Raw genomic sequence first — 57,671 nt, 5'->3', positions numbered from 1 at the left:
TCGAATCGATAGCGCTTTTTATAATTGGAACAATTTCTTTGGAATAAATTCCGATCAATGGATGTGTTTTACTTTCGGAAGCAAAAACCGTAATTCCCGCTTCATTAGTATGTTTTGAAATTAATTCCTGCAATAATTCGGTTGAAATCAGCGGAATATCACAACTTAAAATCAGATTGAATTCGGTTTCAGAATGTGATAATGCCGTGTAAATTCCGCCCAGAGGCCCTTTGTCTTCAATTAAATCCGGTATTTTTTCATACGGCAGATAATTGTATTCTTCTGAAGCCGTAATCAGTTTTATATGATTCGTTATCGGCAAAATCGCCTGAATGATATGCTCTATGAATGGCTTTTCCTGAAACAAAACCAATCCTTTTTCTGACTGCATTCTGGAGCTTTTTCCCCCACAAAGAATAAATACTGTTAGTGTTTTCATAGTTTTTCTTGTTTCAAGCTGCGATCAGTTTTTTTACCGCAAAGTGCGCTAAGTTTTTTTGTTCATTGATATCTTTAAAATTAAGTTCGCAAAGCTGGATCGACACAAAGCTTTGCGTGCTTTACTACTTTATTATTATAAACCGCTTTTACAAAGCCTTGCGTTCTTTGCGGTTAATTTTAACATATCAAGGAAAAATCAATTTAACACTTGCCATTAAAATTACCGTTCCCAGAACCATTTTTAAAGTTCGATTCGAGAATTTCCCGCTTCCGTAAAATCCTCCTAACATTCCTCCTGTTACTGCAATTGGAACCAGATAAAAACTTTCCATTGGGATTGTATTTCCTCCCAAAAAGAAACCTAACATTCCGGCAAATGAATTCACAAAAATGAACAGACTCGAAATCGCTGCTGATTCTTTTACCGATGCCCATCCGAGGAATAATAAAATCGGACTCAGGATAATACCGCCGCCAATGCCCAGCATTCCGGATAATAGCCCAATTGCAAATCCAATAGTTAGTGCAAACGGCAGATTGATTTTTACTTCTTCTTTTTCTTTAAAATTAAAAACTCCAAACAATCTCAATGCTGCAAAAACCAATACAATTCCGAGAATTATTTTATAAATCGTATTGTCTAATGTTATAAATCCGCCAATAAAAGCTGCCGGAATCGACGCAATCGCAAACGGATAAAACAGCTTGGGTCTGAAATAATTATTTCGGTAATAAAATAAGAACGAAATACTCGAAACAAACAAATTCAGCAGTAAAGCCGATGGTTTCATAATCGAAATCGGAAAAGCAAAAATGCTCATCAAAGCCAGATACCCCGAAGCACCACCATGTCCGACACTGGAATATAAAAACGCAATTACAATCAAGGCAAAACTAAATAATACTATATTTTCGGAACTTAGGAGATTCATTTTTTGGGTTAATCGTTTATTGGGTTAATTGTTTAATCGTTTTTCCTGCTATATGTTTTTATTTATACAGCGTTTGTCATCTTTTATCTAAAATCTATTCTCTTTATTCTATTCTCTTTATTCTATTCTCTCTATTCTATTCTCTCTATTCTATTCTCTCTATTCTATTCTCTCTATTCTCTCTTCTCTTTATTCCCGAATCTAAAAAAGACTAATCAATTGGAAGAATCGTCACTGATTCCCCTTTTTTCATTATTTCGCAATTATATTCTACGATAACTAAACCATTAGCAATAGCAAAAGAATTTAGCATCGACGACGCCTGCCCTTCTAAAATGGTCACATTTGTTTCATCATATAATGCTTTTAAAAACAATGTTTTGCCAGTCGTATTCTTTACATCATCATTCAGTTTTCTAACCATTTTTGGAAGATGAGTGTTTGAAAACCCCATTCGTTTTTTAATGGCCGGCAGTACATACACATAAAAATTAGTCAGCGATGAAGCTGGATTTCCTGGCAGGGCAAAAACTAAAGTTTCCTCTTTTGAACCAAAGAACATAGGTTTTCCCGGTTTTTGGTTGATTTTATAAAAAAGTTCTTTAACCTCATTCTGCAATAATGCCTCTTTTACAAAATCATAATCTCCTACAGAAATTCCTCCGGAAATCAGAACAATATCATATTTTTTTAAGATACTCTTAAGTGCCTTTTTTGTCGCTTTCAAATGATCTTTCACACAATATACTTCCGTTTTCCTGATACCAATTGTTTGAAGCGCTGACTGAAGCATTATAGAATTACTTTCAAATATTTTCCCTTTTTTCAATTTTTTACCCGGCTGTACCAATTCATTTCCAGTTACTAAAATGGCTGCTTTTGGCTTTTTGTAAACTTCAATTTCTGTAATACCTAAACTAGCAAGAAATCCAATAGCTGCAGGGCTCAGTAAAGTATTGGCTTCAAAAACAACCTCATCTTTTTTTATCTGTTCACCTTTCGGACGCACATTTGACAATTTTTCGGGCATTGTTGCAATCAAAATAGAATCTTTATTGGCCATAACATGCTCCTGCATAACAACTGTATCTGCATCGTCCGGAACAAAAGCACCCGTAAATATTCTGACAGCTTCCGTACTTTTTAGCTTCACATTTATATGATCTCCAGCCTGAGAAGTTCCTATTATATCATATTGATGCCGTATGCTGTGCGTAAAAGCATAACCATCCATAGCCGACTGCCTGAAAGGCGGCATATTAATAGGGGAAACTACTTTTTGAGCCAGGACATAACCTGATGCTTTGCTAACCGGAACACGTTTAACTGACATTAGATTGCTGTTTGCTTCGATTATTTCTAAGGCTTTACTAACTTGGATCATGTATTGAAAATAAAAACTAAGTATAAATACTTATTACAAATATAAGTATTTATCTGTACGATGAATAAAAATTTATAATTTATTTTGAAGTCTATAAAGTTACTCTAATTTATTCAAAATCAACTTTAAAATACAGTCCGCTTCACTAAAAACAGACCTGACAAGATCAAAAATAGTTTTTTATGCTCTGTTTTAATCTCCTGTTTTTTAAAATTAAGGATTTACAGAAATAAAAAACAAGTAAAAAATACTACAATTTAGGAAATTGACACAAAAAAAATTAACATTTAATATTCTTTCGGAATCTCTTACAAGCCTTTATAAATAAAGGGTTCTTATCTGGTTTTTAATTCAGGTTAGAGATCTGTGCCCTTTCTTTTTCAAAAAAAAGTAAACATTTTTTTGGTTTTTATTATATTAAAATTAACTTTGTCTATAGGATTAGTAGAGTTTATAAATAATATTTGAAACTAAAAAAAACTATATTGTGAAAACAACCGAAAGCATATCGTATTACATTCTTCCTGAAAAAAATACTTATAACAATTGTTGTTATATGTGCTTCTGTTGTTAATGACCAACACAATCCTTTCGTTATTAGACTGAATTCTGAATCTGAAAAAACGAAAATCTCAATTTCACCACAAGATTACTTTTATTGAATTACAAACATCTGATTGATGCCATAAAGGGCAGCGAAAGGATTTTTGAATATACCTGTATTTTAAAAAGAAAATAATTAACCAACTAAAAACACGACAAAATGAAAATAATGCAATGCTGCTGCTGTAAATAAAAAAAGCCATTTCTGCGGCAACAGAAATGGCGAGGCTTAAAGAATATTTATCACTAAATCAAGAACACTTCAGAGTGCTGTATAAACAGGGCTCAGGGCGTCTTGTTAATTACTTAAAACCATTACAAAGAAATGAAAAAAAATATAAACCTCATTTTATGGGTTACATTTTTGTTAACATCCCTGCCATTTCAGGCACAAAATACGACACCGCTTATCCAGTCAAAACTAGACGGAACGGTAGTCGATGACATTACAAATCAGCCAATTATAGGTGCTTCTGTAAATATTAAAGGTACCACTCACGGGGTTGTAACAGATGCCGAAGGAAAATTTTATTTTCAGACCGGTCAGAAATTTCCGTATACCTTAATCGTAAGTTACATAGGATATAAGAAACTTGAAATAGTAGTTGAAAAAAATCCGGTAACGATTCACTTAAAAGAAGAAAGACAGGAACTGGACGAACTGGTTGTGGTAGGTTACGGAACCCAAAAGAGAAAAGACATTACGGGTTCTGTAGCATCAGTTCCAAAAGCCAATTTATCTCAGGTAACCTCATCGGCTGATAACTTGCTGAGAGGCGCGGTTTCGGGTGTGGTAGTCACACAAAGTTCAGGTCGTCCGGGGGCTTCTTCCAGTGTTCGTATTCGAGGAGGAAACTCTATCACGGCAGGTAACGAACCGTTGTATGTACTGGACGGAATTTTGATTTACAATGACAATTCCAACAGTTCCGCCGGTGTGTCCAATGCCGGAGCGAGTTTAAATGTTTTATCCACCATAAATCCTTCTGATATTGAATCTATCGAGGTTCTTAAAGATGCTTCTGCCACAGCTATTTACGGTTCCCGAGGAGCAAATGGAGTTGTCATTATTACAACGAAAAAAGGAACAAAAGGACAGGATAATATTTCGTACCAGGGCTATTTTGGAGTTCAGAATATTTCAAAGAAACTGAGCGTAATGAACGCCAGCCAGTGGGCAGGTTTACGAAATGATGTTCAGACAAGTATTGGCCAGACACCTTCTTTTACCGATGCACAGATTGAAGCTTTTAAAACTTCCGGAAGCTACGACTGGCAGTCGGCAGCGTTTAGAAAAGCAACGCCAGTTCAAAACCACCAATTGTCATTTTCTGGTGGAGACGAAAGATCCAGATATGCTATTTCTGCCGGGTATTTTGATCAGGAAGGTATTGTTCTGGGATCTGATTTTAAAAGAATTTCACTTCGTGTAAATTACGAAAAGAACTACTCACAAAACTTTAAATTTGGTGTAAATGCCAACTACAGCAACTCTGTTTCTAATGGTATTGCAAGCAACAGCAGCGGAGGAAGAAATCCAAACCCGCTGGTAAGTGTTTTGTTAACAGCTCCCGTGGTACCCATTAGAAATGAAGACGGAAGCTACAATGTAACCAACAATCCTTACACTACTTCTACTAATGGTTATGTTCCGAACCCAATTAATGATTTGGAAAATACAATTAACGAAACCAAGATTAACAGAATCCTAAGCAGTTTATTTGGTGAATACAAAATCACTAAAAAACTAATTGCAAAAGTTGCGGTAAGCGGTGACGTGATAGATACCAAACAAAATTATTATGCTCCTTCAAATACTTCAAACGGAGCAGGAACAAAAGGTTCTGCTTCTGTTGGGGACAGACTGGTAAGTTCTGTGTTAAATGAAAATACGGTAAATTATAATACCAACTTTGGTGAAAATCATAAATTCTCAGCGTTAGGAGGTTATACACTTCAATATACAAAAGGCGAAGTATTTACAGCCGGAGCCAATACTTTTGTAAACGATGCCAATACCTATAATGCCCTTCAGGATGGTGTGGCAGTGAAACCATACAGCGATGCTTACGAAAGTGTTTTAAAATCATGGCTGGCAAGAGTAAATTACTCATACAAAGGAAAATACAATTTTACACTTTCCGGACGTGCAGACGGATCTTCAAGATTTGGTTCTGAATCACGCTGGGGTTATTTCCCGTCAGCAGGTTTCTCCTGGAATATTACCGATGAAGAATTTGCCAATACTATCAAGGGGGTAACCGAAGCGAAACTAAGGCTTACAGCTGGAACAACAGGAAATCAGGAAATTGGCAATTATCTGGCCTTAGCTCAAATGGGTTCTGTAAACTATTCATTTGGAGGAACTATATATACCGGTCTTGCACCTACCCGGCTTTCTAATCCGGATTTGAAATGGGAGAAAACAACGCAATATAATGTTGGTTTAGATTTATCTCTTTTAGACCGAAAAATCAATTTTGTTTTTGATGTGTATTACAAGAAAACAAACGATTTATTAATCAGCGTTCCCGTGCCGTTAACTTCAGGTTATGCAAGTGTGCTTCAAAACATTGGAGGTGTTGAAAATAAAGGTATCGAGATTGGTTTAAACACTGAAAACCTGAAAACAGAAAACTTCTCATGGAATTCTAATATCGTATTTTCTGCCAACAGAAATAAAGTGGTAGCTATTGGAAACGGAGTAGATCAGTTTTTTCCGGTTGTACCAAACGGATCTTTACTACAACAGCAGCCTGTAACTGTAAAAGTAGGTCTGCCTTTGGGAACCTTCTGGGGTTACCGAACAAATGGAATTTTCCAGACTCAGGAAGAAGTAAACACACAGCCTAAAATTAACAGTCTGGCCAACACAAAAGTGGGAGACCGAAAATATGTGGATACTAACGGAGACGGTGTGATTACCGCTCTTGATAAAGGAAACTTAGGTTCATCCCAGCCAAAATTTGTTGGTAGTTTCAGTAACAGTATTTCGTATAATGATTTTGACCTGAGCTTTTCATTTCAGGGATCTTATGGTGCTAAAATCTTCAACGCTTTAAACCAGCAGTTAGAAATTTCAACTCTTGGAACCAATGCTTCTACTACACTAAATGACCGCTGGACACCATCCAATCCAAGTAACGAAATCCCAAGAGCATCTAGTTCACCATTAGGAATTGTATCTGAGCGTTATGTAGAAGATGCTTCTTTCTTACGATTAAAATTAATCACTCTGGGCTATACTTTACCTAAAAGTGCTTCTAAAAAACTGGGAGCAAAAAGCGTAAAATTCTATGTATCGGCAGAGAATCTGGTAACCTGGACAAAATATACCGGTTATGATCCGGAGGTAAGTTCATACGAACAAAACAACCTGTACCCGGGAATTGATTTTGGTTCTTATCCGAACTCCAAAACCTTCATCTCCGGCCTGAACGTAACTTTTTAAGTAAAAAAAATATAAAATGAAAAAGATTATCTTAACATTCCTTTTGAGTGCCGGTTTACTGATATCCTGCACCGACCTGGAGGTAACACCAACCTCTTTTGTAACCGAAGACAATTATTTTATAACCCAGGACGATGCCGTAGCCAGTGTTACTGCCGTTTACGCTTCTTTAAACATTGATCCGGGAGAACAGAGTTTATTTGGAAGAAACCTCTATTTCCTGACCGATATGGGATCTGATTATGCCGCAGCAGGAGTTTCGGCTACAAACCCGCAGGTTAGGGCAATGAGCAGTTTAACCCATGATGCTACCAATGACCGTGTTCAGGTAGCCTGGAGACAAATCTATGCCGGAATCAACAGAGCCAATGTTTCTATTGACAATATTCCTAAAGTATCAGGATCTGAAGTGGTAAAAACAAGATTAATCAACGAAGCTAAATTTATCCGCGGATTACTTTATTTTCAGGCAGTACGTATTTGGGGCGGTGTTCCAATTGTACTTCACGAACCAACTTCTATCCAGCTGGAAAGTTTAAAATCAAAAAGAGCGACGGTTGACGAAGTTTATACTCAGATTGTAAAAGATTTAACAGATGCTGAAAGCTTACCGGCTGCTTATACGGCTGCAGATGCCGGAAGAGCAACAGCGGGAGCAGCAAAAGCAATCTTAGCAAAAGTATACCTGACCAGAAAAGACTGGCCAAATGCTATTCTTAAAGCAAGAGAAGTTATAAACGGTGGTTACGGATATGCTTTATTTGAAAACTTTCAGGACATTTTTACGAAAACAAAAAAGAACGGAAAAGAGCATATTTTCTCTGTACAGTTTGAACCTAACCAGGCAGGAAACGGTTCCAGCGGAAGTACCTTTCAGGCCACCTCTTTTACCGGGTTTACAGCGACAGAACCGGCAGATATTATTTCAGACGTTGCTTTGTTCTATGATATTTATGAAACCGGAGACACCCGCAGGGATGTAAGTTATGCCAAACAGCTGCTTAACCCAACAACCGGAACATTGTATACGTTTCCTAAACCGATTTTTAAAAAATATCTGGATTTAAACAATTTAGCAACTCCATCAAACGTAGCCATCAATTTCCCTTTAATTCGTTATGCCGACATTTTATTATCCCTGTCTGAAGCCATAAATGAACAAAACGGCGCACCAACTGCCGAAGCTTATGAACTGATCAATGAAGTGAGAAGAAGAGCTTACGGAAAAGCCATTACAACACCTGACGCTGAAGTAGATTTAGCCGGATTAAACCAAACTACTTTCAGGGCAGCAATCCAGGAAGAACGTAAAAAAGAATTTGTTCAGGAAGGACAACGCTGGTTTGACCTGGTTCGCTGGGGTACTTTGGTTACAGAAGTGAAAAAAGTTACCGCTAAAAACTCCGTTTCGGAAAGAAACAACCTATACCCGATTCCACAAAGTGAAAGAAATATTGATCCGATTGGTTTACCACAAAACCCTGGATATTAAACTTGAACCACAAACCAAAAAACTATTACAAATGAAAAAATTAAAAAATACCCCAACAATCAAAAGTCCTAAAAAAGGACTTTTGATTACTGCATTGCTGCTGGCACAGTTTGGCTTTGCACAAGAACAGCCAGAATTTAAAGGAACAATTGGTAAAACTCTGGCCGACTCTAAAGAATACTGGCCTGATCCGGTTAAAGCGCCAAAAGGTGCTCCTAATATTGTCTGGATTTTACTGGACGATGTTGGGTTTGGAGCGTCAAGTGCTTTTGGAGGATTAATCAGTACGCCTGTTTTTGACAATTTAGCCAATAACGGTTTACGTTATACCAATTTCCATACTACAGCTATTTGTGCACCCACACGTGCTGCCTTATTAACCGGAAGAAATTCAGGAAGAGTACACGTAAGCGGATTCTCCCACACGGTTCTGTCCGCAGGTTTCCCGGGCTGGGACGGAAGAATTCCATCAGATAAAGGAACTATTGCCGAGATTCTACGTGAAAACGGCTATAACACTTTTGCTGTTGGTAAATATGGCGTTACTCCTGATGAAGATGCTACTGATGCAGGACCGTTTGACAGATGGCCGACCGGAAAAGGTTTCGATCATTTTTACGGATTCTTAGGTTCACAAACGGATCAGTACAATCCGGATTTAGTAGAAGATCAGGTTCACATTAAACCGGACGGGCGCCACCTGAATGAATTAATTACCGACAAAGCGATCAGCTATATCCAGAAACAGCAAAAGGCAGCACCAGGAAAACCCTTCTTTTTATACTATGCACCGGGAGCAGCGCATGCACCGCATCAGGTTGCTGCCAAATGGAGTGACCCTTATAAAGGAAAATTTGACAAAGGCTGGGATGCTTATCGTGAAGAAGTTATCGCCAATCAGAAGAAATTGGGTGTAATCCCTGCCAATGCCGTATTGCCGGAACGCAATCCGCTCATTACGGACTGGAAAAAACTAACACCGGATCAAAAGAAAGTGTATGCCCGATTCATGGAAGTTTACGCCGGATTCCTGACCTATACCGATTATGAAATTGGAAGAGTCGTAAATTACTTAAAAGAAAGCGGTCAGCTTGACAATACTTTAATTTTTGTGGCCATTGGAGATAACGGAGCCAGTAAAGAAGGAACCACAGAAGGAACCATCAACCAAAGCTTATTTTCCCAGGGTGTATCTGACGAAGAAAACCTAAAGAAAAACTTAGCTAATATTGATGAAATTGGTACAGCAAAAGGTTTAAATACCAATTATCCGTTAGGATGGGCACAGGCAACCAACGTTCCTTTTAAAAACTGGAAACAGGATGCCCACTCAGAAGGAGGTACACACAATCCGTTAATTGTATTTTATCCAAACGGAATTAAAGACAAAGGCGGTATCAGAAACCAGTACAGCCACGTAACTGATTTACTTCCAACCACACTGGATATTGCCGGAATTAAAGCACCGGAATATATCAAAGGAATCAAACAGGATATTATTCAGGGATCTACATTCAAAGCTTCTTTAGACAATCCAAAAGCAGAATCATTGCATAAAGTTCAGTATTACTACATTTTTGGAAACAGAGCTATTTACAAAGACGGATGGAAAGCGGCTGCGGCACACCTTCCGGATTCATTTGCGGTAAAAAAATCGTTAGGCAAAAACGAAAAACCGGCCGAAAGTAATTTCGATACAGATGTATGGGAACTTTATAACCTAAATGAAGATTTTAACGAACGTAACAACCTGGCTAAAAAATATCCTGAAAAACTGGCTGAACTTCAAAAACTATTTGACGAGCAGGCAAAAGAAAACAATGTATACCCATTGATCGACTGGCAGGATGTTTACAACAGAAGAATCCATAATACTGGTGCAGAAAAAGGTAAAACACTTCAGGACTTAGTAAAACAAGTAACGAAACCTGCTGAAACAGGAAGCAGTAATTAATATTGATTACAGTGCCGGCAGGGTTTTGAAACCCTGCTGGTTTATTAAATTACAGACAATGAAAAAAATCAAAAATAATTCAGCTGACATCAAAAGTCCGCAAAAGGGGCTTTTGATTACTGCTCTGCTTATCGCTCAGTTTGGTGTAGGACAAATAAAACCTGATCCGGATTACAAAGGCGTAATTGGTAAAACCTTAGCCGATTCTAAAGAATATTGGCCAGATCCTGTAAAAGCCCCGGAAGGAGCACCCAACGTGGTCTGGATTTTATTAGATGATGTAGGCTTTGGGGCAACCAGTGCTTTTGGAGGATTAATCAGTACACCCACTTTTGAAAAACTGGCCAATAACGGTCTGCGTTATACCAACTTTCATACAACGGCAATTTGTGCCCCTACCCGCTCGGCCTTATTAACCGGACGTAACTCACATGCCGTACATGTCGGCGGATTTTCACATACCTCAATGTCGGCAGGATTTCCGGGATGGGACGGAAGGATTCCTTCTTCGGCGGGAACAATTGCTGAGATTTTACGTGATAACGGTTACAACACTTTTGCTGTTGGTAAATACGGTGTTACGCCAGATGAAGAAGCCACAGATGCAGGCCCGTTTGACAGATGGCCAACCGGAAAAGGCTTCGAACATTTCTACGGATTCTTAGGTTCACAAACGGATCAGTATAATCCCGATTTAGTCGAAGATCAGACCTGGTTAAACGGAAGCACAAAATTAAACGGCGCTCAAAAAGACCCGTCTAAAAACGAATTTGTAACCGATTTGCAGGGCAGACACTTAAGTGAATTAATTACCAGCAAAGCCATCAGTTATATTGACCGCCAGAAAAATGCGGCGCCCAATAAACCTTTCTTTTTGTATTATGCACCGGGAGCCACACATTCACCTCATCAGGTAGAAAAAAAATGGAGCGATAAATACAAAGGAAAATTTGATGAAGGCTGGGATATTTACCGTGACAAAGTTTTAGCCAATCAGAAAAAATTAGGTCTGGTGCCTTCTGATGCCAGACTAACCATTCGTGATTCTTATGTGCCAGCCTGGAGCAGCTTATCTGCGGATGAGAAAAAATTATATGCCCGGTTTATGGAAATATATGCCGGATATCTGGAATATACCGATTATGAAGTAAGCCGGATTGTAGATCACCTTAAATCAATAAATCAGCTTGACAATACTATTTTTTATATTGTTCTGGGAGATAATGGAGCAAGTAAAGAAGGAAGTTCGATTGGCTTAATTGATGAATCATTCCGAAAACTTTCTGATCCCAAAATTAAAGAAGAATCCCTGAAAGCCAATTTATCTAAAACAGCATTACTGGGAACTCCTGCCGCCACAAAAGAAAATTATCCACACGGATGGGCTTTGGCTGCAAACACTCCGTTTAGGAATCTGAAACAAGATGCGCATTCTGAAGGAGGAACCCGAAACCCGCTGATTGTATATTATCCTAAAGGAATTAAAACTCCCGGAATTCGTACACAATACGGACACGTGATTGATATTCTGCCAACAACTTTGGAAACCGTTGGAATTAAAGCTCCGCAAACCATCAGAGGAATTGCCCAGGATTCTATTCAGGGAACTTCACTGGCGTATTCTTATGCTGATGCAAAAGCTCCTTCAAGACATACAATCCAGCATTATTACATCTTTGGTTCAAGAGCTTTGTATAAAGACGGATGGAAAGCTTCGGCGCCGCATCATCCTGATTATATTGATATTACTCAAAATGATGCCCTGTCGCAAAAAGAGGAACCAAGCAATTTTGATAATGATGTATGGGAACTTTACAACCTGAATACCGATTTTAACGAAAGAGTTGATTTAGCCAAAAAATACCCGGAAAAGCTAAAAGAACTTCAGGCCGAATTTGATAATCAGGCGAAGAAAAACAATCTCTATCCGCTGATTGACTGGCAGGATGTTCTGAGACAGCGCATCCACAAGAAAAATAAGTAAAATTTCAGAGCTGCCCAACCATTAACAGCTCATAAAACAAAGGATTCTAACAAATTAATGAAAAATCAAAAAATAAAACTCTACTAAATCCATAGAACTAGCAGTTAATTTTTATATTTTTACATTAAAGCATTAAAAAACAAAAAGATATGAAACGAGTAGATTATGAAATAATAGGAAAAAAGATTGTCGTAGGCGCAATTTTGTTTTTAGTCCCTCTGGTAATTTTAGCCGGAGGTTTAGTATTAATTAACCAATTTTTAAAATAAGAAATCATGGCAATAGTTCAAAGAGAAAAATTAACAAGAGACTTAACAATAAGTTTTTTTATTTATTCATTGCCGGTAGTGGCAATTTACCTTTATTTTAAACTAACCGGAGGAGCTGTAAGCGAATCGCATATCACACTTCCTTCATTTTTAGAATTTGCAAAACCAGCATTCGAAAACATCCGAACCTGGGGATTAACCGTTTTCATGATCGTGTTGGGAATTATTGAATTTGCCGCAGGTTTATACGATGATGAATGGACAGGCGAAGAACGCAAAATAGATATCGTTTGTTTCCTGGCACCAAAATTACTTCTGCCGCCCGTAATTGCTTTTTTCAGCTTAACGGCTTTACCTTATATACTGCCAAATGCAGCGAATGCATTATCATGGGTTCCTTTTTGGGGAGGTTTTTTCCTGATTGCCATTGCCGATGACCTTACACAATACTGGTACCACAGGCTTCACCATCAGGTTCCGTTTTTATGGCGTTTTCACAGAACTCATCATTCTGCTCCATACATGGGAATGGCAATGGCTTCCAGACAAAACTTTATTTATACCGTTCTCTTCTCCCAAATTTATTTAACGGCAACTTTAACGTATTTAGGCTTAGGATTACCGGCTTTATTCGTTTTGGTAATCAAAAGTTTCATCACCTTGGGAGCACATTCCAGCATTGCCTGGGACAAACCATTTTATAAATACAAAGTACTGCATCCAATTGCATGGGTTTTAGAAAGACTGATTTCTACCCCGGCTACACACCACGCACATCACGCAGATACAAGCGGAGACGGTGTTGGACATTTCAAAGGAAACTTTGGAAACATGTTTTTCATTTGGGATGTAATCTTTGGAACGGGATTAATCACCCGTAAATTTCCTGAATCTTACGGAACCAAATCATACAAACAGGAAGAATGGTATGCCCAGTTTTTATGGCCGATATTCAAATCTAAAAAAGAAGGAAGTTCTCTTGCCGAAGGTGTACTGGCATTTCCGTTAAAAGCCAAACCTGTAGAAAAGGCAGCAGAAACTTTAGAACCGGCTCCGGTTTTAGAACAGGTTTAATTTAAAAATCAATAAAAAATAGAAAGTACGGCAGTGTATTCAAATAATCCCTGAATACACTGCCCGCTTTTATCAAAACCTTTCTGTCATGAAAAATAATAGAATTAAATACAGCATTACAGCATTCATTTTGCTTTTTACAATCGCAGGTTTTTCACAAAACAAAAGTTCCAATACCGTTTCGCTTGATGTTTTCTACAGTAAAATTCAGGTCGAAAAAAAGCCGCAGATAATTGATGCCAGAGGTCCGGAAGAATTTGCTTTAAACCACATTAACGGTGCCGTAAATTTTAATTTAGAATCGAAAAATTATGCAGAACAAGTGGCAAAACTGGACAAATCAAGACCCGTGTTTACCTACTCTGTGGGAGCCGGAAGAAGCGTTTGGCTGGCCGATGAACTGCTCAAAAACGGTTTTAAAGAAGCCTATAGTTTAGAAGGCGGCATTGCGAACTGGATTGGAAACGGAAAACCCTTTTACACCAGTTCCAAAAGCAAATTAACCCTTACGGAATACCATAAAATCATTGCTGATAATAAAACTGTTTTAGTCGATATTGGCTCTAAATACTGCGGTGCCTGTACTAAAGTAAAACCTGTGCTGGAAACCATCAGGACACAATATGGCGACAATCTAAAAATCGTAGAAATTGACCTCGAAACCAGTCCGCAGGTAATTGCTGATTTAAAAAGTATCAAAGTTTTCCCAACTCTGATTTTATATCAAAATGGTAAAATCGTCTTCAAGAAAGACGGTTTCAGTGATTTAAAAAAAGAAGTTGATGTGGCTTTGGCTTCAAAATAATCTCAGGTCATCTTCTGAAATACAAGTAAAAACTTTGTCAAAGTTCACCAATCACAAAATAAACTAACCCAATCCTATGGCAGCCTATAAAAAAATAACCAAAATTGTAATTTCCATTCTAATAGTGCTTCTCATTCTTGGAGCATTTTTATTCTGGCCTATTAATACCGATGGAACTTTAATTAAAGCCGATAAAAAATTAGCAGAAGGAAAAGCAGCCTTTCTTTCCCAAAAAGACACTTCCAAAAACTCCGCAGCAAAACCCAATATCATCATTCTGGTCGCCGACGATTTAGGCAAATATGATATTTCTCTTTACGGCGGAAAATCAACGCCCACACCGCAAATCGATTCACTTGCTGCCTCCGGAGTAACTTTTACTGACGGATATGTTTCATCATCAATTTGTTCGCCATCACGTGCCGGATTATTAACAGGCCGTTATCAGGAACGTTTTGGACATGAATATCAGCCGGGAGACCGTTATCCGAAAAACAATCTGGAGTATTATGCCTTTAAATATTTAATCAACACGGACAGCTGGCGTTTAAATGATAAAATAAAGTACCCTAACGAAGCTTCTATAGCGACGCAGGGTTTACCAAAATCAGAAATTACTTTTGCCGATTTAGCCAAAAAACAAGGTTACGCTACCGCTATTATTGGAAAATGGCATTTGGGTCACAACAAAGGATTTTTTCCTGTAGACCGCGGTTTCGATTATCATTATGGATTTTATCAGGCTTTTTCACTTTACACTCCCGAAGATGATAATCCGGATATCATCAATCATCATCACAAAGATTTTACCGATAAAACAATTTGGGGCAATGGCCGTGTCGGAACCGGGCAAATTCGCCGTGATACGACTATCATAAAGGATAAAAAGTATTTAACCGAAACATTTGCTGATGAAGCCGAAGCTTTTATTGATAAAAATAAAAACAAACCGTTTTTATTATACGTTCCGTTTAATGCCCCGCACACGCCATTTCAGGTTCGCAAAAAATATTATGATCGTTTTCCCAATGTAAAAGACGAAAACAAACGTGTTTATTTTGCTATGATCAGTGCCCTTGACGATGCGATTGGGAGAATCAGGGAAAAAGTTAAAAAAGAAGGTTTAGAAGAAAACACTTTAGTCTTTTTTATCAGTGACAATGGCGGTGCCGATTATACTTTTGCTACCACAAATGCCCCATTAAAAGGTGGGAAATTTTCGCATTTTGAAGGCGGTGTCAATGTTCCGTTTGCACTTTCGTGGAAAGGAAAAATCAAACCGCATACTGTTTACAAAACACCGGTAAGTTCTCTGGATATTTTCAGCACGATTGCCGCTGTAACGCATTCAGGACTTCCAAAAGACCGTGTTTACGACGGAGTTGATTTAATTGATGTGGTCAATAACAACAAAGAAGCGCATAAAGAGTTATACTGGCGTTCCGGCGATGCAAAAGCAATCCGAAGCGGTGACTGGAAATTAATTATAAGCGGTAAAACCCACGAAACCTGGCTTTACAATCTCGCCAAAGACAAATCTGAAACTACAGATCTGGCTGCAAAAAATCCCGAAAAAGTAAAGGAACTGCAGACGGCTTTACAAACCTGGGAAAAAGGACTGATCAAACCCCTGTGGCCGAACCTGACGTATTATGAATTTAACTTTGGCAGACAAAAATACTTTGTGGATCTGTAACCGATTATGTAAACCCGACAGATTTTATCCTGAGGCTTCGGGACTGTCGGGTTTAGCATTTACTATAAATTGCTTCCTCTCTAAACGAAAGGCAATTCCAATAATCTTAGAATAATCAACCCAAAAATATGTCATCTCAATACAAACAATTTACCCTTCACGAAGACTGGACAGTCGTAATTCTGGGATTTATAATCATAGGAATTTCACTTTTTATATTTCTTCCGGAAGTTCCTGTTTTTAACTGGTCAACTACTGCCGATTTAGCTGCCAGCGTATTCGATCTTAAAAACCTTAAAATTATTTTCATTCAATTTATATATTTAATTTCTATCGGAATGCTTGGTGCTTTTTTAATCGGAAAATCAGTCCGGTACTTTCTCTTTACTTTTCCCATAGTATATATCTTGACACTGCTTGCCTTACTTCTTGCCGGAAATTCAGCCATAAAATCCATCAATCTTGAAGCTGTGATTTTTAGTCTGATCATTGGTCTGGCTATTGGAAACTTTTTCAAACTTCCGGAATGGTTTCGTTCCGCACTTTCTACAGAAGTTTTTGTCAAAATTGGATTGGTTTTATTGGGAACCAGTGTTATTTTCTCTGATATTCTCAAAGCAGGTTCATTAGGCTTAATCCAGGCATTGGTTGTTGTGCTGTCTGTTTGGTATTTTGCCTTTTGGCTCTGCCGAAAATTAAAAGTTGATGATGAACTTACGATGATGATTTCGAGTGCCGTCTCTATCTGCGGCGTTTCGGCTGCGATTGCCACGTCCGGTGCCATTAAAGGCGACTCTAAAAAATTATCCTACGTTATTTCCGTCGTATTGATCACTGCAATTCCCATGATGATTTTCATGCCGGTTATCGCCCGATATTTTAATTTCCCCGAAGAAGTAACCGGAGCCTGGCTTGGCGGCAGTATTGATACCTCCGGAGCTGTTGCAGCTTCCGGAACCTTAGTTGGCGAAACCGCTTTAAAAATCAGTACCATTGTCAAATTCTCTCAAAACGTTTTATTAGGATTAGCCGCTTTTGCTATTTCGGTTTACTGGACGTATTCGCATAATACGACAACTCAAGCCGTCGAATCGAAACCAACTCTAAAAGTAATCTGGGAACGTTTTCCAAAATTCGTAATCGGATTTATTGCGGCTTCTCTGCTTTTCTCCTTTTTAATTACAAGTGAAACAAGAGATATCGTAAAAGACAGCTTAAAAAACCTGCAGGGAATCTGGTTTGCCTTAGCTTTTACAAGTATTGGTTTAGAAACTAATTTTAAAGATTTACTGGTCCATAACAGCCGTAAACCGTTATATGCCTTTTTAATCGCGCAGTTATTCAATGTAATGGTTACGCTGGTTATTGCGTTTCTGCTTTTTGGTAATTAAAATCTGTTCTGTCACAAAGCAGTTCTATTTAAAGCCACAAACTAGCTGGATTAAAAGATTTTGTTTTACGCAGATTACACAGATTGATACCGATTTTAGTTCTAAAATCTTTACATCTGCTCAAATCTTTTGAATCTGCGTGAAATAAAATCTTTGTGACTTAGCTCCCGATAGTTATCAGGATTACGAAATTCAAAAAACTTCAACCCGCAAAAACTTCCCGTTGTTTTGATATTTCCTTCTAAAATAAAAAACAAAACACTACAAATCAATCATTTAAACACAAAAAATATTTCTACACCCTTCTCTGCTGCATCTTTTTTTCAAAAAAAACAAAGATAAATTTGGATTTTACAATATTAAATATAACTTTGTCTATAGAATTAGTAGAGTTTAATTTAAAAAGCTGCAATTTTGAAAACAACAGAGCATAACCCACATTACCTACTTCCTAAAAAATACACCTATAACACCTTTTGTTATATGTGCAGCTGTTGTTAATTCCTGCCATTTATCTGTCATGATTCCGTTTACACTCACAATCCAGAATGGGAATCAGACAGCATTTCAATTTATACTGAAAGAACATTTGATGCTTCTGCCTCAGAAAGCATTATGCTATACTAAATCAAAAATGAAAATAGAGACGACAAACTAACCTTCTTTTTGATTACCAAAGGTCATTTCTGCGGCAACAGAAATGACCTGATTTTAAGAATATTTATCACTAAAAAACAAAAAACACACTGAAATGAACACAAAAATGACCAAACTCCTTTTCTTTCTTCTCTTCACCGGAGCTTTGACTACTCACGAGTCGAATGCCCAATCCGATACGAAACCTAATATTATTTTGATTCTGGTTGATGATATGGGATATTCTGATTTAGGAAATTATGGTTCAGAAATTAAAACGCCTAATCTTGATAAACTGGCCGCAGAAGGTTTGCGCTTACGGGAATTTTACAACAACTCAATCTGTGCACCAACAAGGGCTTCCCTCCTGACGGGTCAATACCAGCACAAAGCCGGAGTTGGTTTCTTCGATGTCAATTTAGGTTTACCGGCTTATCAGGGGTATTTAAATAAAGAATCTTTGACACTGGGAGAAGTTTTCCGCTCCGGCGGCTACAGCACCCTTTTATCCGGAAAATGGCATGTGGGTTCTGAAGATCAGTCGCAATGGCCCAATCAGAGAGGTTTTGATAAATTTTACGGAATCCTGAAAGGCGCATCAAATTATTTTGATACCAAACCGCTTCCTTTTGGAAAAACACCTTATCCTGTAAAACTGATTCGAAATAATGAAGAACTCCATCCAAAAGACGATTCTTATTATTTTACAGATGAAATTGGTAATAATGCTGTGACTTTCCTGGACGAACAGAACAAAGAAAACAAGCCTTTCTTTTTATATTTAGCCTTTACAGCACCACACTGGCCTTTACAGGCAAAACAAGCTGATATTGCAAAATACAGGGGAAAATTTGATGAAGGCTGGGACGTTTTAAGAGAAAAAAGGATTCAAAAATTAAAAGCCAGCGGTATTTTACCAGCTGATCAGAGTATTGCACCAAGAGATCCTGAAGTTCCGGAATGGAGTAAACTGACGTATGACGAAAAACAGTTCTGGAAAGCCAAAATGGAAGTTTACGCGGCCATGGTCGACAATATGGATCAAAATGTGGGTAAGGTTCTGGACAAACTTAAAGCACTCAAAAAAGATAAAAACACACTGATTATTTTCATTTCAGACAACGGTGCCCAGGGCGGATTCAATACGTACAATCCGCTGGGAAGAGGTTTAGTCAGAAATGAAGGGCCTGTCGGAACCTCCGGTTCTTTTGATTATCAGGAACAAAACTGGGCCTATTTATCCAATACCCCTTTACAGCAATACAAAAACAATATGCATGAAGGCGGTTTTAGTTCACCGTTTATTGCCTGGTTTCCCTCAAAAATCAAAGCCGGGCGTATTGATAAAGGAACCGGGCATATTATTGATCTTGCCCCTACCTTTTATGACCTGGCAGGAATTGAATATCCAAAAGAATATAATGGTGTGACGACAAACGCTTTGGTTGGAAAAAGTTTGTTACCTGTTTTATTTAATAATGTTTCGCAGGTGGACAGAGGCACACCATTATTTTGGGAAAGAGCGGGCAACAGGGCTGTTCGTGAAGGAAAATGGAAACTGGTTTCAATTTATCCTTCATATGAATGGGAACTTTACGATCTGGAAACCGACAGAGGGGAAACCACCAATCTGGCACAGCAGCATCCGGGAATTGTAAACAGGCTTTCAGCTTCTTATTTTGACTGGGCAGATGAAACCGGAGTTGTCGAATACAGTAAATTTAAATTAAAACCAGAAACGATGCCGGGCGGAGCAGCTCTTAAAAAATAATCTTTTTTTTAACCCTAAAATCAATCCGTATGAATTCATTTTACCAGGAAATAGCAAGACAGCATCAGGAATTGGCCATACTTCCTGAAAAGAAACTCATTCATCATTTTATTGATGAATTGTTTTCGATTTTGTTTTCGAATACTTCAAGGTCTTATGGCATTCCCGCTATTATTGAAAATAAATTCGACGGGTTAGAAAGACAATTTGAGGAGCTGGTTACCAACTTTGCCCCAACTAACAAAAAAGGCAGACAGCAGACCCTCATTTTTTTTGAAGCACTGCCCTATTTATACAGAAAAGCACGGAATGATGCCCAAACCATTTTTGCCAAAGATCCTGCGGCCAAATCAATAGAAGAAGTTTTGTATTCGTATCCCGGTTTTTTCGCTATTGCCGTTTATCGATTTTCTCATCAGCTTTGGAAGCAGGATTTAAAACTACTGGCCCGTACCATTTCAGAATATGCCCATATTAAAACTAGCATCGAAATTCATCCCGGAGCCCAGATTGGCAATGGATTTGCAATAGATCACGGAACCGGAATCGTTATAGGCGAAACAGCCGTTATCGGGAACAATGTCCAGATTTATCAGGGCGTTACGCTTGGCGCTTTAAGTGTAAAAAAAGAAGAAGCTTTTATAAAAAGACATCCCAGCATTGAAGACAATGTTATTATTTACGCCAACAGCACTATTCTGGGCGGGCAAACAACTGTAGGCCGGGATTCCATCATTGGAGGAAATGTATGGCTGACCTATTCGATCCCATCCAATTCCGTTGTTTACCATAAAAATGAGATGAAAGTTAAGGACAATAATCCTTTTCCCGAACCCATTTTTTATTCTATTTAAAAATATCAAAAACATGAAATATCAGAACATTTTAGAAACCATTGGGAATACCCCCCATATAAAGCTCAACAAGCTTTTTAAAACCCACGAGGTATGGATTAAATTAGAGAAATCAAATCCGGGATCGAGTATTAAAGACAGGATTGCACTGGCTATGATTGAAGATGCCGAGAAAAAAGGGCTTTTAAAACCCGATTCTATCATTATTGAGCCTACCTCCGGAAATACCGGAATAGGGCTGTCCTTAGTCGCAGCAGTAAAAGGATACAAAGTAATTATTGTCATGCCCGAATCGATGAGTGTCGAACGCCGAAAAATCATTGAGGCTTACGGTGCCGAATATGTTTTGACGCCCCGTGAAAAAGGAACTTCCGGCGCTGTTGAAAAAGCACATGAACTGGCCTCAACCATCAAAAATTCTTTTCTGCCTTCACAATTCACTAACAGGGCTAATGTTGAAGTTCACGAACGAACTACGGCACAGGAAATTTTAGCTGACTTTCCTGACGGCATCGATTACCTGATCACGGGAGTTGGAACGGGCGGGCATATTACCGGGGTTTCTAAAATTCTAAAACAGCATTTTCCCAATCTGAAAACCATTGCGGTTGAGCCGGCACTTTCACCGGTTTTAAGCGGTGGTATTCCCGCTCCCCATCCGCTGCAGGGAATTGGCGCCGGATTCATTCCGGAAGTCTTTAACCGTGACTATGTAGATGAAATTATCACAATCGAAAAAAACGATGCTTTTTCATTTGCTAAAAAACTAACCAAAGAAGAAGGAATATTTGGAGGAGTTTCTACCGGCGCCGCATTGGCAGCCGTTTCAAAAAAAATAAAAAATATTCCGGAAGATGCCGTTATTCTTACTTTCAATTATGATACGGGAGAACGTTATCTTTCTGTTGAAGAATTATTTGATTTTTTCTCATAAAAAATTAAACACCAGCTATTTACAACAAAATAAAACCTGTAATTTTAACAATGCACTTTTAGTAATTGTTTAAAACGAAAAAATGAACCAAAAAACTTAAAACTATGGCAGATTTACAAAAACAACAGACCGCATTAGGCGATGTTGCCGCAAGACAATTAGCAATTGCAACACGTACCGTTCCTCAAATTGGAACCATAACTCCGCGCTGGCTAACGCATCTTTTACACTGGACACCGGTAGAATCCGGAGTATTCCGTCTCAATAAGGTAAAAAATGCAAACCATATCGAAGTGGACTGCTCGGCACGTGATGAAAGAGTTTTACCAAATACTTTCGTTGATTATATCGAAAATCCCAGAGAATACAATCTGGCTGCCGTTCAGACTATCGTTGATGTACATACCCGTGTTTCTGATTTATACAGCAAACCCTACAATCAGATTTCAGAACAGCTACGTCTGGCTATAGAAACTATTAAAGAACGTCAGGAAAGCGAATTAATCAACAACAAAGATTACGGATTACTAAGTAATGTAGCACCCTCTCAGGTTATTAAAACCAGAACGGGCGCACCAACTCCCGACGATCTGGATGAACTATTAACAAAAGTCTGGAAAGAACCCGGTTTTTTCCTTTTACATCCGCTGGCTATAGCTGCTTTTGGACGTGAATGTACCCGTCGTGGTGTTCCGCCGCCTACAACCTCTTTATTTGGTTCCCAATTTTTAACCTGGAGAGGAATACCACTTATTCCATCAGATAAACTGCCTATTAAAGACGGAAAATCTAAAATTATATTATTACGTACCGGAGAAAGCCGTCAGGGCGTTATTGGACTAATTCAGCCGGGATTACAGGGCGAACAGTCACCTGGATTATCCGTTCGTTTTATGGGAATTAATGAAAAAGCCATTGCCTCTTATCTCGTGTCGCTGTATTGTTCGCTGGCTATTTTGGTAGATGATGCTATTGCTGTTTTAGAAGACGTAGAAATAGGAAAGTATCATGAGTACAAATATTAACCATAACGGATTACCCAGCATCGACGATCTGCAGCATTTGGCCAATGAGCTGTTCAGAGCACTGCCTAATGAGTTTCCAAAAGAAATTTCATTAAGTCCGGACAAAGCGGAACATCCTCGTGCCACGCATATTGCAGAAACACTGCTGCAGGCCGGAAATTCAGATCAGTTTGGTCAGATCCCTGTAATTCCGGCAAATGTGCAGCCTGCTCAGCATTCGTTCAGCGGTTTCGGAGTATCTCCTTCTGTAGTGCAGTACGGAAATACGGGAGCCTCTGCTTTATATCCAAATGCCGGAGCAGGATACGACCCGAAAAGCAAAAACGCAGCTTCAGGTGTTCAGGAAAACCATGATTTAAACATCAATGATCCGCATACCGGATTTCAGGATGTAAATCTGAAAAATGGCAATGTACCGCAATTGAACGAAGAGACTATCTTTTCCTCATTACTGCTGAACAATCAATACCTGCCTTTTCAAACAGAACATTCTTCTTTTGAAATTGAATTACAGGCTGCTTTAGCATCAGTGGATACTCAGTTTCAAAAACGGGAACCTTTTCCTTTAAACGGAAATGAAACCTCTGCTTCGTATTATTTTTTAGAACAGAATCCTTTTGCATTTGATAAAAGAAACACAGACATCATCGTTGGAAACTCTTTTGATACTAAAGAAATCAATCTTTTTAAAGGACATCATTTTGATGCCGCTTTGGTCAAAAAAGACTTTCCAATTCTGAGAGAAACAGTAAACGGAAAACCATTAGTCTGGTTTGACAATGCTGCCACAACCCAAAAACCACAATCGGTAATTGACAGAATTGCGTATTTCTACGAACATGAAAACTCGAATATTCACCGTGCCGCCCATGAACTGGCTGCTCGTGCTTCTGATGCATACGAAGCTGCACGCGAAAAAGTAAAAGCATTTTTAAATGCCGGTTCTGTAAATGAGATTGTTTTTGTAAGAGGAGCCACGGAAGGAATAAATCTCGTTGCTTCAACCTGGGGAGAGCAAAATTTAAATTCTGGTGACGAAATTATTGTAAGCAATCTGGAACATCATGCCAATATTGTTCCGTGGAAACGGCTGGCCGATAAAAAAGGATTAAAACTCAGAGTGATTCCGGTTGACGATGACGGCCAGATTCTATTGGATGAATATGCCAGACTGCTGAATCCAAAAACCCGTTTAGTAGCTTTTACACAGGTTTCGAATGCCTTAGGAACCATTACACCGGCAAAGAAAATAGTAGAAATGGCACATGCAGCCGGAGCCAGAGTTCTGATTGATGGTGCACAGTCAGTTTCACACATGAAAGTCGATGTACAGCATTTAAATCCGGACTGGCTGGTTTTCTCGGGCCATAAATTATTCGGTCCAACCGGAATTGGAGCCTTATACGGCAAAGAAGATCTTTTAAATGAAATGCAGCCGTATCAGTCGGGCGGAAACATGATTCAGGATGTTACTTTTGAGGAAATAAAATACCACAAAGCACCCAATCGTTTTGAAGCCGGAACCGGAAACATTGCCGATGCTATTGGTCTTGGTGCCGCCATTGATTATGTTACCAAACTGGGAATTGAAGCTATTGGGCAATATGAGCATTATTTGTTAGAATATGCAACAAGCCTATTAAAAGAGATTCCGGGTGTACGTTTAATAGGAACAGCCAAAGACAAAGCCAGTGTACTATCTTTTAACCTGCAGGGCTATTCAAACGATCAGGTGGGACAGGCACTTAACAAAGAAGGTGTGGCGGTAAGAACCGGACATCATTGTGCCCAGCCTATTCTGCGCAGAATGGGAGTAGAAACAACTGTTCGTCCTTCTCTGGCATTTTACAACACCACCGAAGATGTTGATACTTTTATCAGGACACTTTGGGAACTTAAAAAAGTTAAATTCTAAAAAAATAATAATTACTTTTTTTGATATTTTTAGTAATTATAACCAAAGCGGTTGTTTTCGGACAGTCGCTTTTTTATTGCTTTCCATCATTTTAATATCATAAAAAGCAGTCCCGGATTCGAAGCAGATTGTACGGTTTTACATTTTTATCAAAAAATCATAAAATTTTCATCAAAAACCAACAAACACGTTCACAAAAGTTATCAATATCACAAAAAATGATATAATTGTTATATTTAATGTTAAATTACTATTAAAAATTAACATTAAATTAAGATATTTGAGAGACTAATTTAAACGAAAGGATATGAAAATTAAATTAAAAAATTTTTTGTGGCTGCTGTTATTTTTTGCTCAGATGGCTGCCGCACAGCAGGAATCTATATCCGGAAAAGTAACGGATAAAAAAGGACTTCCAATTCCCGGAGTAAACATTGTTTTAAAAGGAACAAGTGTAAGCGCCCAGACTGATTTTGATGGTCTTTTTAAAATCTCCGCTAAAAAAGGAGAAATCCTTATTGTAAGTTATGTTAGTTACAAAACGGTCGAAGTTCCGGCTTCCAATAAAATGACTATCGAACTGATAGAAATTCAAAATGAACTGGAAGCCGTTGTTGTGGTAGGATACGGAACACAATCTAAAAGAAATTTAACAGATAATATCGCCCGTGTAACAGCAAAGGATATTCAGCAGATTCCTGTTTCGAATATGCAGAATACTTTAGTAGGTAAACTGGCAGGTGTTCAGATTACGCAAACCAATGGTAAAGTCGACGGAGGAATTAATATCCGTGTTCGTGGTGCAGCCAGTATCAGTGCCGGAACACAGCCTTTATATGTACTCGACGGAATTCCTTTAATTAATGACGATGAATCCAGCAACGGTGCTCCAACCAACCCGCTGCTCACTTTAAGTACAAACGAAATTGAATCAATAGATGTTTTAAAAGATGCTTCTTCTGCTGCTATTTACGGAGCGAGAGGAGCTAACGGAGTTGTTTTAATTACTACTAAAAAAGGAAAAGAAGGCAAAGGAACTTTTACTGTAAACCTTTCTCAGGGAGTAAGTGAAGCTACACATAAAAGAAAATGGCTGAATGCCAAACAATATGTTGAATTACTGCAGGAAGCCGGAAGAAACGTAAATGATCTTGAATCGGTTGAAGATGAACTGGAATACCTTTCTCAGGGAACAGACTGGAGAAATGGGGAAATAGACACCAACTGGCAGGATATTGCGTTAAGAACCGGTTATACTACCGATGCTGATTTCTCTGCTTCGGGAGGAGATGACAAAACAAAATATTTCTTTTCCGGTGCTTATAACAATACAACCGGTATTGTAGACAGCAATACTTTAGAAAGATTTACAGCCAGAACCAATGTATCGCACAGAATTTCGAATCGTTTATTGTTAGGAATGAACCTTGGTTTTTCAAGATCTTTAATTCACAGGGTTCAGGACGACAACTCCTTTTCTTCCCCATTACAGTCGGTTGCGCAGGCTCCGATCTCTCCGGCAAGATTAGAAGACGGAAGTGCAAATCCAAACACAGAGTATTCCAACTACCTGTTAGCAAAAGACAATACGTTCTGGAAAACCATTATGCGCAGGCTTACAGGCAAACTGTACGGAGAATTTAAGATTTTATCTTCCTTAAAGTTTAATTCTGATTTTTCATATGACCTGATGACGCAGACCGAAGATTACTGGCAGGGCAAAAATGCGCCTTTTATGGCCACAGACGGGGCTGTATATGCTACTTCTGTAAACACTGAAAATTATGTTTCCAGTAACTATTTTACTTTTGACCAGACCTTTGCCGAAAAACACACTCTAAACCTCGTAGCGGGTATGGAATTCAACAAATACCACAGAAGATATCAGGATGTAAACAGCATCTATTTTTCCAGCGACGATTTCCAGACTGTCGATGGCGGTGCCGAGGTCAATGAAGGTCACGGAAGCGAAACCGATTATGCTTTTCTTTCACAGTTCGGAAGGCTGAATTATGCTTACATGAACAAATACCTTTTAAAAGCCAGTATTCGTCGTGACGGTTCGTCCCGTTTTGGAAAAAATGAACGATTTGGTATTTTTCCGGCGTTCTCTGCCGGATGGGTTATTTCGCAGGAAGAGTTCTTAAAAGACAATAGTGTACTGACCAACTTAAAAGTAAAAGGAAGCTGGGGAAAACTTGGAAATGCCGAGATCGGAAACTTTGCATCCCGTCAGCTTTACAGACCTAATCCGTATAATTTAAAATCAGGACTTACGTTTGATCAGCCTGGTAATAATGACCTTACCTGGGAAAAATCAGCACAGACGGATTTTGGTGTGGAAGTAAGTTTCTTAAACCGATTTACCTTAGAAGCCGATTATTATCAGAAAGATACTGATGGTTTACTTTTTGAAGTTCCGTTACCTTTAAGTTCCGGAGCCGCTTCTATCAATAAAAATATTGGAAAAATCAGAAGTAATGGTTTTGAATTTACTCTAAATACCAAAAATATTGAAACAGAGAATTTTAAATGGAATACCAGTTTTAACCTGACTACCAACCAGTCAAAAGTAAAAACACTTCCAAACAACAACACTGATATTATCAGTACCTACACCATTAACAGAGTTGGCGAAAATATTTCCTCTTTTTATTTAGTGGAATATGCTGGTGTTGATCCGGAAAACGGGGATGCCTTATTCTACAAAAATACTAAAAACGCTGACGGTACTCTTGATCGTACCAAAACAAATACTTACAGCGAAGCACAGCGTATTATTGCAGGAAATCCGTTCCCAACTTTAATGTCGGGTTTAACCAACACTATTTTGTACAAAGGTTTCGATTTTACCTTTACTTTTCAGGGAGAATGGGGAGCCAGTATTTATAATTCTGCCGGAACTTACCAGTCATCTGCTGCTGATTATTTTGACAACCAGACTGCTGACCAGTTAAACAGATGGCAGAAAGAAGGCGATATCACCAATGTACCGCAGGCCCGTTTTGGAGGAACAAACGGAACACAAGATTCTACACGTTATCTTGACAAAGCCGATTTTGTTCGTTTAAGAAACTTAACATTTGGTTATACACTTCCTAAAGACGTTTTAAAAGATTTAGGTATGAGCAGCTTACGAATTTATTTTACAGCTGTTAACCTGCTCACTTTTACGAACTATGAAGGAAACGACCCTGAAGCCCGAAGAGATGATACCGGAATTGGGGAAGATTTTTACTCTGCACCGCCAGCCAGAACTACCGCTATTGGTGTAAACTTTAATTTTTAAAATGAAAAAGATGAAAGCAAATAAACTAATCCTATTTATATTTTTAGCAGCCTTTTTTACCAGCTGCGAAAATGAATTAGACATAGAACCTAAACAGCGCGAAGATGCAGATAAAACATTAAGTACCGAAACGGGAGTTACCAATGTACTAACCGGAACTTATGCGCTGGCCGCTAATGGAAATGCTTATGGAGGAAGGGTTTTACTATATGCAGACCTTCTTGGAGTAACAGGTGTATTAAGCACAACCGATTTAAGATGGAGAGGCAGTTTTGGCGAATTACGACAAATGTATACCAAGAATATGCTGTCTGACAACGTCATTATCGAAGGAACTTATGCCCGCCTGTATGCCATCATTAATGCTTCCAACACCGTAATCGAAAATATAGACAAAGTACAGGATCCTGACAGAAGGGCTGTTATGATTGGTGAAGCCAGTTTCTTAAAGTCACTGGCCTACTTTGACCTGGTTCGCTTTTTCGCAAAACCTTATGTCAGCGGACAAACTAATAGTCAGCTTGGGGTTGTAATAAGACCTGATGCGATTTATGATTTCAGCGTTGATCTTTCAAAAGAAAGAAGCACGGTTGAAGAAGTTTATGAAGTTATTATAGACGGCTTAAATCTGGCTTATACCAATTTACCTGAGGAGAATGGTTTTTATGCTGATAAATATGCGGCACAGGCTTTACTGGCAAGAGTATATTTACAGCAGGGCAGATATGATCTCGCAAGAGATGCCGCCCATGATGTAATAGAAAACAGCGGTCATGCCTTATCTCAAAACTATGGTGCTGCTTTTAACCATGATACCGATCAGCCAGAAGATGTATTCGCTATTCAGATTACCAAACAAACCGGAGTAAATGATGCCGTAACGTTTTACGCTTCTGAAGGAAACGGGGGACGCGGCGGCGATTTCTCTATCCGTGATGCTTATCTGGCTAAATTCAGTACTCCTGATGACCGAGCTGATTTTATATACGAAAACGAAGACAACGGAAGAATCCTGACTTCTAAATATACAGATCAGTTTGCTGATGTAGGGATTATCCGTCTGGCGGAAATGTACTTAATTCGTGCCGAAGGTAATTTGGAAGAAGGAACCGCAATTGGAAATACACCGGTAGACGATATTAATATAATCCGAAGCAGAGCTAATGCTGATGCCCTGATTACGGTAACCCTCGATGATATTCTGCTGGAAAGAGAATTAGAACTGGGTATGGAAGGCTTCTTAATTCATGACATCAAGAGAACCAAACGCTCTATCCTGACAGAAACACCTAATGGCGATCCCCTTTTATTAACCTATGATGCGGATCAATTAGTATTTCCAATTCCGTTAAAAGAGACAGATGCTAACAAAAAAATCACTCAAAATCCGGGATACGGAATATAGCTAAGGATTTGACTTAAAACAGAAAAAACCATTCTCCCCACAGAATGGTTTTTTCATTTAACGATTCAAAATAAGTAAAATTTAAAAGTATGTTTTAAATTGGTAATATCCTGACCAGATCACAGTCGGATTATTCTTTGACTTTTTTAAATAACACTTTCAAAGCTACTCAGGAAACCGTCTTATTAATTACATAATTTTTATTATTCGTTACATAATTCAAATCCACAAAAAAAACAGCTGCCTCATAAAGACAGCCGTTTTCCAAATTCTAAATTAAAGTTCCTTTTATAATTTAAAGTCGTTCAAAGATTTCTCTATAATAACAAGACATTCTTTAATCTGTTCTTCCGTCATCACCAATGGCGGTGCAAATCTGATTTTGTTTCCGTGCGTTGGCTTTGCCAGTAATCCGTTGTCTCTGAATTTCAGGCAGATTTCCCAGGCCAGATCAGAATCTTCTCCGCTGTTAATTACAATCGCGTTCAAAAGACCTTTACCACGAACCAGTGTAATTAAGTTATTCTTTTCAGCGATCTTGTTCAGTCCGTCTCTTAAAATAACGCCCAGACGTTCTGCATTTTCAGCCAGTTTTTCTTCTTTTACCACTTCAAGAGCCGCAATCGCAACCGCAGCCGCAACAGGGTTTCCTCCAAAAGTAGAACCGTGTTGTCCCGGTTTGATCACATTCATGATTTCATTATTACATAAAACCGCAGAAACCGGATAAACTCCTCCGGAAATTGCTTTTCCTAAAATCAAAATATCCGGCTGAACATTTTCATGATGAACCGCTAATAATTTTCCTGTACGGGCAATTCCGGTCTGAACCTCATCAGCAATAAACAAAACATTATGTTTTTCACATAAAGCTTTGGCTTTGGCAAGATACCCTTCAGACGGCACATAAACTCCTGCTTCACCCTGAATAGGTTCAACCAAAAATCCGGCAATATTTTTTGATGATTCCAAAGCTTTTTCCAAAGCCTCTAAATTATCGTATTCAATTTTTATAAATCCATCCGTAAACGGACCAAAATTTTTACGGGCCGTTTCATCATTTGAAAACGAAATAATCGTAGTAGTCCTTCCGTGAAAATTATTCTCACATACGATAACCTGTGCCTGATTCTCCGGAATTCGTTTTACTTCATAAGCCCATTTTCTGCAGACCTTTAAAGCCGTTTCTACAGCTTCGGCACCTGTATTCATTGGAAGCACTTTGTCAAAACCAAAATACTTCGTTACATATTCTTCATAATTCCCCAGTTGATCATTATAAAAAGCACGTGAAGTCAGTGTCAGTTTTTGCGCCTGATCTGTCATTGCTTTTACAATTTTCGGATGACAGTGTCCCTGGTTTACGGCTGAGTAAGCCGATAAGAAATCAAAATATTTTTTTCCGTCAACATCCCATACATACACACCTTCCCCTTTTTCTAAAACCACAGGAAGCGGATGATAATTATGAGCTCCGTATTTGTTCTCTTTTTCAATCAGAATTTCCGATTTAGACGAAAGGGTATTTTCTGTATGTACCATGATATTTAACTTTTTAAAAGACAAAAGTAACAAAATTTCCGAATTCACAAGCTTAAAAGATAAATTTTGACTTTATTTTTACACATTTAAAGTCAAAAATACTCTTTTTAATTTGTTTTTAAATCAAATTTAGTTTTTACGGATTTTAAATTTCAAAGCTTGCTTATTAAAAAAAATAGCTACTTTTATGAATATTAAAAAGAAGGCAACGCATTTAAAAACATGGATAGTTTAGACGAATTCGACATTAACATAATCAAGGAATTAGAAAAAGACGGCAGAATGGCCTTTTCTTCTATCGCCGCCAATTTAAAAATATCCAATACGATGGTACACCAGCGTATTAACCGACTTATAGAACAAGGGATAATCGGCGGAATAAAACCGGTGATCCAGGAAAAGAAAATTGGATTTGACTGGGCTTCTTTTACTGGAATCACCTTAAACAAAGATTCCGATTCAGACCGGATTATCGAAGAATTAAAAAAAATTCCCGAAATCACAGAATGTTATTATGTGACCGGATCTTTTACGCTTTATATTAAAATCGTGGCCAAAAACCATGAACATATGCGAAGAATACTTTACGAAAAAATCGATAATATTCCCGGAATTGCCAAAACCGATTCGATTATAGAATTGGGCTGTGCTTTTAAACGAAATATTATTTTGTAACATCTTTAAATAAGTGAAATATGCGTTTACGAATTCTTTTCCTTTTTACACTATTTCCCTGTAAATCGATCCTTTTTTCGCAAACGACTGTTTCAAATCCGTCCAGAAGTGATTTTTCGGAAACATTGACTATTTTAGCTTCAGATTCGATGCAGGGCCGTAAAGCAAATCAAAGAGGCGGCATTCTGGCCGGAGATTATATTGCGTCAATGATGAAGTTATACAAACTAACGCCTTATAATCAGACTGAAAACTATTTTCAGACATTTGAAATTCAGGAGCATACCGTAAAAAAAACAACTTTAGAAATCAGAAAAAGAAACCACAGAACTATTTCTCTTTCTCCTGAAAAAGATTTTGAGGTTACTCCGACAGCAAATTCCATTCAAAAAAAACAAGCTGAAGTTGTTTTTGTTTCTTACGGTTTAAGTTTACCAAAAGAGCATTATGACGATTATAAAAATCAGGATGTGAAAAACAAAGTGGTTGTCGTTTTAAATGGTTTTCCCGGTTCACAGGATAGTACTTCCTTAACGTATAAAAAATTCAAAAAAATCTTTCCCGAAGAAAATGATTTAGAAGAAACAAAACTAAAAACGGCTGTTAGTAAAGGTGCAATTGCTCTGATAGTTATCGAAACGAAGGAAAATTTCAAACCGGAAAGCAACAAAGAAAATGAGGCTTTTCATTCTTTATTAAACTCAGAATCAGAATCGATTCCGGTTTTCAGAATGGGTAAAGAAACAGCTGAAAATCTTTTTTTTAAAGGCACTGGCTTAAAAAATGACCTTACTTCTGCTCCATTAGAAAAAGTAAAAATTAATTTTTCTGTAAAATTACAATCTGAGACTTCTTATGTTGGAAACATTTTAGGAATGATTCCCGGGAAAGACACTACCAAAACCATTATTATAGGTGCCCATTACGATCATTTAGGTATAAAAAATGACTCTATTTACAATGGTGCAGACGATAATGCTTCAGGAACTTCGGGCATGCTGGCTTTAGCAAAAAAATGGTCCGAATCAGATATAAAACCAAAATACAATCTTCTTTTTGCCGCCTGGACTGCCGAAGAAATGGGACTTTTAGGCAGTGAGTATTTTGTTCAGAATTTAAAAAATGAAAAAATACTGCTTTGTATCAATATGGATATGATTTCGAGAAGTGCACCCGAAGATACAAAACGGCGTACCCTGAGTATCGGAACCGAAAAAGAAACAGAATATTTAAAGAAAATTGCCAGCGAAAGCAACGCTAAGCTTCAAAATCCGTTTACACTTGATTTATGGGAAACCAACGGACATTCCGGAAGCGATTATGCTTCTTTTACCGCTAAAGGAATTCCGATTATGACTTTTTTCAGTGGTTTTCATAACGATTATCACAGTCCCCGCGATATTGCTTCAAAAGTAGATTTAGATAAAATACAGGACGTTCTGTTTATCGTGAACCAGTCTCTTTTAAAATTTTTAGAAATCCAGCCTAACTAAACCTAAACCAAAATCATGAAAAATAAGCTTCTTTACTGGTCCATTTCCTTCTTTTGTTTGTTATTCAGCTGTTTTGTACAAGCCCAAAAACCAAAAGGCAAGTTATTTATTATTGGCGGCGGAGATCGTTCCGATGCTTTAATGAAACAGGTCCTGGAGGTAGCCGGACTCGAAAAAAAAGATTATATCGTGGTATTGCCCATGTCCAGCGAAGAACCGGACAGTTCTTTTATCTTTTTTAAAACACAAATGGTAAAACTAACGCCTAACCCTATTGTGATGCTGAATTTTAATAAAGAAACAGCACAGAATAAAACCCTCACCGATTCTGTTCAAAAAGCCAGACTGATTTTTATAAGCGGCGGGGATCAAAGCCGTTTTATGTCAGTCGTTCATAATACCCCCATTAAAACAGCCATTCAGAAAGCTTATGAAAACGGAAGCACTATTTCAGGGACCAGTGCCGGAGCCGCCGTAATGTCTGAAAAAATGATCACCGGAAACCAAAAACTGGAAAAAGAATATTCAGGTACTTTTGATAATATCCGATACGATAACCTTGAAACTGCCGAAGGTTTGGGATTATTAAAAACAGCCGTTATCGATCAGCATTTTTTAAAGAGAAACCGTTATAACCGACTGCTTTCAGCTTTAGTGGAATTCCCTTCCTTAACCGGAATCGGCATTGACGAAGCCACTGCTATTATCGTAAGAAATAATGAGATTGAAGCCGCCGGCGAAAGTGAAGTCATTGTAATGCGAAACCCAAAAGGAATTCAAAAATCAAAGACGAACAACCTGATTTCGATAGAAAGCCTGCAGATGAGCATTTATACAGCAGGGCAAAAATTTAAAATTAAGTAACATGCGCTATTATCATAAAATAGTCTCCTTCGCAGTATGTCTTTTACTAAGCGTTTCGGCTTCAGCCCAAATCTTATCTAAAAAAGAAATCAACCGACTGGAGAAATCATCTCAACAAGTCACCATTATTCGGGACAACTGGGGAATTCCGCATATTTACGGAAAAACAGATGCCGATGCCGTTTTTGGACTGCTGTACGCTCAATGCGAAGATGATTTTAAAAGAATCGAAATGAATTATATAGAAAAACTGGGACGCCTTGCCGAAATCAAAGGAGAATCTGTTTTATATAATGATTTAGAGATTAAACTTTTAATTGATACAAAAGAAGCTAAAACCGATTATAAAAAAGCACCTGGCTGGCTTAAAAAACTTTTAAACAGTTATGCGGATGCGATTAATTTTTACCTCTACAAACATCCGGAAGTAAAACCGATACTTCTTACCCGGTTTGAACCCTGGTTCCCGCTGCTCTGGACAGACGGAAGCATTGGTGCCATAAGTACTGCAGATCTTTCAACCGGAGAATTAAAGTCCTTTTATTCCGGCAGCAATGATAAAGTAGCTTATGTAGAAAGGGAAAAATATGTACAGACGGGTTCTAATGGTTTTGCTTTTGCACCTTCTAAAACAGCAAACGGAAATGCCATTTTATATATTAATCCTCATACTACTTTTTATTTCAGGCCCGAAGTACAGGTTTCAAGTGAAGAAGGCCTGAATGCTTACGGAGCTGTAACCTGGGGACAATTTTTTATTTACCAGGGATTTAATGAAAACTGCGGCTGGATGCATACTTCCTCAAATGTAGATGTTGCAGATATGTATGCCGAAAAAATCACCCGCAAAAAGGGAAAGTTCTATTATGAGTTTGACAGTAAACTATTTCCTGTTATTGAAAAAGACATAACCATTCAATATCTTGAAAAAGGAAAGCTTATTCCTAAAAAATTCAAAACTTTTTTCACCAATAACGGTCCGGTTATGGCTAAAAGAGACGGAAAATGGATCAGCTTAAAATCGAATAACCGTTCTATGACCAGTTTGATTCAGAGCTGGGTACGAACTAAATCGAGTGGTTTTGAAGACTACAAAAAGGCCATGGATTTAAAAGCCAACACATCCAACAATACCGTTTATGCCGATAATAAAGGAAATATTGCGTACTGGCATGGTAATTTTATTCCGGTAAGAGATAAAAAACTAAACTGGGCAAAAGTAGTCGACGGTTCTGTTTCGGCAACACAATGGAAAGGACTTCATGAAGTCGATGAAACCGTACATTTGTACAATCCTGTAAACGGATGGCTCCAAAACTGTAACTCTACCCCTTTTTCTGCAGCCGGAGATAACAGTCCGAAAAAAGAAAATTATGTCCCTTATATGGCACCGGACGGAGAAAACTTCAGAGGTGTAAATGCAGTACGTATCTTTAGCAAAAGCGACAAATACACTATTGACAAAGTAATTGCCGATGGTTACGACACCAAACTTTCAATTTTCGAAATACTAATCCCAAGCCTGATTACAATTTTCGAAAAAAATATAAAACCCGGATCAGTTGAATATTCCGAGTTAGCAGAACCCATTTCTGTTTTAAAAAACTGGGATTATTATGCCAAAGAAAATTCAGTCGCAGCAGCCTTAGCCATAGAATGGGCTTATAAATTAGATCCTGTTATCCAAAAAGCGTATATCGACGAAGGCGAATTGGATCAGGTACAAAACACCGTCAATTTTGCCAAAAATGCCGCTGCATCACAAATGATCCCACAGCTCCAGACGGTTATAAAAGACCTGAAAAGCAAATGGGGAACCTGGAAAGTGGCATGGGGAGAGATTAACCGCTTTCAAAGAATAAATGGCGACATTGATTTAAAATATGACGATAATAAAACCAGTCTGCCAATTGGTTACGGCCCGGGTTCCTGGGGAAGTCTGCCTTCTTTTAAAAGCAATTATCAGGACAGCTCCAAAAAACGTTATGGTTACAACGGTAACAGTTTTGTATGCGCGGTTGAATTTGGTTCGAGAATAAGAGCTAAATCACTGCTTGCAGGTGGAAACAGCGGAAATATTAATTCGAAACATTTTACCGATCAGGCGGAGATGTACAAAAACGGGCAGTTTAAAGAAGTCCTGTTTTATAAAGAAGATGTGATCAAAAATGCCGAACGAACTTATCATCCCGGAGAATAAAAGAAGTAATCCAATTTTGTTAAATAAACCTCGTGAAATAGCTTACGAGGTTTTTTTGTAACATAATATTTCTGATATTTGTTAAAAATTGTACTAAAAATGAAAAAATCAATCATACTTGTTCTCGCTGTAATACTGTTTTCGACTACTATGGAAGCACAATTAAAACCCGTAAAATATTCTGAAGGAAACCAGACACTGAATGGTTTATTTATTAAATCTGCCAAAAAAAGCAGTAACAATCCCGGGATTTTACTTTTACCAGCCTGGCTGGGAATCGATAATGCCTCAAAAGGAATTGCCGAAGATTTATCCAAATTAGGGTATCATGTTTTTATCGCTGACATATACGGCGAAGGGAATTATCCTAAAAACACCGGAGAAGCCGGAAAACAGGCCGGTTTTTACAAAACGAATTATGAAGCCTATCAAAAACGAATCAATGCCGCTTTACAGGAATTAGTAAAATCAGGGGCCAATGCAGATAATATTGTCGCCATTGGTTACTGTTTTGGAGGAACAGGAGTACTGGAAGCTGTACGCGGACATTTGAATATAAAAGGGGCTGCGTCATTTCACGGAGGTCTGGGCAAGGATGCTGCGAGACCGGTTGAAACGGCTGCTGCAAAAGTTTTAATCTGCCACGGAGCCGACGATCCTTTTGTCCCTAAGGAAGAAATTACCGCTTTCCAACAGGAAATGCGCGATTCAAAAGCAGACTGGCAGATGATTTATTATGCTAATTCTGTACATTCTTTTACCAATCCAGAAGCCGGAAACGACAATTCAAAAGGCGCTGCTTACAATGCTGTCGCTGCCAAAAGGTCTTTTGAACATTTACAGCTTTTCTTAAACGAAGTCCTGAAAAAATAAAACCATAACCACTACCCATTCAAAACCAACTAAAACAACCAATGTCACATAACAAAATCAGAGAAGACAAAACCTGTTTAAACTGCAGGCACGTTGTAGAACTAAAGTTTTGTCCCAACTGCGGACAGGAAAACAGCGATTCCCGAAAGACCTTTCACCATTTGTTTGTTCATTTTTTTGAAGACCTGACGCACTATGAAAATGCTTTCTGGAAAACCATAAAAAACCTGCTGTTCAAACCTTCAACACTTACCAAAGAATACCTTTCGGGAAAACGATTGTCATATCTGGCTCCGGTTCGACTGTATATTTTTATCAGTTTTATTACCTTTTTACTGATTGCGATGTTTCCCAGCAAAATCGACCAGGGAATTGATAAAAGCGAAGAGGCACTGAGCAAAGAAATTTCTAAAACTACTGATAGTTTAAGCAAGAAGGAAAACAAAAAATATTTTCATTTTAAAACAATGAAAGAAATCGATTCGATTCAGAAATATGGAAAAGAAAGTGAGAAACTGAACGCGTCTTCTTATTGGTTTACTGAAAAAGCAATCCCCATTACCGAAAAATACACCAAAAAAGAGATTTACGCTAAGTTTGTTGAATCGTTCTTTCACAATCTCCCAAAAATTCTCTTTATCATCATGCCGTTTTTTGCCTTCTTCTTATGGATTTTTCACAACAAAAAGAAATGGTACTATTTTGATCATGGGATTTTTACGCTTCATTACTTCTCTTTCCTTCTGCTGATTTTTCTTATCATGTTTATTATAGACCGTTTAATTGGTCTTTTAGGAGAAGACAGTCCGCTGTCTTACCTATCATCAATTATAACATTTGCAGGAACAATCTGGATGTGTTACTATTTTTATCCGGCCCACCATCGTTTCTATGGTGAGTCCAGAATCATATCTTTTGTAAAAAGTTTCTTATTATTCATCATAAATTCACTTTTTATTCTAACTTTACTCACTTTATATATTCTTTACACATTTATTAATTTACACTAGTACCAAAATGAAAAAATTGTTAGTCCTATTATTAATTGCTTCTGCGTTTTCGTGCAAAAATACGCAGGCAGTTACATCAAAGGATAATTCAGATCCAACCAAGTACATAAACTCTATTTCTGAGAAAGATTTAAAGAAAATGCTTTATGTAATTGCTTCAGATGAGATGGAAGGCCGTGAGACAGGATCTGCAGGACAGAAAAAAGCAGGTCTTTATATGATTGAGCAGTACAAAAAAAGCGGTATCTCGTTTCCAAAGGGAGCATCAGACTTTTATCAGCACATTCCGGCATCGTATTTAAATGCGAGACGTAATCAGAATTTACAGGATTCCGAAAACATCTGGGCTTATATCGAGGGTTCTGAAAAACCGGATGAAGTTCTGGTTATTTCAGCACATTATGACCACGTGGGAATTAAAGACGGAGAGGTTTATAACGGAGCCGATGATGACGGTTCAGGAACTGTAGCGGTTATCGAAATGGCAAAAGCTTTTGCTAAAGCCAAAAAACAGGGACACGGACCAAAACGTTCTATTTTGTTCCTGCATGTAACAGGTGAAGAACATGGCTTACACGGTTCTCGTTTTTATTCTGAAAACCCTTTATTTCCAATCGCCAATACTATTTCAGACATTAACATTGACATGATCGGACGTCGTGATGTGGAACACGCCAACACGAACAATTACGTATATGTAATTGGGGCTGACCGTTTATCAACAGACTTACACAATGCTGTTGTGACACAAAATGAAAAATACATCAAAATGGATCTTGATTTTAAATTTAACGATCCTAAAGATCCAAATCGTTTTTATGAGCGTTCTGACCACTATAACTTTGCTAAACATGGCATTCCGGCCGTTTTCTTCTTTAATGGGGTTCACGAAGACTACCACGGAAAAGGCGACGAACCTCAAAAAATCGAATACGACGCTTTAACCAAAAGAACCAAACTGGCTTTTGCTGTTGCCTGGGAACTGGCTAACAGAGACAACAGACCTGTAGTGGATAAAAAATAAGTCGCTAAGGTTCTGAGATTCTAAGATACTAAGGTTTTAAGACTCTAAAACACTGATATCCTCTTAGGAAAGTTAATAAAAAAAGGATGAGTTTAACTCATCCTTTTTTTATGCTTTATATATTTTTATTCTCTTATTCTTTAAAATACTAAAAAACTCAGAAACTTAGTATCTTAGAACCTTAGCAACTTTAACTAGTCATTCATCGAAATCAAAAACTCTTCGTTGTTTTTGGTTTTCTTAAAGCGGTCGTTTACAAAGTCCATAGATTCTACCGGGTTCATATCGGATAAATATTTGCGCATGATCCACATTCTCTGTAATGTTTTTTCGTCTAATAGTAAATCGTCGCGGCGTGTACTTGATGAAGTAAGGTCGATAGCCGGGAAAATACGTTTGTTAGCAATCTTACGGTCTAACTGAAGTTCCATGTTACCGGTTCCTTTAAATTCTTCAAAGATCACCTCGTCCATTTTAGAACCTGTTTCGGTTAAAGCCGTTGCAATGATGCTTAAAGAACCTCCGTTTTCAACATTTCTTGCCGCCCCGAAGAAACGTTTTGGTTTTTGCAATGCATTGGCATCAACACCACCGCTTAATACTTTTCCGGACGCCGGCTGAACGGTATTATAGGCTCTTGCCAGACGTGTTATCGAATCTAATAAAATTACCACATCATGTCCGCATTCTACTAAACGTTTTGATTTTTCAAGAACGATATTGGCAATTTTTACGTGTTCCTGCGGCTCTCTGTCAAAAGTTGACGCAATAACCTCTCCTCTAACACTTCTCTGCATATCGGTAACCTCCTCAGGACGCTCATCGATCAGCAGAACAATTAAATATACTTCCGGATGATTGGCTGCGATGGCATTGGCAATATCCTTTAAAAGCATTGTTTTACCTGTTTTTGGCTGGGCAACGATCATTCCGCGCTGTCCTTTACCAATAGGAGAAAATAAATCGATAATACGGGTAGATATAGAACTGCCTTTTTCGGCTAATTTGAATTTTTCAGAAGGAAAAACAGGAGTCAGGTGTTCGAAAGAAACGCGGTCACGAACTACCTGCGGATCATGTCCGTTAATTTTTAACACACGAACAAGAGGAAAAAACTTCTCGCCTTCTTTTGGAGGACGAACCACACCTTTTACAGTATCTCCGGTTTTTAAACCAAACAATCTGATTTGTGAAGTTGACAAGTAAATATCATCGGGAGAAGCCAAATAATTATAATCAGAAGAACGCAAAAATCCGTAACCGTCCGGCATCATTTCCAAAACACCTTCACTTTCGATAATTCCGTCAAACTCAAAGTCTGAATCCCTGAAATTATTGTTGTTTTTTTTGTTTTTATGATTTTGGTTCTGATTTGGATTCCCGTTGTTACCATTTCCGTTCCCGTTTTGGTTAGGGTTTTGATTTGGATTTTGGTTTGGATTCTGACCGGGAGTTTGGTTTTTATGCTGATTAGGGTTACTCTTTTTAACCGGAGCAGTATTTTCAGTCTTTTCAGCGACTGGTTCTGTTGTTATATTCTCTGTAGCTTCTTCTGCAGAAACGACTTCTTTGGCAGCTTCTTTTTCCTTTTGCTGAGCGACTTTCTTTTCGTAAGCCGACTTATTGAATTTAACAGCTTTGGTTCCTTTTTTCTCTGCTGTTTTAGTTTCTTTTACCTCTTTTATATCTTTTGACTCCTCAACCGGTGCTTCTGTTTTTTCTTCAGCAGCAGCCGGAACTGTATCTTTTTTTGGAGCTTCCTCTATAGTATCAAAATCCAGAACCGGAGCGCTTTTGGCAGCTGCTTTCTTTGCCGGTGCAATTCGGGCTCTTTTGGGTTTATCCGTGTTTGTTTCTTTTTCTGCAATAGTTTCCGCAGGCGGCGCTGCAGTCGCTTCCTGATGCGCTAATATCTGGGTAATCAGAGTATCTTTTTTAACGCCGTTGATCTTTATAGTTTTAGCTAACTTAGCTATTTCTTGAAGCTCAGAAAGCTTCATTTCTTTTAATGCAGAAATATCAAACATGAATGTTCTATGAGTTTAATTATTTTAAAGGAAATATTGTAAAAAGAATAGGTAGATATTTTTTTTTCGATTGACCGCAGTATGAAGTGCTTACGGTATTTTGATGCAATAATACGAATAAAATTTAATCATACAATAGTATTTTAAAAAAAGAAAATATATTTTTGTAAAACAATTTCAAGTTATGTTACAACGAATTCAAACCGTATATTTAATTCTGACCTTTGTCATTACAGGGGTTTTAATGTTTTTTATGCCGCTTTGGACATTAAACACAGGTAAAGCTTTTTATTTCATGCAAAGCCAGCCTTACACCATGATACTGGGATTAAGCACTGTGCTTACCATCATTAGTATCATTTCATTTAAAAAGAGACAAAATCAGTTTGTGATGAACAGGCTGAACATAATATTAAATTTAATTTTATTAGGATTATTTGTTTATCGTTCTCTAAATTTATCTGGAGAAACGGCAGAAGCTGTTTCTGAGAAAGGTATTGGGATGTTTCTTCCTATTGCTGCTATCGTGTTATTAGTACTTGCTAATAAGGCCATCAAAAAGGACGAAGATCTTGTAAAATCTGTAGACCGGTTGAGATAAACCTATAAACTTAATTTTTTGTGCGAAGAGAACCCGAATTTAGATTCGGGTTTTTTTGTGGCTTATTTTTTAAAATTATCCAAAAACCATTTTGTAAGATAATTTTTTCATAAATTTGCAGTTGGTTTCAAAAGCAAATATGGACGACAAAATAAAAATACATCTGGCTGATGATCATCAGGTACTTATTGACGGACTGACTAATTTACTTCAGACGGTTTCAAATTTCGAAGTAGCAGGCAGCTCCTTAAATGGAAAAACAATTTACGACGATGTCCTGCAGAATCATGCCGATATTTTAATTCTGGACATCAGTATGCCGGAGAAAGACGGTATTGAAGTTTTAAAAGAATTTCATGAGAAAGGTTTTCCCTGTAAAGTCATTATCTTATCCAGTTATGACGATCTGAAAATCATAAAAGAAGTAATGAAACTGGGCGCAAAAGGCTATCTGACTAAAAAATGTGCGGGAGAAAATATCATTGAAGCTATTGAAGCGGTTAATCAGGGACAGGAATATTTCTCTGATGCGGTGAGAGAGAAAATATTCAGCATGTTTTCTCAGAACAATCCTAAAATAAACCAGAACCTCTATACTGAAAATCCCATTCTAAGTCCGCGGGAAATTGAAATTATAAAGCTGATCTGTTTAGAATACAGCGGTAAAGAAATTAGCGAACAGCTTTTTATAAGTGTAAATACAGTAGAAACGCACAGAAAAAATATAATGAAAAAACTCAATATAAAGAATACAATCGGAATGGTTAAATATGCCCTGAAAAACAACTTAATAAACCCGTAATTAAAACTGCATAAATAATCTAGAAATCATACTGTTTTATGTTTTTTACCAGAATACTTATCTCATTTCTCATTCTTATTTCTTCCGGAAACCAACTCTTTGGGCAGCAGTACACTCCTTTAAAGCAATCCGGTATTTCTATTGAAAATACTAAAAAAAAACACCTTTTTGATCAGGTTAAACACGAACAGTTAAGAAATAAAAAAGTAGTTAGTCTGTTTATTGTTCTGGTCATTATACTTTGTTTTCTTTTCTACTTTGTGTATCAAAACAACAAGTTAAAACAGAAAATCAAACGCAAAGACACAAAGCAGAAAATCCTGTTAAATGTAATAAATGCGGGAATTGACAGCCAGGAAGCAGAACAAAAAAAAATAGCCGCCTTTTTACACGATAACATCAATTCACTGTTATCTTCTGCCGGACTGCACCTGAACGTTTTTACCACGAAACACAACGTCCAGTCAGAAGAAATCCAGAAAACTAAAGCAATTCTGGTCCAGGCCCATGACCTTTTAAGGGATATTTCGCATGATCTGGTACCTACCCTGCTTATTCGTTTCGGATTAATATATGCACTTGAAGATTTATGCGAAAGAAACTCAAACTCCGGCATTCATTTTACTTTTTCAAGTTCTGTTTCAACTGATACCCGCTATTCTGAAAAGTTTGAAACCAAGCTTTACTTTATAATTTCGGAACTTTTCAATAATATCATTAAACACAGCGGTGCCCAAAAAGCCCAGCTTTCACTGCATGAAAATCATCATCAGCTTATTATCATCATACATGATAACGGCAAAGGGTTTAATGCCGAAAACCAGCACGAAACAGAAGGCTTTGGATTAAACAGAATCAGGGTTCGGATTAAAAAACTAAAAGGAAGTTTTTCTATTATTTCCCGGGCCAATGAAAATACCGGGACTTCTGTTAAAATAAAAGTTCCTATTTCTTAAACTCTTATTTTTTACCGATCTCAATAATCTCCAGATCTTTTATTTTATCATCGTCGATCACAAAACGAAGCATGGTACGCATTTGATGAAACCCGCTTTTTCCAGCTGCACCGGGATTCATATGAAGCAGATTATTTTTTTTATCAAACATCACCTTCAGTATATGCGAATGACCACAAATAAATAATTTAGGCGGATTCGAAGCCATTTCATCTCTGACAGCAGGATTGTATTTTCCCGGATATCCTCCAATATGGGTAATCCAGACCGAAACATTTTCACATAAAAAACGATTGTGAAGCGGAAATTCAATTCGTGCTTTCGAATCATCAATATTTCCGTAAACGCAGCGAAGCGGCTTGAGTTTTTTAAGTGTATCTGTCACCTGCAGATCCCCAATGTCTCCTGCATGCCAGACTTCATCGGCCTGAGCGGCATATTTTAAGATAGTATCGTCAATATGGGAATGCGTATCGGATAAGAGAAGGATTTTTTTCAATTTTTTACTAAGATGCAAAGGTTCATAGATGCAAAGGTACAAAGGTTTTTTATGTTGAAAAACAGTAACCACCAATGTTGATTCTGTTTTATTTTTTATCTATGAAAGTTATAGGCATAATAGCACGTCTCTACTCTTTTATAACATTCAAACTACAAATCTCGGAACCTTTGCATTTTTGAGCCATTGTTCCGGCACAAAAAACTAGTCCCCTCACAACCTTAGCAGCATTTAAAAAAAACCTTTGTACCTTTGCACCTCAAAAAACTCAGAATCTTTAAATGAGATATTTTATTCATTTTGCTTATAACGGAACCCATTATCATGGCTGGCAGTTTCAGCCAAATGCCTCTTCTGTTCAGGAAACATTAAATAAAGCGCTTTCGGTTTTATTAAATTCGCCTATAAATGTTATGGGAGCAGGACGAACAGATACGGGTGTTCATGCCGGGGAAATGTACGGGCATTTTGATCTGGAAAAATCATTTGATATTCCGGTTTTGGTCCATAAGTTAAATTCGTATTTACCAAAAGATATTGCGGTGTATAACCTGATTCCTGTTCATGATGAGGCACACTGTCGTTTCGATGCGACAAAACGAACTTATGAATATCATATCAATACCGTAAAAAATCCGTTTTTAGAAGAACTGAGCTGGTATGTTACCCAAAAACTGGATGTTGACTTAATGAATACCGCTGCTGAGATTTTATTGAAACATACCGATTTTCAGTGTTTTTCAAAAGTCAATACTGATGTCAACACATTTGACTGCACGATTTTTGAAGCCTACTGGAAACAGGAAAACGACAAACTGGTTTTTACGATTTCTGCCAACCGTTTTTTACGAAATATGGTCCGGGCCATTGTAGGAACTTTAATTAACATTGGATTGCACAAAATTACGCTGGCCGATTTTGAAACTATTATTGCCAGTAAAAACAGAGAGAAAGCCGGGTTTTCTGTCCCTGCACATGGTTTGTATTTAACCAAAATATATTACGATTATTTATAGCTATAGGCTATAGGCTTTAAGCAGTAAGCTTTAAGCTCTTTATTAAAATTCTATCGCTTAAAGCCTAAAGCTTAAAGCATCAAAAAAAATGAAAGCAAAAGCATTTGATACCGGATTATTCAAACGGATTTTAAAATATACGAAACCTTATAAATGGCGTTATTACGGCGTTATTGTTTTTGCGGTTTCGCTCTCTATTTTTGCCGCCCTTAGGCCTTATTTATTAAAACAAACGGTCGACGGCTATATTAAGACTCACGACAAAACAGGCTTATTATTGTACATTATGTTAATGGGAGCGGTTTTGATGATGGAAGTTTTTTCCCAGTTCTATTTTGTCTACTGGGCCAACTGGCTCGGTCAGGATATTGTAAAAGATATCCGCAACAAACTTTTCAAACACATTTTAAGTTTCAGAATGAAATACTTCGATTTGGTTCCGGTTGGACAGCTGGTTACCAGATCGGTTTCGGACATTGAATCTATAGCACGTATTTTCAGTCAGGGATTGTTTATGATTATAAGCGATTTGATGAAAATACTGGTGGTTTTGATTTTCATGTTTTATATGAACTGGAAACTTACCTGGATTGTGGTTGTTGCGATGCCTATTCTGGTTTATATTACCCGAATTTTTCAGCGTAAAATGCAGGTTGCTTTTGAGGAAGTCCGTACACAAATTGCCAACATGAATTCCTTTGTTCAGGAACGTGTAACGGGAATGAAAATCGTGCAGCTTTTTAACCGCGAAAAAATAGAAGCCGAAAACTTCAGGGTGATAAATGACAAACACCGGGTAGCCTGGATTAAAACCATTTTATACAACTCCATCTTCTTCCCTATTGCCGATATTATTTCATCGATTACTTTAGGATTGGTAGTCGTTTTTGGAGGCTTTAAAATTTTAAACGGAGATAATTTTACAACGTTTGGAGATTTATTTTCCTACACGATGTTTATTGGAATGCTGTTTAACCCGTTACGACAGATTGCAGATAAATTCAATGAGATGCAGCTGGGAATGATTGCTGCTAATCGTGTTTTTGACATTATCGATACTCAGGATCATATTCAGGATACCGGAACTATTGAAGCTCCTGTTTTTAATGGGAAAATTGATTTTAAACAAGTGCGTTTTAGTTATATCCCCGAAGAAGAAGTTATAAAAGGTATTGATTTATCTGTCGATTCGGGGCAGACTGTTGCCATTGTAGGTTCGACCGGAGCAGGAAAATCAACTATTATTAATCTGCTGAACCGTTTTTACGAAATCAACAGCGGTACCATTTGTATTGATAACGAAAATATTGAAAACTACACTCTGGCTTCTTTAAGAAAACAAATTGCTGTCGTTTTACAGGATGTGTTTTTGTTTGCCGACACGATTTACAACAATATCACACTTCATAATCCTGAAATTACGCGCGAAAAGGTTTTGGATGCTGCAAAGAAAATCGGTGTTCATGATTTTATCATGAGTCTTCCCGATAATTATGATTTTGATGTCAAGGAACGCGGTGTCATGCTTTCGTCAGGACAAAGACAGCTGATTGCTTTTTTACGTTCGTATGTGAGCAATCCGAGTATTTTGATTCTGGATGAAGCCACTTCATCTATCGATACCTATTCTGAAGAATTAATTCAGCGTGCAACCGAAACTATTACCAAAGGAAGGACTTCGATTATTATTGCCCACCGACTGGCAACAATCGTAAATGCTGATAAAATTGTGGTAATGGATAAAGGACTAATTGTGGAACAGGGAACACATCAGGAATTATTAATAAAGTCTGATGGCTATTATAAAAACTTATACGATTCGCAATTCTCGGCTGCGAATTAAATTACAGATACTTCTTTGAAATTTAGATTAAAAAAAATAACATCCAGACGTGCTTTCGTAATTTACGTAATCATCTCCATTCTTATTACAGTTTCTTCTGTATACATCTTAAGTAATCTGATTACTGATCTTACCGAAAAGGCAAATGAAGAATCAGCTCAGCGCAACTTTATTAAAAAGCAGGAATTTTTGTCGCAGGAATTCTCGAAATTTCTGGAACAGGAAAACAGAATAAAGCACGTTTTAAAAATTAGCCGGCCAGAAGAACTGGCTTCCAAATTACATGTTTTGTCTTCGGTTCAAAACACCAATTTATTAGTAGCTGATAACTGGTTTCAGATAAACGATAACAAAATTCAGTTTGGAACGGATTCTATTTCTGATGTCCTGAAAAAAAATGCCGCCGATTTTATTCAAAAAAATAAAGATCGGGATCATCTCAGTGTTATTATTCCACAGGGAAAGGAATGGGTTTGGAGAATTTATTTTAAACTCACCTCAAAAAACACCATTGTTCGTTATGGCTACGATATCAACTTAAAAAAACTTGTTGATTACCTTTCTACAGTAGACATCAAATCGACCAATAATTATGCTTTTATTTTTGATCAGTCAGGAAGATGTATTTATCATCCCGAATTGAAATTTATAGGAAAAAATATTTATGAGATTTCTTCTACCCGTGCCATTGACACTATATTTCCTAAAAAACAGGATTATGTAAAAAGAATCACCATGTCTGAATATTTAGGACTGGATGTTATCCGTTTTACAAAAAAATTAGACCTTAAAAATTCACATTGGTTTGTATGTGTTAATTTTCCAAAAAACATTATTAACGAAAACACGGCGTTAATTGAAAAATACTCCACCTGGATCTATTCGATTACAACAGTAATGCTTCTGCTGATTTTCTATTTATTTTCTTATGCCAACAGACGTGCTTATAAAGAAAAGGGAATCGCCATTAAAGAAAAAAACAGGCTTCTTGTCGAAAACGAAAAAGTGGTAAAAGAAAAAGCACTTATGCAGCTGCAGCATTTAAAGGAGCAGATTAATCCGCACTTTTTATTTAATTCACTCAACTCACTTTATATGTTAGTAGGCAGCGATGTTAAAACGGCTCAGAAATTCACGCTGAACTTATCCCGCATTTATCGTTATTTAATCGATCCGCCGGCCAGGAATATCGTATCGCTTAAAGACGAATTATTGTTTATCGAAAAATATATCTTTTTGCAGCAGACCCGTTTTAAGGAAGAATTATTTTTTTCTATTAAAATTGAAGATGAAGAATCACTTGATAAATTTATTCCGTACCTGGCTTTTCAGGTAGTGGTCGAAAATGCTATTAAGCACAACAGCGCTACTCAGGAAAATCCGTTAACAACTCAAATTCTGATTCAGAAAGATCAGGTAATAATCACTAATAATCTTCAAAAAAAGCTGCACAGTGAACCTGGTACAAATTTTGGGTTAAAATATCTGACAAGTATCTATAATTTCTACTCCAGAACCAATTTAAGCGCCTTAGAAAATGACGGCAAATTCGTATGTATTCTGCCTTTAATAACCATTCACTCCTAAAAAAAAGCCATTCACTCCGTTTTGTTTTTTTTCTCAGCTAAAATCGAATAGTTTCGACGAAAATTAACTTTAACTTAACATCAAAATGAAGGAAAAGGCATTCCTGCATAATGTAAAATTATTCTGCTTACTACTATTATTATTATTCATTCCTGTTACTGTTCCTGCTCAAAAGAAAAAGAAAAAAGAAACAGAGACTGAACTTGTAAAAAAAGATTCTATTGACTCCAAAAAAGGTAAAAAATATAGTGACCTTATAAAAAAGGGAACACTAAAAAAAGGACTATTCAATGTCATTCAGGTTAAAACTGATGTTTATTTCGAAATTCAGGATAGTTTGTTTAAAAGAAAATTTCTGGTTGTAAATAAATTATCCCAGGTTCCTTACGAGATTAATGACCGCGGCTTAAACAAAGGGATGAATTACGAAAATAAAATCATTTCCTTTTATAAAGATACAATTGCAAAAAAAGTCTGGGTAAAAACCTATCAGCCTAAGGTTTCTTCTCCTAAAGAAGACGCCATTACGGCTTCTGTTATTGACAATTTCTCCGAATCGATTATCGAAGTTTTTGATATTGAAACCAAGAACAACGATTCGACTTCGGTGGTTATAAAAGTAAACAAGATTTTCGACGGAAAACAAAAAAGCTTTAATGATGTTTTCAATAACATTGGCTTAAGCGGTTCTGCAAAATCTGATTTATCCTATATCGAAGGATTAAAATCTTTCCCTAAAAACATTGTTGTAAAATCACAGCTTACAACTTCTTTCAGCGATAATGGTCCTACAGTACCTATTACACTGGGCGTTACAACTAATATTATTTTATTGGATAAAACTCCAATGAAACCACGTTTTTCTGACAACAGAATTGGTTATTTTACAGAACAGCATTGGTATTTTACCGATGAACAGCAGGCAATGCTTGAAAAAGAATTGATTACCCGCTGGCGTTTAGAACCTAAAAAAGAAGATGAAGAACGTTATTTGAAAGGTGAATTAGTAGAGCCGAAAAAACCAATCGTTTATTACATCGATCCATCGACTCCAAAACAATGGAGAAAGTATATTATTGATGGGGTACACGATTGGCAGGCAGCTTTTGAAAAAGCTGGTTTTAAAAATGCGATTATCGCAAAAGAACCTACTGAACAAGATTTAGATTTTGATATTGATGATGTTCGTTATTCGGTTATTACCTATGCGGCTTCGCCAAAATCCAATGCTATGGGTCCGTCGGTTGTTGACCCAAGAAGCGGAGAAATTATTGAAGCCGACATTATATGGTGGCACAATGTGATGACTTCGCTTCAAAGCTGGATGCGCATCCAGACCGGACCAATTGATCCGAAAGCCAGAGGAAACAAATTCAGCGATGAACATATGGGAGAAGCTATTCGTTTTGTATCCTCGCATGAAGTAGGACATACTTTTGGTTTAAAACACAATATGGGCGCTTCTTTTGCTTATGATGTAGAATCATTACGATCTAAAGAATTCACAGCCAAAATGGGCGGTACCGCTCCTTCTATCATGGATTATGCCCGTTATAATTATGTGGCACAGCCTGAAGATAATGTTACCGTAATTACTCCAAAAATTGGAGAATATGATAAATACGCTATTGAATGGGGTTACAGATGGTATTCGCCTGACGAAAACGAGACAGCAAAACTAAACGCCTTAATTACAAAACATCAGGATGACCCTATTTATTTTTACGGCGAACAGCAGGGAAGTATAATTGATCCCCGCTCGCAGTCTGAAGATTTAGGAAACGATGCTGTTAAAGCCAGCGAATATGGTTTGAAAAACTTAAAACGTGTTGTAGATAATATCGTAAACTGGACCTACGATAAAGATCAGTCTTATTACGAAACGGGTAAACTGTATATTGGAACTATCGGACAATGGTTTATGTACAATCGTCATGTAATGGCAAATATTGGCGGTATTTACTTAAACACAACAGTTCACGGTGACAACAAACAAAGTTATACAGCGGTTCCTGCAGTGATGCAGAAAAAGGCCGCAGATTATTTAACTAAAAATGTAATTACAATTCCTCAATGGTTATTTTTTAATGGGATTTTAGAAAAAACAAATCCATTGAAAGACTCCCCTATTGGACCTTACGAATATACTCCTTACACACTTGCCAGAGAACTGCAATACGATGTTATGTACAGTTTGTTCAATGATGAGCGTCTGCTTCGAATGACAGAAAATGAATTGTATCAGCAGAACAAAACCAATGAGAAGGTTTTTACCGTAAATGAGTTGTTTAAAAAAATACATCAGAGTGTGTTTGCAGGAACTATCCAAAATAAATCTCTGACTATTCTGGAAAGAATGACCCAGAAAAATTATGTTGATGTTTTGATTGTTTCTACAAACAAACTATTTGAAAAAACAGATATCAAAAAACCTGTCGAAATACAGGAAACATTACAAATGCCTCATTTATGCTCTGGAGATGATGAACATATGGCGAGAAACATTAATAACTATTCTCTAAAAAGAGTTACAGAAGTGACTTCTGATAAAAAAGGAGAATTAACAAAAGTGCTTCAGCTGTTAAAACTAAAAAAGAGCACCGGAGATTTATCTACCCAAAACCATTACCTCGATTTAATACAACGAATCGAAAGAGCCCTGAATAATACAACCTTTTAATAATTACAAACCCAAAACATGAAAAAAATTCTACATGCCTTACTGCTGTTCCTGGCCATCGCAGGATACTCGCAGGAAACCCGAACTATTACGGGGATCATTCAAGATGAAGCAGACTTGTCGCCAATTCCCGGTGCGTCTATCTTCGTTGAGAATAATTCCATCTCAAACAAAACTGCTATGGCAGGTATTATTCAGAGTGAAGCTATTGGAACTACTACAGATTTTGATGGTAAATTCAGTTTGAAAATTGCAAAAAATGTTACTGCTTTGAGAATTGTTTTCATGGGATACAAATCGTATACTTTGGAATTAGACGCTCAAAAAAATTATACTGTTAACTTAAAATCTGAAACAGCAAAACTTCAGGAGGTTGTAGTTACCGGTTATCAAAAAATCGAGAAAAGAAAACTTACTGCTGCGGTTACGAAAATCGACATGGCTGCAATCCAGCAGACAGGGGTTTCGAGCATTGACCAGTTATTAGTGGGACAAATTGCCGGAGTTGCCGTAAGTACGCCATCCGGAGCACCCGGAGCACCTGCTAAAATCAGAATCAGGGGTACTGCTTCTCTTAACGGTACGCAGGATCCTTTATGGGTATTGGATGGTCTTCCATTAGAAGGAAACGATACTCCTAAAAATTTTGATAAAGACAATATTGATGTATTAAACAACTACTCTATTGCTGGTTTAAACCCTGACGATATTAAAGATATTACGATTCTTAAAGATGCTGCTGCAACTGCTATTTATGGTGCCCGTGCCGCAAATGGTGTAATCGTGGTAACCACTAAAAAAGGACGTGCCGGTAAAATGGTGGTAAGCCTTAACACAAACACCTTTATTACACAAAGACCTGATTTTTCTAAGTTAAACTTAATGGACGCAAACGAAAAAGTTGATTTTGAACTTGGTCTTGCTTCACGTGAGGAATTAACTTACAGAGCTGACGGTGGAGATATTATGCGTATCTTAAACGGATCAAATGAATTAGCAGCTTACAGAAATGGCGGATTCTCTGCTTTGAGTCCTCAAACTCAGCAATCAATCAATTCTTTAAGAAAAAACAATACCAACTGGGGTAATTTATTATACCAGACTGCTATCAACACTCAGCACGGTTTAAGCTTATCTGGTGGCGGAGAGAGATCTGATTATTATTTCTCTTTAGGTTACTATGATGAAAAAGGAGCTACTATTGGAACAGGTTTCAAACGTTACAACATAACCTTAAAAAACAACTACGAAATCACTGATAAATTCAAAGTGGGTATTGGTATTTTTGGTTCAGAAAACAAAACTACATCTTACTTAACAGATGCTTATGCGTTTACAAGCCCTTCTAACTACTCCAGAAATGTAAACCCATACTTAACTCCGTACAATGAAGACGGAAGTTACAAATATGATGCTGATATTGTTGGATACTCTGATCGTAAAGTAGATTTCAACTTCTTAGAAGAAAGAGAAAACACTTCACACGAATTGAAAACAAGAGCTGTAAAAGCTTTATTAGACGCTGAATACAAAGTTACCAAAGACTTAAAAGTAACCTCTCAGTTAGGTTTGCAGTTAGAAAACAGCTCTAATGAGAAATTTGCTGGTAAAGATACCTACTACACCAGAAACGTAAGAGAGAAATCAAGCTATTTCAGCGGCGGAGTACAAAACTACTTCCTTCCTGTTGGTGGTGTTATTCAAAACACAAATACAGATTTCTTCCAGTACAACCTGAAAACAATGGTGAACTATTCTAAATCTTTAGGAGAGAAACACGAAATTGAAGCAATGGTTGGTAACGAGTTAAGAAGAAACTACAATACAGCAGTTTCTACTAAAGGATTTGGTTTTGATGAGAAAAACTTAACTACACAGCAGATCATTTTCCCGAATTCATCTTTTGCCAGAGAAAGAGACTGGATACAATATGTAAAAGCTAAAAATGAAAATGCATTTGCCTCTTTCTTTGCAACGGCTTCTTATACTTACGACAGAAAATATAGTGTTTTTGGAAGCGTTAGATATGATGGTTCAGATTTATTTGGTGTAGATCCAAAGTATAAATACTTACCATTATGGTCAACCTCTGCTTCATGGGCGGTTTCAGAAGAAAACTTCTTAAAAGATAACTTAACATTATCGAACTTAAGACTTCGTGCTTCTTACGGTTTACAGGGTAATATTGATAAAGGTACTTCTCCTTACGTAATTGGTCAGTACAATTCATCTGTTATTCTTCCGGGACAAGCAGAACAAAATATTGTAATTGACAGCCCGCCAAATGATAAATTACGTTGGGAAAAAACGACAAATACTAACATTGGAGCTGATATTGGATTATTCAACAACCGCATCAGCATTGTAACAGATATGTACGGAAGAAAAAGTAGTGACTTAATTGCTTCAAGAGCGCTTCCGTTAGAAAATGGTTTTGAATTTACCAACCTGAACTGGGCACAAGTAAGCAACAAAGGTTACGAGATTACCCTTTCTACAAAAAACATTGACCGTCCAAACTTCAAATGGAATACAAGCATTAACTTCTCTCACAACAAAAGTAACGTAGATCGTATACAGGTTCGTGACACAGAATATCTTCCAAACAGAGAAGGATATCCGGTAAATTCTGTATTCGGATTTAAAACAAACGGAATCGACGAAAACGGTTACCCATTATTTGTAAACAAAAAAGGAGAAACTGTAAACACGCAAACATTCTTTGGTCTGTACGATCCTTATGCTGACTTTTTCCCTGGAGAACTGGCACAGTCAAAATTAACTGCAGCTGAATTTAGAGATCTGTTTGTTTATTTAGGAGACAGAGATCCTAAATTTACGGGTGGTATCACCAATACATTCAAAGTACAAAATTTTGACCTTGCAATTGCAGCTTCTTTCAACATTAAACAAACGGTAACAAGAACTCCTCCTTACAACGGAACAATTGTAGACAGAGGACAGAACTACAGCAGAGACGTATTAAATGCATGGTCGCCAACAAACACTTCTTCAAATTTACCTGCGGTAAATGGTAAAGATTTAGCAGCCGGAGATTCTTATATGGCGTACTTATGGTATTCTGGACAAAACCAAATCACTACCCTGAATTATTTAGATACATGGGCCAGCGAAATGAGCTATATGAGATTAAGCAGTATCCGTTTAGGATATACATTCCCTAAATCGTTTACAGATCAAATCAACATTGCAAGCATCAGATTCAATGTTGAGGCAAGAAACTTATTCGTAATCAGTTCAGACTACAAAGGTTACTTTGATCCTGAAACATTCGGAAACATTTATGCTCAACCAGTTCCTAAGTCATTTACTTTAGGATGTAATGTAACTTTCTAATTAAAATTAAAGATGAAAAAATTCTCAAAATATATATTACTTTTTGTTGCTGCGATTGCTGTAACAAGCTGCGATGACTATCTGGACGTTCAGCCTGTTGGCCGCGTTATTCCGGAAACATTAGAGCAGTACCGTGCTGTTATAACAAAAGCATACCATGGTTATCCTCAGCACAAATCATTAACAGCGGTTCGTACTGACGAATTGGTAATCGATGAATTCGGTGACGAGATTAATCTTTATAAAGATATTTATACCTGGAAAGATGCTAATCCGGACGCCACAACATTATCTTTTCAGTATGGTGCTTTATACAATACCATTTTTTACACTAATGTAATTATTAACGATGCTCCTGGTAAACTAAGCAATTCAGCCGAAAAAAACCAGCTTATTGGTGAGGCATACGCTTTAAGAGCTCTGGCTTATTTTGATTTGGTTAATCTTTTCGGAAAACCTTACAATGCTGCAACAGCTGGTTCAGACAAAGGAGTTCCGTTAGCTTTAGAAATTGATTTAGAGCAGGTATATGTGCCTCAAAGTGTTGAAGTAATTTACAATCAGGTAATTTCTGATACTCAAAAAGCAGAAGATTTAATTAACCTGGATACACAGCCAACTGGCAAAAACTACCGTTTTTCTAAAGCAGCTTTATATAGTTTAGAAAGCCGTATTTACCTGTATCAGCAGCAATGGCAGAAATCTTTAAACGCTGCCAACAAAGCGTTAGCCATCAAAAATGAGCTTGTTGACTTAAAAACAACTGCTGTTCTTCCTACCAAATACGATTCAAAAGAATCTATATTGGCTCTTGAAGATGGATACAATATTGGTCTTAAACGTCTTTTTTATGCATCAGCAGATTTAACCGGGGCCTATACAAGAACTGCTGACTTACGTTTTCCTCTTTTCTTTAGTGCAAGCGGAAGCCGTTTCAGAATCCAAAAAGGAGGTAACGACGATCAAAGATGCTCTTTCAGAACTTCTGAATTGTATTTAACAAAAGCTGAAACTTTATTAAAACTGAACAATATTGCTGATGCTAAAACTACTGTTATAAACTTTACAAAAAACAGATATACTGCTGCTGCTTTTACACAGCTTGAAAGCGATATAAAAGCAATGAATGCAGCTGATTTGAATACCTTCATTTTAGCAGAAAGAAAACGTGAATTTGCTGCTGAAGGCCACCGTTGGTTTGATTTGAGAAGAACAACTCAACAACCAGTCGTTCACTCTTTCAATGGTCAAGATTTTACTTTGATACAAAACGATCCGCGTTATACGATTATTTATCCGGCAGATGCGAGATTAAACAATCCCAATCTATAATACCTATTAAATTCTGAAAAAGGTCCAGTGCAAACTGGGCCTTTTTTGCTTTAAAATAGAAGAAACTCACAAACTCCGTGAAAAAAGATATTGTAAAAAATCCAGAGACAATTATATTTGCAGAAGAATTGGAAAGCTTCGTTGCCCAAATGAGGCTTTCTCACTTATCCAAAAGCGAAATGAGAATTGCCATTGTTGAAGACGAATATCTTGCTTCCAGTTACCTGAAATCTATTTTAGAACAACAGCAGATTTTGCAGATTGCCGAAATTACAGTCTTAAAATCCGTAAAAGAAGCCGTTGCTTACTTTAGTCAGAACAATGTCGATTTAGCTTTTATGGACATTCATCTGGGAGACGGAAATAGTCTTGAAATTTTTGAACAGGCCTCCATCTCCTGCCCTGTTATTTTTGTTACTGCCTACGATTCTTATGCCATTTCAGTATTCAAACACTTTACGATCGATTATTTGTTAAAGCCTTTTGAAGAGCAGGAATTGTATGAAGCCTTAAGTAAATTCAAAAAAATCAAAGACAGTTTTAATACTGATAATACACTGCAGTCTTTAGTTGCTATAGAAAACCCCGAAACAAGCAAAATACAGCGTCATTTTCTGGTCAGTCAGGGTTATAAACTTATTTCGGTAAACGAAGCAGAAATCACCTATTTTGCCGCTTCCGGCAAACATTTGTTCATCTATATCAAATCGGGCAGCAGTTATTTATACAACAGCACTATTACCGATATTATCAACAGCCTTGATCCGTTTATCTTTTTTAAAATAAACCGAAAGTACATTGTAAACCGAAATACGATAAAAGAAGTCGTAAGACATTCTCATCAAAAAATCGAATTGATCCTCAAGGTACCTCCTATCGAAAATGATCCTATTCTTATCAGCAAAAAAGAGATCAACAATTTCAAAAACTGGCTCGACCAGTAATATCGAAGCCTTTTTTTCTTAAAATTTTAACTATTCAGCATAAAATTCAAAATGCATTATTCTTAATTTGTGATATAAAATCTGCTAAAAAACTATTAAAAGCATTTAAAAACGTTAAAATAGCGTTATAAGAATCATAAAATTGACGGTTCATAACCAGCATAATAGCATTCTTCATTTTGGAATTCTTTATCTTTGAGAGACAAAATTTAAATGCAAAAGAACATGCCACACAATAGATTTTACCCTAACGAAGAGTTTAAAGAAATAGAAATAAACGCATCATTACAGCTTAAATACGCCATTTCAAACCGAGGAAGATTAATCAGCTTTACAGACGATATTGAAAACGGGCGAATCCTTAAAGGAGGTTTAAGCGATGGTTATCCCACTTTTAGGTTTAAAGTCAAAAAAGACGATAAAATCATTAACAAATACCTGTTTCTCTACAAATTAGTGGCACAGTATTTTATCCCAAAAGATTCCGAAGACCAGACCTATGTTTTGCATCTCGATTACAACCGAAGCAACGACGATGTACGTAATCTGCGCTGGGCAACCAAACAGGAAATGATGGCCCACAGCCGCAAAAGTCCAAGAGTAATCCAGGCCAAAAAGAACCTGATCGAACACAACTTAAAAGCCGACGGAAGAAAATTAACCACTACAAAAGTGATGTTAATCAAAAAAATACTCGCAAGACCGGAACAAAAAACACGTTTAAAAATGATTGCCAAACAATTCGGTGTAAGCGAAATGCAGATCCGCAGAATTGCCAGCGGTGAAAACTGGGGACACGTTAAGGTGTAAAGTATTTACAGTTAAATACGCTTAACCTTTAACCTATAACGTTTAACTTATAATACATAACTTAAATTTAGCCACAAATTATTGGGATTAAAAGGATTTAAAATCTGTGTTAATCTTTATAATCTGTGGCTGATTTTTTAAAATTGATATTGCCATTGATTACAAATTGCCAATCCGAGCGAAGTCAAAGCCCTCACAAAGTTTCCCCTTCTCAATTAAATTATAAAAGCC

Annotated in this window: 39 protein-coding genes (1 of these 39 running past the window's edge); 33 read left to right on the top strand and 6 right to left on the bottom strand. The window is 37.3% G+C overall.

Annotation, left to right across the window (positions count from 1 at the left end; genetic code table 11):
• The 3 genes from ACODST_RS24155 to ACODST_RS24145 form a co-directional block, all read right to left on the bottom strand.
• Window positions 1-439, bottom strand: partial view of a molybdenum cofactor guanylyltransferase gene (locus tag ACODST_RS24155; protein WP_488934656.1) — the 5' portion only. 134 nt of this gene lie to the left of the window's left edge; 439 of the gene's 573 nt are visible here — the first part of the coding sequence; it begins with the start codon at window positions 437-439; the stop codon falls past the left edge of the window.
• Between the two features lie 187 nt (window positions 440-626).
• Window positions 627-1,373: a sulfite exporter TauE/SafE family protein gene (locus ACODST_RS24150; RefSeq protein WP_488934655.1), complete on the bottom strand. Its 747-nt coding sequence runs from the start codon at window positions 1,371-1,373 to the stop codon at window positions 627-629.
• A 211-nt stretch (window positions 1,374-1,584) separates the two neighbouring features.
• Window positions 1,585-2,757: a molybdopterin molybdotransferase MoeA gene (locus ACODST_RS24145; RefSeq protein ID WP_488934654.1), complete on the bottom strand. Its 1,173-nt coding sequence runs from the start codon at window positions 2,755-2,757 to the stop codon at window positions 1,585-1,587.
• A 928-nt stretch (window positions 2,758-3,685) separates the two neighbouring features.
• Between ACODST_RS24145 and ACODST_RS24140 the strand changes: the two genes are divergently transcribed.
• From ACODST_RS24140 to ACODST_RS24070, 15 genes are all read left to right on the top strand, one after another.
• The gene (locus tag ACODST_RS24140; protein WP_488934653.1) at window positions 3,686-6,811 is read left to right on the top strand and encodes a SusC/RagA family TonB-linked outer membrane protein; all 3,126 of its coding nucleotides are present in this window, start codon (window positions 3,686-3,688) and stop codon (window positions 6,809-6,811) included.
• Between the two features lie 16 nt (window positions 6,812-6,827).
• Window positions 6,828-8,303, top strand: coding sequence for a RagB/SusD family nutrient uptake outer membrane protein (locus tag ACODST_RS24135; protein ID WP_488934652.1), 1,476 nt, complete (start codon window positions 6,828-6,830; stop codon window positions 8,301-8,303).
• A gap of 31 nt (window positions 8,304-8,334) precedes the next feature.
• On the top strand, window positions 8,335-10,257 hold the full coding sequence (locus ACODST_RS24130) for an arylsulfatase (protein ID WP_488934651.1): 1,923 nt from the start codon (window positions 8,335-8,337) through the stop codon (window positions 10,255-10,257).
• 58 nt (window positions 10,258-10,315) lie between these two features.
• Entirely contained in the window at window positions 10,316-12,241 is a 1,926-nt protein-coding gene (locus tag ACODST_RS24125; protein ID WP_488934650.1) for an arylsulfatase, read from the top strand.
• A gap of 275 nt (window positions 12,242-12,516) precedes the next feature.
• Window positions 12,517-13,584 (top strand): sterol desaturase family protein, encoded by a 1,068-nt coding sequence (locus ACODST_RS24120; RefSeq protein ID WP_488934649.1) that lies wholly within the window; start codon window positions 12,517-12,519, stop codon window positions 13,582-13,584.
• An 88-nt stretch (window positions 13,585-13,672) separates the two neighbouring features.
• Window positions 13,673-14,389 (top strand): thioredoxin domain-containing protein, encoded by a 717-nt coding sequence (locus tag ACODST_RS24115; protein ID WP_488934648.1) that lies wholly within the window; start codon window positions 13,673-13,675, stop codon window positions 14,387-14,389.
• Window positions 14,390-14,465: 76 nt separating this feature from the next.
• Window positions 14,466-16,085, top strand: coding sequence for a sulfatase-like hydrolase/transferase (locus ACODST_RS24110; RefSeq protein ID WP_488934647.1), 1,620 nt, complete (start codon window positions 14,466-14,468; stop codon window positions 16,083-16,085).
• Window positions 16,086-16,213: 128 nt separating this feature from the next.
• Complete coding sequence (locus ACODST_RS24105) at window positions 16,214-17,476, top strand: YeiH family protein (RefSeq protein WP_488934646.1); 1,263 nt, start codon at window positions 16,214-16,216, stop codon at window positions 17,474-17,476.
• Between the two features lie 751 nt (window positions 17,477-18,227).
• Entirely contained in the window at window positions 18,228-19,883 is a 1,656-nt protein-coding gene (locus ACODST_RS24100; protein ID WP_488934645.1) for an arylsulfatase, read from the top strand.
• Between the two features lie 29 nt (window positions 19,884-19,912).
• Window positions 19,913-20,737: a serine O-acetyltransferase EpsC gene (gene epsC / locus ACODST_RS24095; protein ID WP_488934644.1), complete on the top strand. Its 825-nt coding sequence runs from the start codon at window positions 19,913-19,915 to the stop codon at window positions 20,735-20,737.
• A gap of 13 nt (window positions 20,738-20,750) precedes the next feature.
• A complete protein-coding gene (gene cysK, locus ACODST_RS24090; protein WP_488934643.1) occupies window positions 20,751-21,671 on the top strand; it encodes a cysteine synthase A in 921 nt (306 codons plus the stop codon).
• A gap of 104 nt (window positions 21,672-21,775) precedes the next feature.
• Entirely contained in the window at window positions 21,776-22,696 is a 921-nt protein-coding gene (locus ACODST_RS24085) for a family 2A encapsulin nanocompartment shell protein (protein ID WP_488934642.1), read from the top strand.
• On the top strand, window positions 22,680-24,611 hold the full coding sequence (locus tag ACODST_RS24080; RefSeq protein ID WP_488934641.1) for a family 2A encapsulin nanocompartment cargo protein cysteine desulfurase: 1,932 nt from the start codon (window positions 22,680-22,682) through the stop codon (window positions 24,609-24,611). Before ACODST_RS24085 ends, ACODST_RS24080 begins: the two co-directional genes overlap by 17 nt.
• A 307-nt stretch (window positions 24,612-24,918) precedes the next feature.
• The gene (locus tag ACODST_RS24075) at window positions 24,919-27,900 is read left to right on the top strand and encodes a SusC/RagA family TonB-linked outer membrane protein (protein ID WP_488934640.1); all 2,982 of its coding nucleotides are present in this window, start codon (window positions 24,919-24,921) and stop codon (window positions 27,898-27,900) included.
• 10 nt (window positions 27,901-27,910) lie between these two features.
• Window positions 27,911-29,305, top strand: coding sequence for a RagB/SusD family nutrient uptake outer membrane protein (locus ACODST_RS24070; protein WP_488934639.1), 1,395 nt, complete (start codon window positions 27,911-27,913; stop codon window positions 29,303-29,305).
• Between the two features lie 288 nt (window positions 29,306-29,593).
• Here the strand turns inward: ACODST_RS24070 and rocD are convergent, their stop codons facing one another.
• A complete protein-coding gene (gene rocD / locus ACODST_RS24065; RefSeq protein WP_488934638.1) occupies window positions 29,594-30,847 on the bottom strand; it encodes an ornithine--oxo-acid transaminase in 1,254 nt (417 codons plus the stop codon).
• Between the two features lie 222 nt (window positions 30,848-31,069).
• On the opposite strand from rocD, the gene ACODST_RS24060 reads away from it, so the two are divergent.
• The 7 genes from ACODST_RS24060 (at window position 31,070) to ACODST_RS24030 (ending at window position 38,986) form a co-directional block, all read left to right on the top strand.
• Complete coding sequence (locus ACODST_RS24060; protein ID WP_488934637.1) at window positions 31,070-31,522, top strand: Lrp/AsnC family transcriptional regulator; 453 nt, start codon at window positions 31,070-31,072, stop codon at window positions 31,520-31,522.
• A 20-nt stretch (window positions 31,523-31,542) separates the two neighbouring features.
• The gene (locus tag ACODST_RS24055; protein ID WP_488934636.1) at window positions 31,543-33,015 is read left to right on the top strand and encodes a M20/M25/M40 family metallo-hydrolase; all 1,473 of its coding nucleotides are present in this window, start codon (window positions 31,543-31,545) and stop codon (window positions 33,013-33,015) included.
• A 15-nt stretch (window positions 33,016-33,030) separates the two neighbouring features.
• Window positions 33,031-33,879, top strand: a complete 849-nt coding sequence (locus ACODST_RS24050; RefSeq protein ID WP_488934635.1) for a cyanophycinase — start codon at window positions 33,031-33,033, stop codon at window positions 33,877-33,879.
• 1 nt (window position 33,880) lies between these two features.
• Window positions 33,881-36,079 (top strand): penicillin acylase family protein, encoded by a 2,199-nt coding sequence (locus ACODST_RS24045; RefSeq protein WP_488934634.1) that lies wholly within the window; start codon window positions 33,881-33,883, stop codon window positions 36,077-36,079.
• Between the two features lie 99 nt (window positions 36,080-36,178).
• Window positions 36,179-36,952, top strand: coding sequence for a dienelactone hydrolase family protein (locus ACODST_RS24040; RefSeq protein WP_488934633.1), 774 nt, complete (start codon window positions 36,179-36,181; stop codon window positions 36,950-36,952).
• Between the two features lie 41 nt (window positions 36,953-36,993).
• Window positions 36,994-37,962 (top strand): DUF3667 domain-containing protein, encoded by a 969-nt coding sequence (locus tag ACODST_RS24035; RefSeq protein ID WP_488934632.1) that lies wholly within the window; start codon window positions 36,994-36,996, stop codon window positions 37,960-37,962.
• A gap of 7 nt (window positions 37,963-37,969) precedes the next feature.
• Window positions 37,970-38,986 (top strand): M28 family peptidase, encoded by a 1,017-nt coding sequence (locus ACODST_RS24030; RefSeq protein WP_488934631.1) that lies wholly within the window; start codon window positions 37,970-37,972, stop codon window positions 38,984-38,986.
• 194 nt (window positions 38,987-39,180) lie between these two features.
• Here the strand turns inward: ACODST_RS24030 and rho are convergent, their stop codons facing one another.
• On the bottom strand, window positions 39,181-41,013 hold the full coding sequence (gene rho, locus ACODST_RS24025; protein ID WP_488934630.1) for a transcription termination factor Rho: 1,833 nt from the start codon (window positions 41,011-41,013) through the stop codon (window positions 39,181-39,183).
• Between the two features lie 184 nt (window positions 41,014-41,197).
• Between rho and ACODST_RS24020 the strand changes: the two genes are divergently transcribed.
• The 3 genes from ACODST_RS24020 to ACODST_RS24010 all read left to right on the top strand — a co-directional run bounded on the left by ACODST_RS24020 (window position 41,198) and on the right by ACODST_RS24010 (window position 43,372).
• Complete coding sequence (locus ACODST_RS24020; protein ID WP_488934629.1) at window positions 41,198-41,614, top strand: DUF4293 domain-containing protein; 417 nt, start codon at window positions 41,198-41,200, stop codon at window positions 41,612-41,614.
• A 139-nt stretch (window positions 41,615-41,753) separates the two neighbouring features.
• Entirely contained in the window at window positions 41,754-42,416 is a 663-nt protein-coding gene (locus ACODST_RS24015; protein ID WP_488934628.1) for a response regulator, read from the top strand.
• Window positions 42,417-42,454: 38 nt separating this feature from the next.
• Window positions 42,455-43,372 (top strand): sensor histidine kinase, encoded by a 918-nt coding sequence (locus tag ACODST_RS24010; protein WP_488934627.1) that lies wholly within the window; start codon window positions 42,455-42,457, stop codon window positions 43,370-43,372.
• 4 nt (window positions 43,373-43,376) lie between these two features.
• Here the strand turns inward: ACODST_RS24010 and ACODST_RS24005 are convergent, their stop codons facing one another.
• Window positions 43,377-43,871 (bottom strand): metallophosphoesterase family protein, encoded by a 495-nt coding sequence (locus ACODST_RS24005; protein WP_488934626.1) that lies wholly within the window; start codon window positions 43,869-43,871, stop codon window positions 43,377-43,379.
• Window positions 43,872-44,152: 281 nt separating this feature from the next.
• On the opposite strand from ACODST_RS24005, the gene truA reads away from it, so the two are divergent.
• From truA to ACODST_RS23965, 8 genes are all read left to right on the top strand, one after another.
• Complete coding sequence (gene truA, locus ACODST_RS24000) at window positions 44,153-44,887, top strand: tRNA pseudouridine(38-40) synthase TruA (RefSeq protein WP_488934625.1); 735 nt, start codon at window positions 44,153-44,155, stop codon at window positions 44,885-44,887.
• A gap of 88 nt (window positions 44,888-44,975) precedes the next feature.
• Window positions 44,976-46,730: an ABC transporter ATP-binding protein gene (locus ACODST_RS23995; protein ID WP_488934624.1), complete on the top strand. Its 1,755-nt coding sequence runs from the start codon at window positions 44,976-44,978 to the stop codon at window positions 46,728-46,730.
• Window positions 46,731-46,745: 15 nt separating this feature from the next.
• Window positions 46,746-48,317 carry a histidine kinase gene (locus ACODST_RS23990; RefSeq protein WP_488934623.1) on the top strand — a complete coding sequence of 524 codons (1,572 nt, stop codon included), beginning with the start codon at window positions 46,746-46,748 and terminating at the stop codon, window positions 48,315-48,317.
• Between the two features lie 85 nt (window positions 48,318-48,402).
• Window positions 48,403-50,997: a zinc-dependent metalloprotease gene (locus ACODST_RS23985; protein WP_488934622.1), complete on the top strand. Its 2,595-nt coding sequence runs from the start codon at window positions 48,403-48,405 to the stop codon at window positions 50,995-50,997.
• Between the two features lie 18 nt (window positions 50,998-51,015).
• Window positions 51,016-54,354 carry a SusC/RagA family TonB-linked outer membrane protein gene (locus ACODST_RS23980; protein WP_488934621.1) on the top strand — a complete coding sequence of 1,113 codons (3,339 nt, stop codon included), beginning with the start codon at window positions 51,016-51,018 and terminating at the stop codon, window positions 54,352-54,354.
• A 12-nt stretch (window positions 54,355-54,366) separates the two neighbouring features.
• The gene (locus ACODST_RS23975; protein WP_488934620.1) at window positions 54,367-55,686 is read left to right on the top strand and encodes a RagB/SusD family nutrient uptake outer membrane protein; all 1,320 of its coding nucleotides are present in this window, start codon (window positions 54,367-54,369) and stop codon (window positions 55,684-55,686) included.
• A 179-nt stretch (window positions 55,687-55,865) separates the two neighbouring features.
• The gene (locus ACODST_RS23970; RefSeq protein ID WP_488934662.1) at window positions 55,866-56,630 is read left to right on the top strand and encodes a LytR/AlgR family response regulator transcription factor; all 765 of its coding nucleotides are present in this window, start codon (window positions 55,866-55,868) and stop codon (window positions 56,628-56,630) included.
• A gap of 225 nt (window positions 56,631-56,855) precedes the next feature.
• Window positions 56,856-57,440 (top strand): NUMOD4 domain-containing protein, encoded by a 585-nt coding sequence (locus ACODST_RS23965; RefSeq protein ID WP_488934619.1) that lies wholly within the window; start codon window positions 56,856-56,858, stop codon window positions 57,438-57,440.
• The last annotated feature ends 231 nt before the right edge of the window (window positions 57,441-57,671 follow it).

This window comes from Flavobacterium sp. FG19 (assembly GCF_057809475.1).
The sequence above is the reverse complement of the archived record's forward strand: the minus strand, read 5'-3'. Positions and strand labels throughout refer to the sequence as shown.

Bases quoted from the DNA above. Each gene is read 5' to 3' on its own strand.
- ACODST_RS24150 (WP_488934655.1), bottom strand. From the start codon at position 1,373: ATGAATCTCCTAAGTTCCGAAAATATAGTATTATTTAGTTTTGCCTTG.
- ACODST_RS24145 (WP_488934654.1), bottom strand. From the start codon at position 2,757: ATGATCCAAGTTAGTAAAGCCTTAGAAATAATCGAAGCAAACAGCAAT.
- ACODST_RS24140 (WP_488934653.1), top strand. From the start codon at position 3,686: ATGAAAAAAAATATAAACCTCATTTTATGGGTTACATTTTTGTTAACA.
- ACODST_RS24135 (WP_488934652.1), top strand. From the start codon at position 6,828: ATGAAAAAGATTATCTTAACATTCCTTTTGAGTGCCGGTTTACTGATA.
- ACODST_RS24130 (WP_488934651.1), top strand. From the start codon at position 8,335: ATGAAAAAATTAAAAAATACCCCAACAATCAAAAGTCCTAAAAAAGGA.
- ACODST_RS24125 (WP_488934650.1), top strand. From the start codon at position 10,316: ATGAAAAAAATCAAAAATAATTCAGCTGACATCAAAAGTCCGCAAAAG.
- ACODST_RS24120 (WP_488934649.1), top strand. From the start codon at position 12,517: ATGGCAATAGTTCAAAGAGAAAAATTAACAAGAGACTTAACAATAAGT.
- ACODST_RS24115 (WP_488934648.1), top strand. From the start codon at position 13,673: ATGAAAAATAATAGAATTAAATACAGCATTACAGCATTCATTTTGCTT.
- ACODST_RS24110 (WP_488934647.1), top strand. From the start codon at position 14,466: ATGGCAGCCTATAAAAAAATAACCAAAATTGTAATTTCCATTCTAATA.
- ACODST_RS24105 (WP_488934646.1), top strand. From the start codon at position 16,214: ATGTCATCTCAATACAAACAATTTACCCTTCACGAAGACTGGACAGTC.
- ACODST_RS24100 (WP_488934645.1), top strand. From the start codon at position 18,228: ATGAACACAAAAATGACCAAACTCCTTTTCTTTCTTCTCTTCACCGGA.
- epsC (WP_488934644.1), top strand. From the start codon at position 19,913: ATGAATTCATTTTACCAGGAAATAGCAAGACAGCATCAGGAATTGGCC.
- cysK (WP_488934643.1), top strand. From the start codon at position 20,751: ATGAAATATCAGAACATTTTAGAAACCATTGGGAATACCCCCCATATA.
- ACODST_RS24085 (WP_488934642.1), top strand. From the start codon at position 21,776: ATGGCAGATTTACAAAAACAACAGACCGCATTAGGCGATGTTGCCGCA.
- ACODST_RS24080 (WP_488934641.1), top strand. From the start codon at position 22,680: ATGAGTACAAATATTAACCATAACGGATTACCCAGCATCGACGATCTG.
- ACODST_RS24075 (WP_488934640.1), top strand. From the start codon at position 24,919: ATGAAAATTAAATTAAAAAATTTTTTGTGGCTGCTGTTATTTTTTGCT.
- ACODST_RS24070 (WP_488934639.1), top strand. From the start codon at position 27,911: ATGAAAGCAAATAAACTAATCCTATTTATATTTTTAGCAGCCTTTTTT.
- rocD (WP_488934638.1), bottom strand. From the start codon at position 30,847: ATGGTACATACAGAAAATACCCTTTCGTCTAAATCGGAAATTCTGATT.
- ACODST_RS24060 (WP_488934637.1), top strand. From the start codon at position 31,070: ATGGATAGTTTAGACGAATTCGACATTAACATAATCAAGGAATTAGAA.
- ACODST_RS24055 (WP_488934636.1), top strand. From the start codon at position 31,543: ATGCGTTTACGAATTCTTTTCCTTTTTACACTATTTCCCTGTAAATCG.
- ACODST_RS24050 (WP_488934635.1), top strand. From the start codon at position 33,031: ATGAAAAATAAGCTTCTTTACTGGTCCATTTCCTTCTTTTGTTTGTTA.
- ACODST_RS24045 (WP_488934634.1), top strand. From the start codon at position 33,881: ATGCGCTATTATCATAAAATAGTCTCCTTCGCAGTATGTCTTTTACTA.
- ACODST_RS24040 (WP_488934633.1), top strand. From the start codon at position 36,179: ATGAAAAAATCAATCATACTTGTTCTCGCTGTAATACTGTTTTCGACT.
- ACODST_RS24035 (WP_488934632.1), top strand. From the start codon at position 36,994: ATGTCACATAACAAAATCAGAGAAGACAAAACCTGTTTAAACTGCAGG.
- ACODST_RS24030 (WP_488934631.1), top strand. From the start codon at position 37,970: ATGAAAAAATTGTTAGTCCTATTATTAATTGCTTCTGCGTTTTCGTGC.
- rho (WP_488934630.1), bottom strand. From the start codon at position 41,013: ATGTTTGATATTTCTGCATTAAAAGAAATGAAGCTTTCTGAGCTTCAA.
- ACODST_RS24020 (WP_488934629.1), top strand. From the start codon at position 41,198: ATGTTACAACGAATTCAAACCGTATATTTAATTCTGACCTTTGTCATT.
- ACODST_RS24015 (WP_488934628.1), top strand. From the start codon at position 41,754: ATGGACGACAAAATAAAAATACATCTGGCTGATGATCATCAGGTACTT.
- ACODST_RS24010 (WP_488934627.1), top strand. From the start codon at position 42,455: ATGTTTTTTACCAGAATACTTATCTCATTTCTCATTCTTATTTCTTCC.
- truA (WP_488934625.1), top strand. From the start codon at position 44,153: ATGAGATATTTTATTCATTTTGCTTATAACGGAACCCATTATCATGGC.
- ACODST_RS23995 (WP_488934624.1), top strand. From the start codon at position 44,976: ATGAAAGCAAAAGCATTTGATACCGGATTATTCAAACGGATTTTAAAA.
- ACODST_RS23985 (WP_488934622.1), top strand. From the start codon at position 48,403: ATGAAGGAAAAGGCATTCCTGCATAATGTAAAATTATTCTGCTTACTA.
- ACODST_RS23980 (WP_488934621.1), top strand. From the start codon at position 51,016: ATGAAAAAAATTCTACATGCCTTACTGCTGTTCCTGGCCATCGCAGGA.
- ACODST_RS23975 (WP_488934620.1), top strand. From the start codon at position 54,367: ATGAAAAAATTCTCAAAATATATATTACTTTTTGTTGCTGCGATTGCT.
- ACODST_RS23970 (WP_488934662.1), top strand. From the start codon at position 55,866: ATGAGAATTGCCATTGTTGAAGACGAATATCTTGCTTCCAGTTACCTG.
- ACODST_RS23965 (WP_488934619.1), top strand. From the start codon at position 56,856: ATGCCACACAATAGATTTTACCCTAACGAAGAGTTTAAAGAAATAGAA.